The sequence below is a fragment of the Prochlorococcus marinus CUG1416 genome (assembly GCF_017695965.1).
In the GTDB taxonomy this organism is placed as follows: domain Bacteria; phylum Cyanobacteriota; class Cyanobacteriia; order PCC-6307; family Cyanobiaceae; genus Prochlorococcus_A.
In genome coordinates this window covers 1-57,671 of record NZ_JAAORM010000002.1, presented here as the reverse complement: position 1 = coordinate 57,671, position 57,671 = coordinate 1, and the positions used below count along the sequence as shown (strand labels likewise).

Here is a 57,671-nt window from a genome sequence, read left to right as displayed (position 1 = left end):
GAAATTTATCAAAAATATTAAATTTTCTGGATCCAAGATCTGTCCGTGTAGACCTGGCGAAAAGGCTGCAGAAACATTATTAGAAAACTTCATTAACGAAAACAAAATATATTCTTATAATTCTTCAAGAGACTTACCTTCAAATAATGGGACATCATTTCTAAGTGCATCTCTCAGATTCGGCACCATCAGCATTAGAAAAGTTTGGAACGCCACATTAAATTTAAATTCAGATTTTGCTAATCAAGAAAATTATCTATCAATTGAAACTTGGCAAAAAGAACTTGTTTGGCGTGAATTTTATCAACATTGCTTATTCCATTTCCCAGAGCTAGAGAAAGGTCCATATAGAAAAAAGTGGGATCACTTTCCATGGCAAAACAATAATGAATGGTTTCAACATTGGAGCAACGGAGAGACCGGAGTACCTATAGTTGATGCTGCAATGCGTCAACTAAATAGTACTGGCTGGATGCATAACAGATGTCGCATGATAGTCGCTTCATTTCTGGTAAAAGATCTTATGTGCAATTGGCAAATGGGCGAGAAAAAATTTATGGAGACTTTGGTTGATGGAGACATAGCTGCAAATAATGGGGGATGGCAGTGGAGCGCCAGTAGCGGTATGGATCCAAAACCACTTAGAATTTTTAATCCATATACCCAAGCAAGAAAATTTGATCCTATTTGCGAATATATAAAATATTGGATTCCTGAATTATTTAAAGTTTCAAATTCAGAATTATTAAATGGGGAGATATCTAATTTAGAAAAAAATAATTATTCAAGCCCTATTGTCAATCACAACATACAACAAAGATTATTTAAATCACTTTATGCTGAAATTTGAATTTCCTCTATACAATTCTTTAAAACTTTATTTAAATTTTCTGCTACATAAACTTGCTCTTCATAAGAAATTTCAGGAAACATTGGAAGACTAAGAACTTCTGTACAAATTCTCTCTGTATTTATGAGTTTTGTTCTAGAAAAATTTTTATTTTTGTAAGCTATTTGTGCGTGTATTGGAATTGGATAATAAATAATTGAATTAATACCTTTTTCAAGAAGTTGTTGTTTCACCAAATTCCTTAAGGAATAGTATTTTTTGCAATCAGTATCAAATAAATTTGTAAAATCTTCATTTAAAAAATATTTATCGTTTCTTAATTTGATGACGAATTGGTTCCAAGAATGGGAAATTGAATCAGAGCTAATTTTTGGAAAACTAATAAATGAATTTTTTTCTAATAAATTAAGATAATTATTTGCGATCTTTTGGCGATTATTAATCCACTGAGAAATATATTTAATTTTGATATTTAATATGGCGGCTTGAATGGTATCAAGTCTGCTGTTATATCCAATTTGAGTATGGTGATATCTTATTGGGCTGCCATGAATAGCCAGTTCTCTAATTTTTTTGGCAATCTTCTGATCTGAAGTTGTTACTGCTCCACCATCTCCAGCAGCTCCTAAATTTTTAGTAGGGAAAAAACTAAAACAACCTATATCACCGATACTACCAACTTTGGAATTTTCCCACATTGTGCATGTCGCCTGAGCACAATCTTCGATTACTTTTAAATCATATTTGTCCGCCAATGATTTTATTAAAGTCATATTCACTGCATTGCCAAATAGATGAACTGGCATAATTGCCTTGGTATTAGAATTTATTTCTTGTTCTATTAGTTCAGTATTAATGAGATAAGTTTCAGGATCTATATCTACCAAAATAGGATTAGCACCAACTGCACTAATAGCCTCTGCAGTCGCAAAAAAGCTAAATGATGAGGTAATAACTTCGTCACCCACACCAATATCTAATGCGCGCAAAGCTAACACTAAAGCATCAGTTCCACTATTACATCCAATAGTATTTTCAACACCAATCAGATTAGAAAAACTCTCCTCAAATTTCGAAATCTCTTGACCTCCAATATACTGGCCTCCTTTTAAAACTTTAGAAACCTCACTCTCAATTTCAGAGCCAATTTCGTGGTACTGCCTATTTAAAGTAAATGGAGGTATATGCATAGTGAATATATTAACCCTAAACCATATTTCTATGGGTAAAAAAACATTTTAATTCATTTAAACCAACTCGGTTCTTTACCAGGAGTCCATTTAATATTGCAACCTAAAGAGGGCATCTGATTTGAAGGATAAGAATTATCTTGATTCAAATCTCTTACAGCAGAGCGCAAATCTTTTCCAGAGAGAGGGATATTATTACCTGGTCTACTATCGTCTAATTGGCCATGATAAAACAATAAAAAATCACCATCTCCTTCATTTGAAAAAAGATAAAAATCTGGGGTGCAAGCCGCTTTTAATTCCTTAGCAAAATTTTGATTTTCATCATATAGATATGGAAAACTCCATCCCTGTGATTGTGCTTGTAATCTCAAATTTTTAGGAGAATCTGAAGGATGAGTGACAATATCATTACTAGAAATTGCAACCGTTTGAACTGTATTTTCAATTTCTTTACTCAAGGTAAAAATTTGATTTTCAATATATTTAACAAATGGGCAATGGGCACAAATAAACATTAAAAGTAAATGCCGATTATCTAAATTATGAAAATTAAAATATTGATTATTTGGAGAATTAGCATTTAACATTTGGAAATCAGGTAATTGAAAACCTAATTCCAAAACCATAGAATTTGTTCTGACCATGTTTAAGTTAAATATTCTTTGATATTTGAAAATTATTGTATATTTTGCAGTAATCCGTAAAGATAGGTACTTTTATATAGGAGAATAATAGAAATAAAAAACAAAATGCTTCTAAATCTAACTGGCAAAAAAATTCTTGTTACGGGAATTGCCAACAATCGTTCAATAGCATGGGGTATCGCTCAACAACTTTCAAAAGCTGGCGCAGAACTTGGAATCACATATTTGCCTGATGATAAGGGAAGATTCGAATCTAAAGTTAGAGAACTAACTGAACCTTTAAACCCATCGTTATTTTTGCCTCTTGATGTTCAAAATCCAGCTCAAATTGAAGAAATCTTTAAAAACATAAAAGACAATTGGGGGCAAATTGACGGATTAGTTCACTGCTTAGCATTTGCAGGACGTGATGAATTGATTGGAGATTATAGTGATACAACTTCAGAGGGTTTTGATAGGGCTCTTAATATAAGTGCGTATTCGTTAGCACCTTTATGTAAAGCAGCAAAACCACTTTTTAGTGATGGTGCTGGAGTTGTCTCGTTAACTTATTTAGGATCAGAAAGGGCGATTCCTAACTATAACGTGATGGGAGTTGCTAAAGCAGCTCTAGAAGCTTCAGTAAGATATCTTTCTGCAGAACTTGGGCCCGAAAAACAAGTCAGAGTTAATGCAATCAGTGCTGGACCTATAAGGACACTTGCTAGTTCTGCTATAGGTGGCATTTTAGATATGATTCACAATGTTGAAGAAAAGGCTCCTTTACGCAGAACAGTCACTCAAACGGAAGTAGGTAATACTGCTGCTTTTTTATTAAGTGATCTCTCTAGCGGCATTTCAGGCCAAACAATTTATGTTGATGCGGGTTACTGCATTAATGGAATGTAAACTAAATTTTTTTCATAAAAATGTCATCTCTAAGGCAATCTGAAATAAAAAGAAAAACGAATGAAACAGATATTTCTGTATTTATAAACTTAGATGGGAATGGGATTTCCGAGATTGAAACCGGTATACCATTCTTAGATCATATGCTTCATCAAATATCCAGTCATGGTTTATTCGATTTAAAAATAAAAGCAATTGGAGATACCCATATTGATGATCATCATACAAATGAAGATGTAGGAATAGCATTAGGCAAAGCATTTTCAAAAGCTTTGGGAGAAAGAAAAGGAATCAATAGATTTGGACATTTCTTTGCCCCATTAGATGAAGCATTAGTTCAAGTGACTTTAGACTGTTCCGGCAGACCACATCTATCTTATGATCTTCAATTAAAAGCTCCTAGAATTGGCAATTATGATACTGAACTAGTAAAAGAGTTTTTTATTGCCTTTGTAAATAACAGTGGTATTACTCTGCATATTAATCAAATAAGAGGTAGCAATTCACATCACATAGTTGAGGCTTGCTTTAAAGCTTTTTCACGAGCAATGAGAATGTCTACCGAAATAGATCTAAGAAGATCTGATTCAATTCCAAGCAGTAAAGGAATGTTAGAAAATCAATAATATAGGAATTTTTTCGAATCAGCCACAATTCAGTTGATTTTTGGCGAAGATAGACAAAGTGATTATTTTGTTGTGACAAATTTACAAGATAAAAAAATTGATAAATTTAAAATTTTTAATAAAGAAGATTGGTCAAGTGCGTATCAAAATGTAGAAAAGGAGCTAACCAAGGAGCTTCTAAAAATTAGCAAAGGTAATAATATTAAAAATTTAAATGGAACATTATTAAGAAATGGACCAGGAATATTAGAGAGAGGTGGAAAATGGGTTCATCATCCATTTGATGGTGATGGAATGATAACATCTATAAAATTCGAAAATGGTCAGCCATTCTTAACAAATAGATTTGTTAAAACTAAAGGCTATTTGGAAGAAGAAAAAATAAATAAATTTATTTATAGAGGTGTTTTTGGGACACAAAAAAATGGAGGAATTTTAAATAATGCATTAGATCTAAAATTCAAGAATATCGCTAATACCCATGTCATTAAATTAGGAGATGAAATTCTCGCATTATGGGAAGCAGCCGGTCCACATGCAATGGATCCTGATAGTCTTGACACTATTGGTTTAACAACATTAAAAGGGGTACTCAAGCCTAACGAAGCATTCAGTGCCCATCCCAAAACAGACCTAAACTCAAATGCATCTTCAGAACTTTTAGTCACTTTCGGAGTACAAACAGGGCCAAAAAGTACCATTAGATTAATGGAATTTAATAATGCTGGTAAAAATTCTGGAGAGCTCATTTTCGACAGAAACGATACCTTTAATGGCTTTGCATTCCTTCATGATTTTGCAATTACAACTAATTGGGCAATATTTTTACAGAATGCTATTGATTTCAATCCTCTTCCATTTGTAATGGGTCAAAGAGGAGCAGCACAATGTCTAAAGTCAAACCCAAATAAAAAGGCAAAGTTTTTTATCATCCCCAGAGAAAGTGGATTATTTAGAGGTCAGCCACCGTTAACAATAGATGCTCCAGAAGGATTCGTTTTTCATCATGTAAATGCATTTGAAAAAGATTCCCAAATCGTATTAGATAGTATTTTTTATGATGATTTCCCATCAGTTGGTCCAGATGAGAATTTTAGGGATATTGACTTTGATAAATATCCAGAAGGAAAACTGAAAAGATCAATTATCGATCTAAAGAAAAAAACTAGTAAACTTGAAACTTTAAGTGAACAATGTTGTGAATTTGCTGTTGTTAATCCTAAAAACTTAGGATTAAAAGCAACTTTTAGTTGGATGGCAAGCACATCTCAAAAGCTGGGGAACGCTCCACTTCAAGCAATAAAAAAAATAAATTTAACTTCTAAGGAAGAGATTTTTTGGTCAGCAGGTACAAGTGGATTCGTAAGTGAACCAATTATGGTTCCATCAGAAAACTCTTCAAAAGAAGATGAGGGATTTTTATTTATACTTCTATGGAACGGAGAAAGAAGAGGAAGCGATTTAGTGATATTAGACGCAAAAGACTTAAAAGAATTAGCTGTTTATGAATTACCTATTTCAATTCCCCATGGCCTTCATGGATCTTGGGTTAATTGAATTTAAGAGAAAATTTCAATTAAATCTGGAATAATTTTTTTTAATGCTTTACCTCTATGACTACAAGAGTCTTTAATATCATTATTCATTTCTGCGAAAGTTAATCCGGTAGAACTCTCCTCAAAAATTGGGTCATACCCAAAACCACTTTTTCCTCTAGGATTAAAAATAATTTTGCCATAACATTTAGCTTCAGATTCTATAATCACTTCACCATTTGGGGAACAAACACAAATATTAGCAATAAAGAAAGCACTTCTATCTTGAACTCCATCAAGTTCTTTTAAAACTCGTTCAATCCTCTTCTGATCATTTTCTGCATATCTTGATGAATAAATACCTGGTTTCCCATCTAATGCTTCAATACAAATTCCAGAATCATCTGCTATTGAGACATTATTTGTTTTTCTCGAAACTTCACTCGCTTTTTTAATTGCATTATCTCTAAATGTAAGTCCATCCTCTTCTACTTCTAATGATTCTGGCTGAAGTAATAATTTACAATTAACTCCAGCCAGCAATTTCTTATATTCTGCAATTTTACCTTTATTCTTACTCGCCAAATATAAATTTTTCATCCTTATTTGCGTGCCAAATTTATAAATTCTTGACCCCACTCTAATACCTCAATTAGATAAGATTCTTTTGGAGCTTCACAATACATCCTTAAAAGAGGTTCGGTTCCTGAAAACCTAAAAAGAATCCAAAAATTTTTACTAATTCTCAACTTTATTCCATCGATCTTTGAGATACTTTTGAACTTGTGATTATTAACACTCTCAGGAATATTATGTATTATAAATTCTTCTACAGAATTTTTTTCTGACTGATTTGGAAATTTAATATCAATTCTTTTATAGAAACTTGGCCCAAAATCTTTTTGTATTTCATCTAAGGTTTCGAATAAATATTGAGATTTTTCAGCAATTCCATTTAATAAAACCATTGCCGCATAGAGAGCATCTCTTTCAGGCATAAAGTCACCAAAACCAACCCCCCCAGATTCCTCCCCTCCAATAAATATTTTCTCTTTGATCATTTTTTCAGCAATATATTTAAAGCCAACTGGAAGTTCAAAAACATCTCTATTTTGACTCTCAGCTATATTTTTAATAATATCTGAACCACTAACAGTCTTTAAAACTGGATAAGAATTATTTTTAATTTCGCCCAAATAGTGAATAAAGTATGGCAGTAAATCTTGCGTACTAGAGTATCTTCCTTTTTCATCAATTACAGCAATTCTGTCACCATCTCCATCAAATATAATTCCTAGAGTTTTCAATTCATTTTTTGAATTTTGGACTAGTACTTGATTTAAATCATCTACATAATTTAAAAGAGGTTCAGGAGGTTTGCCGCCAAAGAAAGGATCAGCATCTTTTCTGATTTCTGAAATAACTTCTGAATCATTAGAGGCAAAAATATCAGCCATACAATTTGCAGCTGAACCGTGCATAGAATCTACAAAAATTCTTAATTTCATTTTTTTCAATCTATTGGAAATAAAGTCAATATCAAAAAGGGATTTAATTCTATCCAAATGAAACTTTTTAATATCTGCTAGCTCATATGAACCCTCTATTTTGTCAATTGAATTACCGAGCATTAATCTTTTTTCAATTTCACTTGTAAAAGATTCGTCAACAGAACATCCATTAAAGCTCTTTATTTTAAGACCAAGCCAATTATATGGATTATGACTCGCTGTAATTACTAATGCTCCTAAACAACCCATTTCTTTAGCATAGAAACTACAAGAGGGTGTTGTAACAAAGCTATTAGATAAGATCGGATCAAAACCACAACCTCTTACAAAAGGAACTATTTGCTTCGCAAATTCACTTGCCATAAATCTACGATCATATCCAATTAAAATTTTCTTTGAATTAACTTCTTTAAAGTATTGATAATTCAACTCTTGGCATGCAGCTACAACAACTCCTGAAAGATTGGACAGATTAAAATCAAATCCAATTATTCCTCTCCACCCATCAGTTCCAAATTTTATTTTATCTAATGTGTCACCTGGCAAATTTAAGAGTTCCTTTATTTATATTAATTATCTATATTAATTTATATAAGTAAAATTTAAAACCACCTTTAAACATAATTTGAATACTATTTATTTAAAAAGTTTTATAAGATGCAAAAGAAAAGCATGGCTAGATTTTAAGGGTAATAAATCTTATGAAGTTTGGTCTCCGCATAAAGCCATAGATAAAATTAACCAGTATCAAATTTTCTCTGAATTATGTAATGGTGAAATATATACAGGATTAAAAGCCTGCGAAAGGGGTTCTCAGGGTGTAATTGGATTAAAAATCAAAGGAAATCTCTTCCAAAATTTTAACGCCGAAATACATCCCCAATTACTTGTAAAGACTAAAGGTACAAGTAAATGGGGATCATATAAATATTTACCTGCTGTTTATAGATTAGGTCACAAAACCACTAAAGAACATTTATTCGACTTAACTTTTAGTTCTATTATATTAGGAACTTATCAAGAATCTAAAATTGAAAAAGGATTAATAATTTCAAGTTTTGGTAATAAAATAAATGTTGAAGAAGTTTATTTGAATAAAAAATTAATAAAAAAAGTTTTAAATGTTTTATTAAGTTTGCATGAATCCTTGGAGGGATTTATTCCAGAAATAACTCAAGATAGAAAAAAATGTACTATTTGTTCATGGCAAAATTTCTGTGACAAAGAAGCAAAAGAAAATGGATATCTAACAGATATAGATGGAATAGGATCTAAAACGGCCACATTACTCAAAACAAATGGGATATCTAATACTCAAAAATTAGCATCATATAACGAAAAAGAACTTAGAGATAAATTATCAATTTTTAACGAACAAAAGTATGAAAAAGCCTCCAAATTCATAAAGCAAGCACAATCATATATTTATGGAGAACCATATTATATTTCTAAAAATAATGATCCCTGCGATCTTTTAAAAAAAACAGCTTCAGGATTTTATGTCTTTGATATTGAGTCAAATCCAGACTATAAGCATGACTTTTTATATGGATTTTTAAAAGTAACTAATATATTACAGAGAAAAGAAGAACTTATTTATGAGCCTATTTTAAATCTCAAAAACAATAAAGAAGAATCTTACAGGCAAATTATTAAAATGCTTTTTTCACACAATGAATGGCCAGTCTTACATTATGGAGAGACTGAAAAAATAGCAATAATTAATATTGCTAAAAACCTAAATTTTAGTTTTGAAGAAATTGATTCACTGACCTCAAGATTTATAGACTTACATACCTTAATACGAAAGTCTTGGATATTACCGCTAAAAAACTATGGCTTAAAAACCGTTTCTAATTGGCTGGGATTTGAATGGGTGCAGAAAAATGTAAGTGGCTCGAAAGCCCTTTATTGGTGGATTCAATATCAAATTACAGAAAACGAAATATTTTTAAAAAAAATTCTCCAATATAACAAAGATGATTGTTTGGCTACTTTAAAAATTGCAGAATATTTAATCAAAAATCAATTAAAGAAAAATTGATCCTACAGATTTATTCAAAATAATTTTTCCAAAAATTTCTGAATAAAAATAACTTCCTTCTTTTAAATATTTTCTTTTTATCATTGCTAAGCCTTTTATTTGAGAATCTGATTTAAAAATACTAGTGATTTTGCCTACAGAAATATCTTTGGCAGAATTTATGTATAAATTTTTATCTTCAACGTCTAAATTCAAATTAGATTCAAATGATTTCCAAATTCTTATTTCCTGTTTTAAAGAAGAAACATTTTTTATTTTTGAAATTGTTTCTTGTCCTAAATAACAACCTTTATTAAAATCTATAAGATCTGTAAATCCAAGCTCAAGAGGATTATTTTTTCCATTTATTTCCATGTCTAATGAGGGTATTGCCTGATTAACCTTCCAAAGTTTTAAATCATTGGAATTTAGTAAATTTAATTTATTTTTATATATTTCAAATTCTTTATCTTCTGTTTTAAAAAAAATAGGCTGATAAGTTCTCCATGATCGAGATTCATCAATTTCCTGAATTCTATTTATCAAGAAAGGTTCACTTAAAAGGACATCGTCCGCTGGAAAAATAATTTTATTAAAGTAATCAATTATTTCATGAGTGTTCCCCGCCAATATAATTACCTCTAAGTTTCTTTCTAAAAAAATAATTTCAATTAATGACCTTAGAGCTCCATTTGGAGTTAACCAACAAGTTTTGATAGCTTTATTTTCTGAATTTAGAATGTTACCAGTTGTTATTCCATTCAAAAATTTTCTGGCATCTTTTCCAGTAACAGAAAAACAATCAAATTTTTCAAGCCAAAACTTTTGTTTAATATCTTGCATTTTGAGATAATTATAAAAAGTCTTTTATTGTAAAAAGACTCTTTAATTTAACATTTTCATCCTTAAGAGCCTCAAATCCCCCTTCTTGCCTATCAACTATAGACACAACTTCCTCTACAACATAATTATTTTCTCGTAACTTTTTTATAGCTTTTATTACTGAACCAGCAGTTGTAACCACATCCTCTAAGACAGTTACCAAGGTTCCTTCTTCTAGTGAAGGCCCCTCTATTCCAGCTTTGGTACCGTATTTCTTAATTTCTTTCCTAATTATTAAACCATTAAGATATAGGCCTTGCGAAGCTGCTTTGACGATTAATCCACTTACAAGAGGATCTGCTCCTAATGTCAATCCTGCTACAGCTTTTGACCTTGAGTCCTTTAACTCTAAAAATAAATCACTTATTAAGTTTAGGCCTTCGCCATTTAATGATACCGGTTTACAGTTCAAGTAATGAATACTTTTTTTTCCTGAAGATAAAGTGAAGTTTCCTTTCTTGTAAGATTTTTCAATTAACTGTTTTAACAATTTTGCTTTATTTAAATCATACTTTTCCGAAAAATTGCCCATTATTAAAAGTTAAATTTATATTTAAAGATTAGAAGAAAAAAAAGAAATCTCACAAAAACTTCCTAATGAGGTGTTTTTTGAAATATTATTTTTATATTGTATATTGAAATTCAATGTAATTAAAATTACATAAACTCACTTGGGGGTGTAGCAATCTGGTGAATGCACCAAACTCATAATTTGGCTAAGGCGAGTTCGATCCTCGCCACCCCCATTATTCATTTGTCATTGAATGAAAATAACTCTACTTTTATTTCTTTTATTTTTCCCAGCTTTTTTCGCAGCGAGTGAACTTTCTTTTTTATTAATAAGGCCCAGTAAAGTTTTAAGGTTAATAGAAGAAAAAAAGAAAGGAGCATTTTCAATTTTAAAAATTCAAAAACGCTTTAGATCTTCCTTAATTGCTTCTCAATTTGGAGTAACAATTTCATTAATTGCAATTGGATGGCTTAGCAATAACCTGGCTAATGATTATTGGAAAAACAATATTTTGTCAAATAGATTTTATGATCTTATATTATTTTTATTTGTTGTTTTAGTTGTTACTCTTGTTTCTGGACTAATTCCTAAAGCCCTAGTAATTAACAATCCAGAATCTGCTGCATTAAGGTTAACCACAATATTCGATGCCGTTAGAAAAGGCATGAATCCGATAGTTAGGATAATAGAATTCTTTGCTAGCGCCTGTTTAGGCTTGTTCAATTTAAATAAAAAATGGGATTCTTTAAATTCGGGTTTATCCGCAGGAGAATTAGAAACTCTTATAGAAACAGATAATGTAACAGGTTTAAAACCAGATGAGAAGAATATTCTTGAAGGAGTTTTTGCTTTAAAAGATACACAGGTTAAAGAAGTAATGATTCCAAGATCTGAAATGGTAACTTTGCCAAAAAATATAACCTTTTCAGAACTTATGAAACAAGTAGATAAAACTCGCCATGCTCGCTTCTTTGTGATTGGTGAGTCTTTAGATGATGTATTAGGTGTATTAGATTTGCGTTATTTAGCTAAGCCAATATCAAAGGGTGAAATGGAAACCGATACATTATTGGAGCCCTTCCTTTTACCAGTGACAAAAATAATAGAAACATGTTCATTAGCAGAAATATTACCAGTAGTAAGAGACTACAATCCTTTTTTACTAGTAGTTGATGAACACGGGGGGACAGAGGGTCTTATAACTGCAGCTGATCTAAATGGAGAAATAGTTGGAGAGGAAATGCTTAACAATAGAATTTATTCAGATATGAGAATGTTAGATAATTTCTCTAAAAAATGGTCAATAGCTGGAAAATCAGAAATTATAGATATCAATAAAAAGCTAGGATGTTCTATTCCAGAAGGTGCAGACTACCATACCCTTGCTGGATTTCTGCTAGAAAAATTTCAAATGGTTCCAAAAATTGGAGACGTTTTAGATTTTAATAACATTAAATTTGAAGTTATTTCTATGTCTGGCCCAAAAATTGATCGTGTTAAAATAATTCTTTCCAAAAGCTAAATGTTGCTCACCATAGAGGATAATGATAATTAATATATGAATTTGAAATGAAGCGACCAACCTCATCACCCGTAAAGGTTGGAGTCATAGGTATAGGGAACATGGGCTGGCATCATGCTCGAGTACTCAGTTTACTCAAAGATGCAAATCTAATTGGAGTCGCAGATCCAAATGAACAGAGAGGCAAATTAGCTATTGAGCAATTTCAATGTGAATGGTTCAGAGATTACAATGACTTAATTCCTAAAGTTGATGCTATCTGTATTGCTGTCCCAACACTACTTCATCAAAAAGTAGGACTAGATTGTCTTAAGGGAGGTATTAACGTTCTCATTGAAAAACCAATTGCAGCTAACGAGTTAGAAGCAAAATCTTTAATAGAGGCTGCTAATGCAAGTAAATGTCTATTACAAGTTGGGCATATTGAAAGATTTAATCCTGCTTTTAGAGAATTAAATAAAATAGTAAATAATGAAGAAATTGTTGTTTTAGAAGCAAGGAGGCACAGTCCTCATGCAGATAGAGCAAATGATGTATCTGTAGTAATGGATTTAATGATTCATGACATTGATCTTGTTTTAGAGCTTGTAAACTCAAAAATACAAAAATTAGCAGCTGTTGGAGGCAGAAATAGCGAAGGTCTAATAGACTATGTCAATGCAACTTTAGTTTTTAAAAATAATATTATTGCAAGCTTAACTGCCAGCAAAATGAGTCACAAAAAAATTAGAAGTTTAAGTGCTCACTGCCAAAATGGGCTTGTTGAAACTGATTTCTTAAATCACTCTTTACAAATCCATCGAAAGTCTCATGAATCATACACAGCAGAGCATGGCGAATTAGTGTATAGAAATGATGGATATGTCGAAGAAGTTAGCACAACTTCCATTGAGCCTCTTTATGCAGAATTGGAGCATTTTCTTAAATGCGTTCAAGGGAAAGAAACTCCTGAGGTAGATGGTGAGCAAGCCTCAAGAGCTTTAAAAATAGCTGATTTTATAGAGTGTGCTGTAGAAAATTCTGGAGATGCGATTTCGCTTGAAAATCCCTTCTAAGACTAACTATCTAAACGAAAAGACTTTTATTTAAATCCAACTGCAGCTTGCCAAACAAATACCAATAGAAAGAAAAATAAAGGTATTAGTGGAAGAACGTCAACAGTTGGAGCAAAAGCCTTGTAAGCCTCAGGCAATTCAGCGAATGTATTAAATAGAATGAGCACCTTTTTAATAATTTAATTAATTATGTTAAGACGTTACCACGTATGGTGAGCAATAGAGGATGTTTTCCAAGGAGCGAAATCAATTGTAAAACAATTATCTTTAATTGCATTAGAAATAGCATTGGTAAATCTTATTAAATGAGCAATATTATGCAAACTTATTAAGGTAAGACCTAATATTTCATCATTTCTAATTAGATGATGCAAATATGCACGAGAATAGGACTTACAAGTTTCGCATTTACAAGTTTTGTCAATCGGAGAAAAATCATTTTTAAATCGAGCATTTCTTAAATTCAATCTTTCATCATTAAAAAATGCAGTCCCATGTCTTCCCAGTCTTGTAGGCAAAACACAGTCAAACATATCAAATCCTTTCGAAACAGCTAAAGAAATCTCTCTTAAAGAGCCAATTCCCATTAAATATCTTGGTTTATTTATTGGTAAGAATTTCGGGACGTAATTAATTACACTATGTATCTCTTCGACTGCCTCTCCAACACTGACACCTCCTACCGCTATTCCAGGCAGATCAAAAGAACTTGTAAATTTTGCGCTATATTCTCTTAATCTCGCATACTTACCACCTTGAACTATTCCGAATAATGCTTGATTTGATTTCTGATGAACCTCAACACATTTTTGTAACCATGCATGAGTTCTTCGTAAAGAGTCCTCAATATCATTTTCGTTAGATGTGTGAGGAGGACAATGATCAAAAGCCATCGCGACATCAGAGCCAAGATCCATTTGAATCTGCATTACTTTTTCAGGTGATAAAAATACATGACTACCATCTCTTGGATTTTTAAATTCCACACCTTTATCAGAAATATTATTCAATTTGGCCAAACTAAAAACTTGATATCCACCTGAATCAGTCAGAATAGGCTTAGGCCAATTCATGAACTTATGTATTCCACCAGATTCTTTAACTATTTTTTCTCCAGGTTGTAAATGAAGATGGAAGGTATTTGAGAGAATCATTTCTGATCCTGTGGAGGTTAACTGCTTAGATGAAATTCCTTTAACCGTTGCCAAAGTTCCCACAGGCATAAATCTAGGAGTGTTTACCTGACCATGTGAGGTATGAAATATTCCAGTTCTTGCCTCTGTATTCCTGCAATCCGATGTAATTTCAAATTCAAACACAATAAGTTATAAAATTTTTTGATCCTTTTTTATTAATCTAACCTATTATTTAATATTGAATCTAATTTTTATCTCATCAAAAAATATTTAATAAGAAATTTTGCAGGATCTTGGATTTTCTATACAACATTTCCAAAGATACCTTTAATTAATCCCGAATTTAAAAATATTGCACAATTTGCGCCGACTTTAGGATTTTTTATTGGAACAATACAGAGTTATATTTTTATTTTTTTAAGATCAAATTCTTGGTCCATTTATGCATCTACATTAATTTGTTTAGCCTCTGGATATTTGATCACTGGTGGTCTACATCTTGATGGTTTAATGGATACTTTCGATGGTATTTTTGCGGGCAAAAAGAAACGTTTAAAAGCTATGAAAGACAGTAAAGTTGGATCCTTTGGTGTTCAATCTTTAGTTTTTATAACTTTAATTCAGATTGCCTGCATACTCAAAATCCAAAACCAAATAATTATTGTTTTGCCAATATGTTTATTTTGGGGAAGATTTTCAAATTTATTTTTTATAGAAAAGTTTAAATATATTAGTTATAAGAATAAATCTATTAGTCATAAAAAGTCTTGGAATGGATTGAAAAAAGAATCTTTGATTTCCATTATTTTTCTTTTAATTTTTATTGCATACCAATTAGTTTCAGTTACATCCCAGGCAATATTAATTAAATTTTTATTTCTTATTTTGATTGGTATTTTTTTAAGTTTTTCTATTCCAAATATGCTAGGAAATAAAATTGGAGGTTTCAACGGAGATGCTTGCGGTGCAAGTGTCGTACTTGTCGAATCTGCGATGTTATTCATGTATGCAATTCTTTTATAGGAAGATCTAAATAGAAAATATTTTTTTTCTTAAGATTTTTTAATTCCTCAACATCATTAATTGAGGACTTTTCAAGCAAATTCAAGTCTCCTCCAATTTGTTTTGCTAATTTCCTCGCCAAAAAAAGCCCCACCCCAGTGCCATCCTTTTTCTTAGCAGCAGATCCTCTAAAACCTTTTTGAAAAATCTTTTCATTTTCATTTTTTGATATTTTTTTGCCATCATCAAATATATAAAGACCTTTACTCGTTATTCCAATTCCAATCTCAGCATCTTTTTGAGCGTATTTAAAAGCATTTTCTAATAAATTGGCAACAATCTCAGCGATTACAATATATTTTGCCTTTACTGGTAATAAAGTCCAATCTGGCCAAAGAGAAGGTTCAATCCAATCTCTATACTCTAATTTCGCATTAGCTTTACCTCTTTCTAAAATTGGCCTCAATAAACTCTGAACAGTTATTACCTTCTTATTATCTAAATTTGGGGGCAACAATAATCTTTCCTCTCCTATTTCAAGGGGAAGTTGAATAGGTTGATTTAATTGCTCAAAAGAGTCCATATATTGATTAATTTGTTTTTGCTCTATAATCATTTGTTCGACTATTTCAATAGAATCATCATCTGAACCAAGTCTTTTTATTAGTAATTTTGCATATGTTCTTAGAGCCGCTAATGGGTTCCTTAATTGATGAATTATGACATTAACCTGATTTTTCAAATAATGGATTTCATCATTTTTATTTTGACGTTCTAATTCAATAGAAACGCATTTAGCTAAAGATATTGAAAGCGCTTTTAATCTAGAATCAAGAGATACTGGCCAATTCCCACCTTTCAAATCAGTCTCTACTCTAAGAACACCAACTAGAATATCGTTTTCTTGAAGGGGGTACCATCTTCTATTGGGAGAAGAAACTTTTAGAGAAGGATCATCTTCTATTGATATTAAAAGCCTATCAATTTGTGGCCATTGACCAATCATTTCAAAAGTTGCTTTAGTTCCTTTTTTAGCTGAGGCAAGATACATAACTAAATGAGTCACTCCCATCGAACAACCAAAACTCTCTAGCTGTTTCATGATTAGCTGTTCAAATTTTTTAGAGAGATTCATAATTAATGAAATTTTTAGTAATTTTTCAGAAAAAATTTGAAAAAGGCTTGTAAAATATGAAAAAAGTATTAAGATATATAAAGAGGCCTGACTTTCGCCAGCCTTAAATATGAATATTTGATCATATTTTAAGCTACATCAGAGGTTGATGGGTCCTCTATGTAATTTGAAGTGAATTTAAAATCATATATATAAGATTAGTAAAAAAATAAGACTAATCTCATTAATAATTTCAGGAGTACCAATCAATGTCAAAAAAAAGAAAAAGAATCAGCAGAAGAAGATTGGCTGGTCAAAGAGTAATGGCACATGTACCTATCTATCATATCGAAACAGGCAAACATAAACCAGTTACAGCGGCAAGAAGATTTATAGCTGAAAATGCGTTATCTGCTCCTTCAGTTTTCAACGTTAGAAGAAATGAACATACTACTGATAGGTTTTTTTGGGGTGAAAAAGGCTTATTTAGCGCCCAATATGCTGAAGAGAATCACTTTCTATTCCCATCACTAAAAGTCGTAGTTGAGGGTATTGGCGAAGAAAAAATATTTGAAGGTCTGGAACTTACGGCAGATGATTGGGAAGAGATTGAAGAATATGAATATGCTTTCGTTTAAAAAATATTGCTCATCTTTGAACTGATAAAATCAATCAAATTTGAATCAATTTGATGGAATCCATTAAATTCTAATAATTCACAAAATTCAGAAGACTTACTTTTTACCCTTTCATAAATAATTCTAGAAGCATCTATAGGAACAACCTCATCAAATAAGCCATGACTAATAATAAATGGTGGGCATTTTTCTCCTGGAACCCAGGTTGGGTGAGGATAACCACTACAAGCAACAATTAATCCTAAATTTAATTTAAATCCTGCATCAATTGCCATAGCTGCCCCTTGAGAGAAACCCAACAAAATGGTTTTTCTAAGTGGAATCTGCGTAGTATCAAATCTTTTTAATGTACCTAAAAGTTTATTGACTTCAACCTCAGCTCCCTTCCAATCATGTGGGTATAATCCATACCACTGCCTTCCCTGTCCATTTGGATGTAATCCAGGAGCTCTCAAAGAAATTACCTCAAAATCAAGATTTGATTTTTCTTTAATCTCCTTTCCAAGTGTTAAGAGGTCATCTGCATCGGCTCCCCAACCATGTATCAAAATAATTCTATGAGTTGCAGTTTGAGAGCTAATCGAGACAAATTCATGATCGATATCGTATTTCATGTTTATATTCTTAAGTAAGTAAACTTTCCCATAATGTCACCATTAGCCTTAGTAAGTGTCTCTGATAAAAAAAATATAATCCCATTTTGTAAAGAATTGGTAGAAAAATTTAATTATCAAATTCTATCAAGTGGAGGAACGGCCAAACATTTAATAGAAGCAAAAATTCCAGTTATTAAAGTTGCAGATTTTACTAATTCTCCAGAAATTCTTGGAGGAAGAGTTAAAACTTTACATCCAAAAATCCACGGAGGAATATTAGCTAAAAGAAATAATGAGGAACATAACAAAGAAATCCAAGCTAATGATCTTGAACTAATTGACTTGGTAGTTGTCAATTTATATCCTTTTAAGAAAACTGTTGAAATGGGATCTAAATGGGAAGATGCTATTGAAAATATTGATATTGGAGGGCCCTCAATGATTCGTTCAGCAGCTAAAAATCATAAAGACGTTTCAGTTTTAGTAGATCCTAGTCAATATCAAGAATTTCTTGAAGAAAGTAAAAAAGGGGTTTTAAATGAAGAATATAAAGCAAAATTAGCTTTGGAAGCTTTTCAACATACAGCTGACTATGACGCTGCAATATCTAATTGGATAAGTAAAGAGAGAGGTTTACAATCTTCCAAATATATTGAATCTTATCCACTAATAAAAACCTTAAGATATGGAGAAAATCCTCATCAAAAAGCGTTTTGGTATGGTTTAAATAATATTGGATGGAACTCAGCAGAACAATTACAAGGTAAAGAGTTAAGTTATAACAATCTATTAGATCTTGAGTCAGCGCTTTCGACAGTTTTAGAATTTGGCTATGAAGAAAAAAATGATCTTACAACAAACACTTTTGCTTCAGTCATTCTAAAACACAATAATCCTTGTGGTGCCTCTTTAAGTAATTCAGCATCTGAAGCATTTTTGAATGCTTTGGAATGCGACTCAGTTAGTGCATTTGGAGGAATAGTGGCTTTTAATTCAAATGTTGATAGTGAAACCGCAATTAAACTCAAAGATATTTTCTTAGAATGTGTCGTCGCTCCATCATTTGATGAAGAAGCTTTAGAAATTTTAAAAATCAAAAAGAATTTAAGAATTTTAAAGTTATCAAAAGATATACTTCCAAAAAAGAACCAAACTTCTACTAAATCAATAATGGGAGGATTACTCGTTCAAGAAACTGATGATAGTGATGATAAAACTGAAAGTTGGATTTCAGTAACTACAAAGAATCCTAGTAATCAAATGAACTTAGATCTAAATTTTGCATGGAAAATTTGTAAACATGTAAAATCAAATGCAATTGTTATTGCAAAAGACCAAAAAACTATTGGTATTGGAGCTGGACAAATGAATAGAGTTGGAGCCGCAAAAATCGCATTAAAAGCAGCTGAAGGTTTATGTTCTGAAGCTGTTTTGGCAAGCGATGGTTTTTTCCCATTTGCAGATACTGTAGAACTTGCAAATGAGTATGGAATTAAAGCTATTATCCAACCAGGAGGAAGTTTAAGAGACCAAGAAAGTATTGATATGTGTAATGCAAAAGGAATATCAATGCTATTTACGCAAAAAAGACATTTTTTGCATTAATTTATGTTGATTTTGGATAATATGTAATCTTGTTAGTCTTTCTAAATAGAGCAAGCCTGCCTGGACCTGCGCATAAAAAATAGAGAGAAATAGCCCCATATATAAAGGACAATTCGAAGGCATAATTGTGCCCTTCAACTACTGCAAGAGGAAAACCTTCTAATCCAGTATCTAGGATATGAAAATAAACCGCAAAGGCCATTGTGGATAATAGTCCAAGAGAAGAAAGCCTTGCAAAAATCCCTATAGCCAATCCTACAGGGCAAACTAATTGAGTGATAGCTGCTCCAAAAGTCCAAATAACAGGATCACCTGGTAAAAATGGGAAGTACTTACCAACCACAAACTCTGCAAAGCCCTGAGGATCCTGAAGTTTCTCTAAGCCATGATGAATCATCAAAGCACAAAAACCGATACGTAAAATAAAAATTGATATTTCTCCAAGGATATTTACTTCTGAACCTGAAGATGAATTGGCAACTACAACTTCAACTTTTTGTGGGGCTTTAGTTCTATTCATACTGGCTGTTTGAATCTGATTAGTTTGTGTTTTGTCTTCCATACTGCATAAATTTTTTTTATTATTCTAGTTAATAAAGTAGATCTTTAGGAAATATCTGATTAATAAATTAAAAAAACTAAGCAAAGTTTTAAATCATATTCCAAATTTATGACGCGATATCAATTAACTTTTCAATAACATCCGCAACAACTTTATCAGGAGTAGATGCGCCTGAAGTAATTCCAACATTAATATTTCCACTAGGTAAAAAATTTTTTTTAAGTTCTAAATCTGATCGTAGTGGTTTATGAAATATGGAGTTTTCTGCAACTGATATCCTCTCTGGCGTATCAATGTGAAAAGAAGAAATATTCTTAGTAATAGCTATTTCTTGTAAATGAGTAGTATTTGACGAATTAAAGCCTCCTATAACGACAAGAATATCAAGGTCTTCATCCACCAAGGAAAACATTGCATCTTGTCTTTCTTCAGTTGCATCGCAAATTGTATTAAAAGCCAAAAAATGACTATTTAGAGTTTCTGGTCCGAATTTTTGTAACATCGTTCTTTCAAAGACCTTTCCAATTTCCTCGGTCTCGCTCTTAAGCATAGTTGTCTGATTTGCGACTCCGACTCTATCTAAATCTTTATCAGGATCAAATCCATTAGAACAAGCTTTAGCAAATTTATTCATGAACTCATTTCTGTTTCCTCTGCCCAGAATATATTCAGATACATAATTTGCTTCTTCTAGATCAAGTACAACTAAATACTTCCCTGCAAATGAGCTAGTAGCAAGAGTCTCTTCATGCTTAAATTTTCCATGAATTATAGATGTGAAAACATGTTTTTTATGTTTCTCAACAGTATGCCAAACCTTAGAAACCCAGGGACAAGTTGTATCTATGATATGACATCCTTTCTCATGAAGGAGCTTCATTTCTTGAACAGTAGCTCCGAAAGCAGGCAATATAACTACATCCCCATTAGAAACTAACGAAAAATCTTTGATTCCATTTTTAGCTGCAATGAATTTCACATTCATTTTTCTTAAATGATCATTAACTGAAGGGTTATGAATTATTTCATTTGTTATCCAAATATTCTCATTAGGATAATGTCTCCTAGTCTCATAAGCCATTGCAACAGCTCTTTCAACTCCCCAACAAAAACCAAAGGCTTGAGCCAACTTAATATTTAGTCTTCCCTTATTGTAAGTGAAACCATTATCTCTTATAGAACTTATCAAATCGCTTTGATAAGCTTCTTCTAAGGCTTGAGCTCTTTTTGTTGGAGAATCGAAACCCCTTCTATTGTATCTATCAGAATGATGAAGGGATCTTCTAAAGGCTTGAGTATCCATCTTTAGATATTACAACATTTTAAATAATTTTTCGTAAAAAAAAAGAAACCTGACATAAGTCAGGTTTCTAAAATGAATTTTAGATTAGATTATTTAGCAGATGCAAAGTCTGGATAAGCTTCCATTCCGTGCTCTCCTATATCTAGTCCTTGAGTCTCTTCCTCTTCAGATACTCGGATCCCACCGAATAATCCTCCAATTACAGACCAGGCAATCCAGCAAGTAACAAGTGTCCAGATAGCATAAGCTGCGGCACCAAGAGCTTGAACTAGAAGAAGGTTAATACCTCCACCATTGAACAATCCCATACCTGCTCCATCTCCTTGTACAGCTGTACCCCAAAGACCGATAACTAAAGTACCCCATACGCCACAAACTCCGTGAACTGAGAATGCACCTACAGGATCATCGATCTCAGCAGCATCAAGGGCTGCAACAGAAAATACAACGATAATTCCACCTACTAGTCCTGCAAACCAGGCTCCAGCAAGAGTCATATCACCACAACCAGCAGTAATACTAACTAAGCCAGCAAGAATTCCGTTAATAATCATTGTAAGATCAGGCTTACCAGAAGTTAGTGTTGAAACAACAGTCGCTCCGATAGCTCCAGCTGCTGCTGCCAAAGTAGTTGTTACAGCAACATATGGAACCCATTGGTCCATAGCAAGTTGAGAACCGGGGTTAAATCCATACCAACCTATCCATAGAACTAATGCACCCAAAGTTGCTATGGCCATATTATGGCCTGGCATAGCTTGTGGTTTTCCATCAGAGTATTTACCAATCCTTGGTCCAAGAAGCATAGCTCCTACAAGACCTGCCCATGCTCCAACTGAGTGAACAATTGAAGAACCAGCAAAGTCAACAAAACCTAAAGAATCAAGCCAACCACCATTCCATTTCCAGCTACCAGCAATTGGATATATAAATGCAGTTAATACAATAGCAAAAACAACAAATTCTCCAAATTTAACTCTTTCGGCAACAAGACCGGATACGATAGTTGCCGCAGTTCCTGCAAATGCAGACTGGAACAAGAAATCAACTGTTGGGACTAATCCAGCATCAGTTACCATATCTGCAGTAACTGTTGGATCAAAAAATAAGCCTCCAAAATAAAGCCATCCGTCAGCAACACTACCTCCGTACATTAATGAATAGCCAATAAACCAGTAAGAGGTTACAGCTAGAGCAAATACGAATAGGTTTTTAGCAAGTATGTTTACTGCGTTCTTAGAACGGCACATACCTGCCTCAACCATAGCGAAACCAGCGTTCATAAAGATCACTAAGATAGTAGCGATCAAAAGCCATAAATTGTTAGCAAGAAAAGCTGCATTCAACTCAGGTAAATCAGCTGCATGAGCTGAAAGATTAAAAATACCTAAACCAAACAAAGCTAAAGGAACAGTTGCAAGCCACAACATAGAGCGGTTTGAACTAAATCCTCGAATACTCCTCAAAAGGAGCATAGGTCCATTAACAAGACTTGCATCTTGTAATTTGGACCTAGAGCGCCTTTGAGGCGTTTGCAAAGCAGTGGTCATAAAAAAAAATTAGATCTGCAAAAAAACAGTTTGTGCTGTTTCCTTTCATATTCAATTTTGCTCAAAAAACTAATTAGTGTCTAGTAGTCGTTGTTACCAATTTTATAGTTGCATCCCAAAATTAAATTTGTTAAATTTAAAACCGATTTTTTTTGGATTTCAAAATATCAAGATCTTTATTTAAATTAAAGGTTTAATTCCATTCCATGTTATGTGGTCTTTGTGAAATTCAAAAGCACATGGGATGGATAGCATTCCTGCGCTTAAAGATTGTCTAAAAAGCTTGCCATACAAGGGATCTGCATCGTCTCCGGGAGCAAAGAAACTAGCGTCTTTTCTAGTGATACAAAATACTAAAATACTTTTACTTTCAGGAATTACTTCTTTTAATTCCTTGAGGTGTTTTTGGCCTCTTTTCGTTACTGTATCAGGGAATAGAGCAACATTTTCTTTAATCCATGTCGTATTTTTAACCTCTATGTAAATGTTACGATTATCAGGATTTGAAGATTTTGGAGTTAAAAAGAAGTCAATTCTGCTTTTTTTATCTTCTCCATAAGGAACTTCAGATTTAATTGTCTCTATTTCTCCAATTATTTCCTTTAGCAAGTTTTTCTCAATAACCTTTTTTATTAACTTATTTGCAAATAGGGTATTAATTCCTACCCAAACCTCCTTATTGTTTCTATCTAAAACACACACTTGTTCCCATGTAAAAGGTAACTTTCTCTTTGGAGAAGGTGAGACACTTATTCTTACTTTTGCCCTCTCGGTCAAAAGTCCCTTCATTGGACCTGTATTAGCACAATGAGCCGTTATTACCTCTCCACTCTCTAATTCAATATCCGCAAGGAACCTTTTATACCTCTTAATTAAAATCCCTTCAATTAATGGATCAAATTCAATTATTCGATCATTCATAAATATGTCTTCAGTTAAAAATCAAATATAATTGAAACTTAATCTTCTTGAAAAATTTTAGATAAATCCAAATGCATTCAATTTTAAAAAATAATATTTTTTCAATTTCATTTGGTACTGGTCTTAGTAAATTAGCTGGATGTGTAAGACAAATATTTATAGCTGCTGCTTTCGGAGTTGGCATAACATACGACGCATTTAATTATGCCTATATAATTCCAGGTTTTTTGCTAATAATAATAGGAGGTATTAATGGCCCTTTACATAATGCAGTAGTTGCAGTTCTAACTCCCCTTAGCAAAAAAGATGGGGCAATTATTCTAACTAAAGTAAGCATTAAACTTTCCATATTATTATTAGGTTTAGCTGTATTTATTTACTTTAATTCCAGTTTATTAATTGAATTATTAGCTCCCAATTTAAGTTACGAAGCTAAATCTATTGCCACTTACCAATTAAAAATACTCACGCCTTGTATCCCTTTATCTGGCTTCATAGGTTTAAGCTTTGGGGCTTTAAATTCCCGAAGAAAATTCTTTTTATCAAGTATAAGCCCAGCCATAACAAGCGTAACTACTATTTTTTTTATTGTATTTAGTTGGATTCTCAACCATGAAAATACATCTTCAAATTTCCTTACTTATACGGGATTACTGGCTTTTGCAACTTTGGTAGGAACTTTTATTCAGTTTGTTGTTCAAATTTGGGAAATAAATAAAATTGGTCTATTTAAACTAGAGTCAAACTTCAAATTATTTAAAGATGAAGAGAGAAGGATTTTCAAACTAATTATTCCAGCATCTATCTCATCAGGCCTAAGTCAAATCAATGTTTTTATTGATATGTTTTTCGCTTCCAGTTTTCAAGGAGCAGCATCGGGACTGGCTTACGGAAACTTTCTCGTGCAAGCTCCTTTAGGCATATTATCTAACTCTATAATTTTGCCATTACTTCCAAAATTTTCTCAATTGAGAAGTTGTAGAGACAACAGAGGGTTCCAAAAAAACTTAATCTCTGGAATAGAGTACTGTTTCTTGACAACTATTTTTTTAACTGGATTTTTCATAACGTTTAATAATCAAATTGTACAGTTAGTTTTTCAAAGAGGAGCTTTTGATTATTCAGCGACTTTAAAAGTGAAGAATATATTAATTGCTTATGCCTTTGGGATACCTTTTTATCTTTATAGAGATTTACTAGTAAGAACTTACTACTCAATAGAAAAAACAAAATTCCCATTTAAGTTGTCTTTTGCAGGGATAATATTTAATATTTTTTTTGATTGGTTTTTAATTGGTGCACCAATCAAGAATTTAGGGGATCTTTCACCATATAATTTTGGAGTTGTAGGAATAATTTTCTCTTCAGTAATAGTCAACTTTATAATTTGTATTTTGCTTTCTTTCAATCTGCAAAATGAAGAAATCCATTTACCTAAATTGAATTTATTAAAGAAAATTACCCTCATGTCATTAGCTTCATTTATAGATAGCAAACTTTGTTTTAATATTCTCAAAACTACGAATAACTTAAATTCAATTTTTGGAGAAATTTTATTATTAATATTTGGATCTCTAACTTTTTTTGTAATTTATTTTTTTCTTACAAAATTTCTGAACGTAAATAAATTTAAAATTTATAAATAAAGAAATTTAGTTATCAAAAAAACTTTCCAAAATCTCTTCTAATTCAAGAATTTGTGAGGTGGTGATTAAATTAATAAGCGGAATACTGTTAACTCCATCCCCAACTTTTACATTAATTGCTTTCAAACTTATTTTTGCAGCCTCTAATGGGCCTTTATCTTTATTACTTATACATTCTATGGCAAGATTTCTAGCTAGACCAGCATCTCCTAGATATAAATTCCACTTTTCTATTTTTATAAAAACCTTTTCTGAAATAATATTTTCTAGATCACTTATTCCTATCTGAGAGTTCATAAATAAAAGTTGATTTAAGTTGATTGTTTTGCTGTATCCTTAGGTTTTTTTATAAATACAAAAAGTAAATGGGATGCTAAAACAATTGACCAGAAAATTGCAAAATTATTAAAAAAAGAAATATCATATTTAATTTCTTTAAAAAGCCAAGTCCCACTTACAACTGCAGTAAATATCATGCAATGAATCACAAAATTTACTATTCGAGAAAAATGTTTATAGGTGGGATCCTCTAAATCACCATTTCCGTACCACTTTATAGGCATATTTATAAGATTGATATTGTTAATAATAGATATTTTACCCGAAATCTAGTTGACTAAGAGACCCTGAAACAGAGATATTACAATTTATGCGCCTGTAGCTCAGTGGATTAGAGCACCTGACTACGGATCAGGGTGTCGGGAGTTCGAATCTCTCCAGGCGCGTTTAAAATTTTGAAATATTCTTTTTATATTTTTCTAAAAAATATCGTCTATATTATTAAGTATTACTTATCAAATTTAATGAATATTCTTCAAAATCTTAAAGAAAGTGATCCAGTAATATTCAATTTTATTAACTCTGAAAAAAATAGACAGGAAACTCACCTTGAGTTAATAGCAAGTGAGAATTTTGCATCAGTCGCTGTCATGCAAGCTCAAGGATCAGTCCTTACTAATAAATACGCGGAAGGATTACCTCAAAAAAGATATTACGGGGGATGTGAATTTGTTGATAAAATCGAAGAATTAGCTATTCAGAGAGCGAAAAAATTATTTAATGCAAATTGGGCTAATGTTCAACCTCATAGTGGAGCACAGGCAAATGCGGCTGTTTTCTTAAGTCTTCTTAAACCTGGCGACACAATCATGGGGATGGATTTATCTCATGGTGGACACCTTACGCATGGATCTCCAGTCAATATGAGTGGTAAGTGGTTTAATGCAGTGCACTATGGTGTAAATAAAGAAACTAGTGAGTTAAATTTTGATGAAATCAGAGAGATAGCACTAGAAACAAAACCAAAATTAATCATATGTGGATATTCTGCTTATCCAAGAAAAATCGATTTTGAATCATTTAGAAATATTGCAAATGAAGTTGGTGCATTCTTAATGGCTGATATTGCACACATCGCGGGACTCGTAGTAAGTAAACTTCACCCAAATCCAATACAATATTGTGATGTAGTCACTACAACTACTCATAAGACATTGAGAGGGCCTAGAGGGGGACTTATCTTATGTAAAGATGCAGAATTTGGAAAGAAATTTGATAAATCTGTTTTCCCTGGAACTCAGGGTGGGCCCCTAGAACATATTATTGCCGCTAAAGCAGTTGCATTTGGAGAAGCCTTACAACCCGATTTCGTTAATTATTCCCAACAAGTAATAAAAAATGCCAAAGTTCTGGCTTCAACTTTAATAACTAGAGGTATTAATATTGTTAGTGGAGGCACTGATAATCATATTGTTTTACTCGATTTAAGAAGTATCAAGATGACTGGTAAAATTGCTGATTTACTAGTAAGCGAAGTTAATATCACGGCAAATAAAAATACTGTTCCATTTGATCCTGAATCACCTTTTGTGACCAGCGGGCTAAGGTTGGGTACTGCTGCTTTAACTACAAGAGGCTTTAATGAAAGTGCTTTTGCTGAAGTTGGCGAAATTATTGCTGATAGATTACTTAATCCACATGATTCACTAATTGAAAGTCAATGTAAAGAAAGGGTATTAACCTTATGTAATCGTTTTCCTCTTTATGAAGGCAAACTTGAGACATCAATTAAATGAGTCCTAATCCCAAGGGAGTTGAAATTCTTTCTATTGGAACAGAGCTACTTTTAGGAAATATTGTAAATACAAATGCTCAATGGATTTCTGAGCAGTTATCTCAATTAGGCTTAAATCACTTTCGGCAATCAACTGTAGGTGATAATTGTGATCGAATTATAAAAGTAATTCAAGAAATATCCAAAAGAAGTAATCTTCTAATTACAACGGGTGGCTTGGGACCTACCCCAGATGACTTAACTACTGAAGCAATAGCTAAGTCTTTTAATGTATCTGTTTTTGAAAGATCCTACTTATTGGATGAAATTAAAAAGAAACTGTCAAACTCAAAGCTGCAGGAAAATTCTTCTAGCTTAAGGAAACAATGTTTCTTTCCAAAAAATGCGCAAATAATTAATAACCCTAGGGGCACTGCCCCAGGAATGATATGGGAGCCAATAAAAGGATTTACTATTCTCACTTTCCCTGGTGTACCAAGTGAAATGAAAGCCATGTGGGAAGAGACTGCATTTGAATTTATTAAAAACAAATTCTCAGATAGTTATTCCTTTTTTTCAAATACTCTTAAATTTTCTGGCATTGGAGAATCTAGCGTTGCAGAAAAAATTAACGATCTTCTAAATCTTAAAAACCCGACTGTTGCTCCATATGCAAACTTGGGGGAGGTTAAACTCAGAATCACTGCTAGAGCAAAGAATGATCTAGAAGCAAGAAATATAATAAAACCTGTAAAAGAAAAATTAAGAAAAAAGTTTTCGAAATTTATTTTTGGAGAGGATCATGATACTCTCCCTAGCGTTTTAATAAAAGAATTAGCCAAGAGAAACGAAACTATTGTTTTTGCTGAATCTTGTACAGGAGGACTACTTTCTTCATCGATCACATCAATATCAGGGTCATCTCAAGTTTTTCAAGGTAGTATTGTTTCCTACAGTAATGAGCTAAAAAATGCATTATTAAATATTTCAGAAGAGAAGCTTACAAAATATGGAGCTGTTTCTGAAGAAGTTTGTGAGGCCATGGCGATTAATGTAAAAGAGAAATTAGGAGCAGATTGGGCAATAGCAATCAGTGGAATAGCTGGTCCTAACGGAGGCAGTCAAGATAAACCTGTTGGTCTTGTCTATATTTCTATTGCAGGACCCAATAATCATATTACTAACATCAAAAAAATATTTAACTCAACCCGCAATAGAATTGAAATTCAAACACTAAGTGTAAATGTGTGTTTGAACAGCCTCAGATTAATCCTATTATCGAATAGTAAGTAACTTTTTTAAAAATTGAGTCAAGATACCTTATTTGATAAAGTTTGGGATTTACACAAAGTTTCAAGTCTTCCGGGTGGCTCAGATCAAATTTTTATTGGTCTTCACCTCATCCATGAAGTGACAAGTCCTCAAGCATTTGGTGCTTTAAAAGACAAAAACTTAAAAGTAAAATTCCCTAATAGAACTGTTGCCACAGTTGATCATATTGTGCCAACAGATAATCAGAGCAGGCCTTTCAAAGATAATCTTGCGGAACAAATGATTAGCACATTAGAGAAGAATTGCTTAGAACATAAAATAAGATTCTTTAATATTGCTAGTGGTAATCAAGGAATAGTACATGTAGTGGCTCCAGAGTTGGGGCTAACGCAGCCAGGAATGACAATAGCTTGTGGAGATTCACATACTTCAACTCATGGAGCTTTTGGGTCAATTGCTTTTGGGATAGGTACAAGCCAAGTAAGAGATGTTCTTGCAACCCAAACAATAGCCATGAACAAACTAAAGGTAAGGCAGATTTGGTGTGAAAATAAATTATCTTATGGAGTTTATGCTAAGGATTTAGTGCTTCATATTATTAATAAACTTGGCGTAAAAGCTGGGGTAGGTTTTGCATATGAATTCGCAGGACCTGCGATTAATGCATTATCAATGGAAGAAAGAATGACAATATGCAATATGTCTATTGAAGGTGGAGCTAGATGTGGCTACATAAACCCTGATGAAAAGACCTTTAGTTACATTAAAAATAAATTATGTGCTCCTAAAAATGAGCATTGGGATGAAGCTCTCATATGGTGGAAATCATTAAAAAGCGATCATAATTCTATTTACGACGATGTAATTAAATTAGATGCTTCAAAAGTAGAACCAACTGTAACTTGGGGAATCACTCCGGGTCAAAGTATAAGCATTAATCAACAAATTCCTCTTTTAAATGACTTATCCACAAATGACAAGTCGGTTGCCGAAGAGGCTTATGAATATATGAGTTTCAAGCCAGGGCAATCAATAAAAGATACTCCCGTAGATGTTTGTTTCATAGGGAGTTGCACTAATGGGAGAATCAGTGACTTAAGAGTTGCAGCTAAAGTATTGAAAGACAAAAAAATATCTAAGAATGTAAAAGCTTTTGTCGTACCCGGTTCAGAAAAAGTGGCCAATGAAGCAAAACACGAAGGTCTTGATAAGATCTTTAAGGATTCTGGATTTCAATGGAGAGAGCCAGGCTGCTCAATGTGTTTAGCAATGAATTCAGATAAGCTAATAGGCAATCAAGTTAGTGCTAGTTCTAGTAATAGAAATTTCAAGGGTAGGCAAGGATCTCCTACCGGCAGGACACTCCTAATGAGTCCAGCAATGGTTGCTGCTGCTGCAATTAATGGCAAAGTTAGTGACGTTAGAGAATTTATGCAAAAATGAAATCAGAGTTTACCGCACCAATTGGAACAATTTCACAAATAAATGGGAAATGCATCTCATTGATTGGTAACGACATTGATACAGATCGAATAATTCCAGCTCGTTTCTTAAAGTCTATTAACTTTGATTCATTGGGCGAATCTGTTTTTGAAGACGATCGAGAAACTTTAAACGGAAGGCATCCTTTCGATCTAGAGGAAAACAAAAATGCCTCAATACTAATTGTTAATAGCAATTTTGGATGTGGTTCAAGCAGAGAACATGCCCCCCAAGCACTGATGAGATGGGGTATAAAAGCAATCATAGGCGAGAGTTTCGCCGAGATTTTTTATAGTAACTGTATTGCAATTGGAATTCCATGTTTTACGCTTCCTAAAAAATCAATACAAGAACTCCAAAAATATAACGCTAATAAATTGTTATTCTTAGAAATTGATCTGGAAAATTCCTTGGCAAAATCAACAGATTTTAATTTTAAACTTGAGATTAAAAAAAGCTCAAGAAAAATGTTTTTATCAGGAGAATGGGATGCAACTTCAACACTACTTGAGAATGAAAATCTAATTGAAAATAAATTTAACGATTTACCCTATTTGAAATTCAATGCTGATTTCTTATAACTATTTAAATCCAAAGAGACTAAAAGAAATTCCTCCTGCTTGATTATGAGGTTGATAAAAAATACCAAATTCATAGGATCTTTTTTTCCAATTTAATGAGATTTTAGAATCTATAAATTCACCATAATCATCAGAATCATTTGTTAGGTTTAAAGTCCCAACACTTTTGAGAATAACTGGTCCATATAATTGCTGATCAAGAGCAATATTTAAAGTAAAATTATCATAATTTTGGTCGAATTTAAAAGGACTTTCTCCACTTTTAATTTTGTAGAAAGGAAAAAGACTTAAACGAGTATAATCAAACATTTTATTTTTTAAATTACCCATTATTAATTCTGGGCCTATACCTACACCTATATATTCCTGATGGTCTCCATTTTCGTAGAACGAATATAATGCTTCTAATCTTGTGTTAAGAATTAATCCTTTAGTAATTTTTTCAGGACTGTACTTGTACGAAATATCTATAGATTTATTTTTAGGATCATCAATACTAATAGGAAATTTCTGATCTAGAGAATAAAACAAGTTACCTTTTAGGTTGGTTACCAGATTTTTTGTATTTAAATCCTCTGCTTTTATATTAGCAAAACCTATAGATAATAATTCTGTCTTTTTAATGCCATTAACAACCCAAGTATTTACCTTTTGCAATTTTGAACCATAACCTAAATAAATCTCCGCTTCACCCAATGAACCATTCCAAACTCTATCTCGATAAATCCCAAAAAAGCTTTTATTCCATTTGGAATGAAAAAAATTAATTTCTTTATTTAAAGAAGTCTTTGATCTAAATGCATCTGAAAATTTATCAACATCTAAGGAATTAAAATTATTTTCTATTTCTAAATCCCAATTATTAGCTCTGCCTTTTATTTGGGATTTTAGAGCAAAATAATCATTAAAACTTGCATTTCTTTTAACCTTCTCTGAAGTTATTAAGTCGCCTTTCTTTACAAAACTTTTTGTGTAACCTTTTAGTGAGCGATGGATTAAGAATTGAGGCTCTAAATTAAGTACAAAATCATCAGATAGATCTACAGAGTTAAATTTTCTACCAATAAAATAACCATCCTTATCTAAATTGTCGTATCCTAGAGTCCATCTATTTTCAAAATCTAAGAATTCTTCAGACTTAGCTAAAGTTCTCTTTCCAAACCAAAAAGGGATTGATACTTTTTCATCTAAAATTAAATAATTTAATGATGACTTAAATTGTAATGCATCTCCTTTAGAAATAACTTCTAATGAATTAACTGCTAATTTTACTTGTTTCAATTCAAGTAAATCATTACTAAATACAGCCTTCTTACTTTTCCATTTATTCCCATCTATAGTCATTTTGTCTGTCAAAAATAACCAATTATCAACCTTTCCGGGAGTATTTAAAACTTCCTTTTTTTTTAATTCAAGTAATTCTTCTATCTTAGTAGAATCTGATAAGCTGAAATTTGAGGATAAGTCAGATATCAAGGCATTGGTATTAATAGATCCCTTAACATCTAATAAATAACCTTTTTCACTAATGAAACTGTACTCTAGTTGTGAAACTTTAAAGATTTGATCCCCTAATATGAAGGATATATTTCCTTCAGCACTAATTTTTTTATTTAACTTATTGTAAATTAAATTATCTGCTTTAAGAAGTTTACCTTTGTATGAAACAGATACGTTGCCTTCTGCATAAATAACATCATTTATTTCAGACTGTTTATCTGATTGTATTACTAACTCTTCTTGCTTTTCACTTAATGCAGCTAAGAACAGAACTGGATTTTTCTCTAAAAAATTTTCTTTAGGAAGAATGTTTTCAAAATTATTATTAAATGATAAATGTGATGATTTTTTGGTATTTAATATTTTTGAAGAACCTGTTTGAAAGACTATATTAGCTTCCCTATTATTAAATTTGTGTAAGTCAGCACATTTACCTGGCTGGATAAAATTAATAAATAAAAAAGTTGAGAATATTAATTTTTTTGATATTCCTGAATTCAATTTAAATTAATTTAAAGATTAATCTTGAGGACTTTCTAGATCTTTTCTATTTGGTGTTCTAGTTGGATCAGATGCTAAAAATCCGAATAGAAAGATTCCAACAAAGAAAAAGACAATAGTGTAAACAGAAATTTTTAAGGCAAGCATGGAATTACGTGTGCTAACAGATTTATATCCTATTAAATTTATATTTAATTTATGGTAAAAGGTTTACTTTTTGTATTTTTGGAAAATTTTGAAATACTTTTAAGGAAAATTAATCATCATGGTCATCCCAAGGATCTGTAAGCTTTGCAGCTTTGGGTCCAAATGCAGTCCAAAGACCAAAACCGGTCAAAGCTATAAGTATTGCCAGAATTGTAACTGCTATGGAAACTGCAGGATCTGGAGCAGATGATAAAGTTTGCATCAATTTTGCTAAGTTTGTAAACAATTTATGTATAAGTTCTTATACAATAACGAAATAATATTCGATTTTGTGAATTCAACATGGGTCAAAAAACAGCATTAGGAAGTCTTTTAAAAGCAATTGGCAATTCAGGTCAAGGAAAAGTTGTACCTGGTTGGGGAGCAGTTCCTGTGATGACAGTCATAGGATTACTACTTCTTGTTTTCTTAGTGATTCTTCTACAAATTTATAACCAATCCCTTCTATTACAAGGTTTTTCAGTAGATTGGAGCGGAAACTAACTTGCTGAAATTCTCTCAAAAAGTTATTTTATTCATATGAATATTACTAAATAAACATTTTTGGAATTTTTGTTTTAATTTACCTAGTTAAAGTTTGTTTGTATATTTATAATTCTCAATGGAAAGAGATTTAGAAATACATTATGAATGAAATATATTTAATTGGGTTGGGAAATCCTGGTAAACGATACTCAAAAAGTAGACATAATATTGGTTTTTTGCTTCTTGAAAACCTCTCTAAAAAATATAATTCAAATTTTTTGTTAAAGGATAAAATTAAAAGTTCCTGCTCAGAATTCAAAATCAATGATTCCACTTACAGGTTATTTTTACCAAATACCTTTATGAATAATAGTGGGGATGCAGTCCGAGCAATAGTTGATTGGTACAAAATTAATTTAGATCAGATTTTCATAATAGTCGATGATATAGATCTACCTCTTGGAAAAATAAGATTTAGAAAAAAAGGGAGCTCAGGTGGACATAATGGTCTTAAAAGCATCATTGAAAACTTGCAAACTCATAACTTTAATAGAATAAGAATTGGTATTGGTTCTCCTCCATCAATTAAAGGAACAAATAATTTCAATACGATTTCTCATGTATTAGGCAATATTTCTCTAGAAGAAAAATTAATATTGGATAAAGTATACAAGAAGGTAATAGAATCGCTCGAACAATTAAATACTAAAAAAGAAGAATATATAATAAATGAATTAAATTCTTTTGATAAAGACAAAATTTAACAGATGCGTTCAAAACCTGAAACAATAGCCAATGTAAGTGTTAAAGAATATTGCTTCTCAAAAAAACAAATTAAGGGCGTTGTGGAAGCTAGTCAATTTAAATGGACTTTTACATGGTCTTTTAATAAAGGTTTATTATTAGTTCATCCTCCTTTGGGAAGAGCATTAATTGAGGATGCCTTATTAAGATTTTTATTGAAAAAAGATTATGAACTAGAAGCAGGTAATGAATATAAGTTTACTATTTCAGCCAAGTTTTAAAATCTATATTTTGACTCAAAGTAAACTTCATTTTGCAATAATCCTCTAAAATTATCAACGCCGATATCGCATCGAGATTTTTATTCAGAATAAAAACCTCCCTTGGTATTAAAAACTTCAAGCCACTTATGGGAAAAAGTTCGAAATATCTTGCTTTAGCTCTATAAGTAGTATTTTTCTCTTCAAAAGTTATTATTTCTTGTGTCAAAAAATCCAGTTTTTCTATAATCTTTCTACTGTTTGTACCGTTACCAATAACAATTTTTGATATGTCTTCAACGGTATTTAGATTCCTGACATAATCCGCAAGTAATTCACTTTTAAGAATAATGGCTTTATAAACTTTTTTTTCACTTATTTCAGCTAAAACTAACCCACATTTATATTTACCAGGGTCGATAGATATTAATTTAAACATTCAATTTTATAATTTGGAAATATTCAAATCAACTATTATAGGATCAGCAGTTTTACTTTCTTTTAAGGATACAACCTCTAATCGATATTTATTATTTTGATTTATCTTCAACGTATCTCTAATTTTCTTAATAAAGTCCCCTCTAGTAGTAATTTCGTTAACAATAGATCCTCTTAACTTGATTTCGTCTCTAGTTTTTCTCAACAAAATTTTAATTTTTGAATTTATCTGCTTATAATCAACATCTTTTTTTTCAAGAATTTCGCTAGTTATAACTTCTCCTCTTCTTACAATGATTTTATTTTGCAGCAATTCGGGGTATACAAAAACAAAATTATCTCCTCTCAAAACATTAGTTGCTGATTTAATCAATATGATCCAATTGCCGCCTTTTGAAGTCACTTCTTCAATTTCAGAAATATCACTAGGTCTCCACAAAAGAATATTTTTTATGTTTTTTTTACTAGGAATTACAATTTCCTGAACATATATATCTGCACTATTGTAAATTTTCCCTAGATCTAATTTTATATTTGAATTAGAAGTAACTTGTGCAATAAATAAAGTCTGCCCTCTTTTAATAACTACATTTCCTCTTCTAAATTCTTTAACATCACTTTTTAGCTTATTTAATTCCTTTTCTTTATTATCAATCTTATCTTCAAGCCTCTTTCTTTCTTCCTGCAAAGGAAGAAGCGCCTTTTTGCTCTCATCCAAAGTTCTTTGTAAAAAAGGAATATCAACAAAAAGTCTTTGCCTAAATTCTTCACTAACTAAAATCAATAATCCTATAGATATTGCACTAATAAAACCTCCAGTTATTATCGTTACAATTGTCGCTGTTTTCTTTGGTCTTAATTTTAAGATACTAAATCTTGCTTTACCAATCTTTGTACCAAGCAGATCAGCAAATGGTGCAATTAATCCCCCGAGCAATATTATAAAAATAATTAAAATCCAGGCCACGCTATTTAATACACTCAATACATCATAATGAATGATGAATCAATTAAATCTTTTTGCAAGAGCTATTGGATCAAATACTGTAATCTTTTTTCTTTCAATAATTAGGAGCCCGGAATCCTTTAAATCGCCTAATAATCTTGTAATCGTTACTCTTGTTGAACCAATAGCTTCAGCAATAGCTTGATGTGAAAGTCTTAAATCTATTGTAATACCTTTTTCACTTGCAACTCCAAAGTCTCTACAAAGAACCATTAAGAAGCTTACTAAACGAGAAGACATATCTCTATGAGTAAGAGTTTCTATCATTGTTTCTGTTTGTAGGATCCTACTGGAAAGACCCTGCAACAATAATAGCCCTACGGAAGCATCTTCCTCTATTGCTCTTAAAACAGAATTTGCAGGGGCTGTTATCATTTCAACTCTTGTGAATGCTATGGCATGATAAAAACGATCAGATCTATGTCCTGTTAGAAGAGATAAAACACCAAAGAGACTATTTTCTCTTAAAAGAGCAACAGTTATCTCTTCACCTGACTCATAAACTCTTGACAACCTTACGGCTCCTCTTCTTATCAGATAAACCCTCTCTGCAGGATCCCCAGGAAAAAAAATTGTTTTAGATCTCTCTACCATTTCTGTGCTTGCACCCTCTAGACCTTTAATTACTTCCATTAAAGTTCTATTTATTGGAAAACGTTCTCCAATAGAGTTAATTTTACTTTGTCCGGATTGTTGCGAACTAAAGCGGCTGAATCCTTGAGAAGCAGGTATCATAAATATCTTGACTATTAAAAAATTTAAGGAGACACCTTAAAATTTCTTGTATCAACAGTAACAATTTTTAATTCTTATTGTTTTCTCTATAAACTTTTTCAGGCTAGTTTCAACTTTCTCAACGCTTTTTTAAGTAAAATTACACTATATGCAGTGTAAGTAAATTAAACTTATACTGCATGTAGAAAAAGAAATCTAAAATTAATGGTAATTAGTTCGTCTAATAGTTATTCCAAAAGTAATCCTGATGTAGTAAAAATAAGTTCTGTTAACAAAATAAACTTAAAAAGATTCCCGCAAAACGGGCAAATCCAAATCTATCAATCTTCTTATAGAGGAAGTTATTCCTCTATCATTAGAGACTCTCTTAGAAATGCTGCTCTTGGAAGGAAAGTGCTTTTAGTACAATTTATGAAAGGAGGGGTTAAACAAGGAATTGCTAATGCAGTAAAGCTTTGCGGTAATTTAACTTGGGTAAGATCATCACATTCTTTTGATCACTATCATTCTGAAGAAATTGAAAATAATAAAGACTTAAAAGAATCTATTCATGAATCTACTTATGAGTTATGGGATTTTTGCAAAAAAGAATTACTTTCTGGTGAAAATGACCAAATTATACTTGATGAAATTTCTCTTGCAATTGAGATGAAAATTATCGATAAGGATGATTTGATTTCAACACTTGAAAACCGATTTATATCAGGAGATGTAATCCTTACTGGTACAGATATTCCTAAAGATTTATTATTAATGGCTAACCAAATTACCGAACTTCGCTCATAGAACGATGCTTAAAAATGATCTCTGGATAAATCAAAAAGCGGCTGAAGGAATGATAAACCCCTTCCAATCAAATTTAGTACGGCATCTTGATCCTAACAATCAACAAAAGCCAGTTTTAAGTTACGGATGCTCCTCATATGGCTATGATTTAAGACTTTCATCAAAAGAATTTCTAATTTTTAGACATATCCCGGGTACTGTGATGAATCCCAAAAAGTTTAATCCTGATAATTTAGAACAAACTGTTCTTCACCATGATGATGATGGAGACTTTTTTATTCTTCCTGCTCACTCATATGGTTTAGGGGTAGCTTTAGAAAAGATGAAAGTACCAGAGAATATAACTGTAATTTGCATAGGCAAAAGTACTTATGCCAGGCTAGGGATTATAGTTAATACAACGCCTGCAGAGGCAGGATGGGAAGGTCACCTAACATTGGAGTTTAGTAATAGTTCTGGTGCAGATTGCAGAATTTATGCCAACGAGGGTATCTGTCAACTACTCTTTTTTGAAGGAGACCCTTGCTCTACAACATATGAAGATAGAAAAGGTAAATATCAAAATCAACCAGAAAAGGTAACTCTAGCAAAGATCTAAAATGAGTAAAGTTAAATTGATTTCGCTAACACCTGATGCGGAAAAAACAATGGCTTACATTGCAAGAGTGAGTAATCCAAACAACCAGAAAAATGAAGATTATTCAAAATTACTGAGTTATTGCATTAAAAATGAACATTGGAGTGTATTTGAACAGTCATTTATGACCTTACAAATCGAAACCAATAGAGGGATTGCAGCTCAAATATTAAGGCATAGATCGTTTACTTTTCAGGAATTTTCACAGAGGTATGCAGACAGTTCTCAATTAGGAGATATTCCTTTACCAGAGCTGAGAAGACAAGATTTTAAAAACAGGCAAAATTCTATTCCTGACCTCCCTGATGAATTAAAAAAAAGATTCAATGCAAAAATTGCATCACATTTTGAAGCTGCTTCAGAATTATATGAAGATTTACTTGCTGAAGGAATAGCTAAAGAATGTGCGAGATTTGTTTTACCATTAGCAACTCCAACAAGGATCTATATGTCCGGGTCATGCAGATCATGGATACATTACATTCATTTAAGATCAGCTCATGGTACTCAGGAAGAACACAAGTCTATTGCCCAAGAATGCAAGTCTATGTTTAAACAAAGTTTTCCTATCGTATCAAAATCTCTAGATTGGTAAATTTTCATCCATGACTACGAGGATTAACTTTATTTTTATTATTTTCTTTTAATATTGAAAATTCATTATTTATAATTTCTTCGTGAGATTTTGCTTCTTTTTCTATTTGATCAATAGAATCTTTTATTGTAAATTCTTCTTGTTTACCAATAAAAGTCAATCTTAAATTACCTTTTTTATCAAACAGATTAACTTGAGGAATCCCATTAACATCAAATTTCCGGATGTAATTATCCCATTTTTGATTATCAACATTTAAAAAAACAAAATTAAAATCTTTCTCGTATTCCTCTTTTAATGAAGATACTTTTGGAGCCATTTCTTTGCAAACTTCACACCACTCAGCATAAAATTCAAGGAAAGTAGGCTTATTGTTTTTAAAAGCTATTTCAGGATCAACAGATGATTCTCCAAAACTCTTAAGAAGATAAGTTGATTGAAAAATGATATTTCTGAATAAAATCAAAGAAATAATAATAACAGCAATAAGTAAAACTAGTATTGCATTAAAATTTGGTTTTAATAGTGGCTCTCTACTCTCAGATTGCATTATAAATTTTTACTTACTAAAGACATTTTAAATAAGTTAGACAAATAAAGAGAATTTAAATAGATTACCTTTTAATCAACTGATAAAATAAGAACTAAACAATGATCAGAATATATTTAATTCCTGAAATCTAATTATGCAATCAATCTTTGGAACTGATGGGATAAGAGGAAGATTTAATAAAGAGATAACTTATTCTCTAGCCTATAAAGTTGGATATGCTTTAGGTTCAAATATAGAAAATAATAATCCAATAATAATTGGAAGAGATACAAGGATAAGTGGAGATATTCTGCTTCAGGCAATAACAAAAGGAATAAATGAAAGTGGCAGGAAATTTATAAATCTTGGAATATGCCCTACCCCAGCTATCCCTTTTTTAATCAAAAAAGAAAAAATGAGTGGAGGGGTAATGATATCTGCTAGTCATAATCCACCAGAATACAATGGCATAAAAATCTTTGATCATAATGGTCAAAAAATTACTAAAGAATTTGAAAATAAAATTCAAAAATTAGTTGAGGAGCAAAATCAAAATCAATCAGTTACTAAAAAAGAGTTCTCTTTAAAAACGAATAAGGAACTTATGGATATTTATATGAAAAGCTTAATCCACACAATGGACGGAGAAAATTTAAGCGGCTTGAAAATAATATTAGACACCTGCTATGGATCAGCGACAACATGCGCAAAAGAAATTTTTCGGAATCTTGGAGCTGATGTAAGAGTTATCAATAACTTAAAAAATGGTTTAAAAATTAATATGAACTGTGGTTCTACTAACCTTGAACCAATAAAAAAAGCATTAGAAGAAAATCCTGCAGACATGGGATTTAGCTTCGATGGAGATGCCGATAGAGTAATTGGATTAGATTCTAAAGGCAATGTATTAGATGGAGATCATATTCTTTTTCTTTGGGGGAGAGAACTTATGGAACAAAAGATTCTTACAAATAATTTACTAATATCAACTCAAATGGCAAATTTAGGTTTTGAAAAGGCCTGGAACAAAATTGGTGGGATTTTATATAGAACTGATGTAGGAGATAAATACGTTCATGACGCAATTAAGGAAAAAAGAGCTGTTTTAGGAGGTGAGCAGTCAGGTCATATACTTTCAAAAATTAATAACTTTTCTGGAGATGGGATACTGACTGCACTTCAAATAGCTAAATACTGTAAAAAGAAAAATATTACTTTAAATGATTGGTTTAAAACCAGTTTCGACCCTTTTCCTCAGAAACTAACCAACATCAATTTAGATTTTAATATTAATAAAATAAATCCAAAAACCAAAATCTTAATTGATCGAACTATAGAAATTTACCAGGCAAACAATACAGATAATTTTAGAGTTTATATAAGGCCTAGTGGTACAGAACCCTTAATGCGAGTTCTTGTTGAGGCCAAAAATCAGACGAAAGTCAATTCTTTATCAAGTGAAATAACAAACAAACTCTCTTTAGAAATTAATAAAATAATGAATTAATTATGAATCAGATTTTTATATAAATCCTATCAAAAATATCAAGTTGTTTAACAATCACATACTTCTCCCTATTAGTTTTAACTTTATTTGGATTAAAACTTTCGGAATAATTAAAATCCTCTTTATCTATTTTTTTAAACTTAGAATTATCAGATATAGTGCAATCCATATAATCAAATAAATCCTTTACATCAGTTTTTATAAAAATCAGGGATCCTTTTTGCAATGAGTTTGAGAGAGTATTAATAAATTCCGTCTGAATTACGCGCCTTTTATAATGTCTCTTCTTAAACCATGGATCTGGAAAGTTAAAAGAAATACTTTTTACATTCTCTATAAAAAATTTAATCTGGATATCATTAAAAATATTATTAGCACTGCCAAATACAAAATATAAATTTTTAATTCCTCTTTCTCGCACTTTTAATTTAGCAGTTTTAACTAATTTCTCACGTATTTCAATTCCTAAATAATTCCAACTGGTATTAACTAAAGCTAAATCAAATAGAAACTCACCCGCTGCACAACCAATATCCAAATGCAGATTCAATTTAGGATCACCAAACATTTCAATCAAAGAAGGGATTCTCTCAATTTCATTAAAATTTTTACTAAGCGGATTAACATGCTGTCTCATACAATTATTAATCTATTCCTCGGCAATAATATAAAGATTCATAATATTCATAACTATGACAATAGTAAGTTAAAAAGTAACAGTTTGATGTTTAATTATTATGTATATAAAAAGAAAAAGTTTTGAACGTTTTTAATCAACTTTCTATTTGGCTATCTTTTAATCTTTCAATAATTTTCCTTGTTGGTATTCCTATTACTTTATTCTTTTGGTCAATTCAAAAAAGAAATCAAGCTGTTAATAAACTTCTATCAATTTATTGGAAAATATCCCTTTTATTTTTTATAAGCCTTTTACTTTTAATAGGCAAGTTTAATTATGCTCTTCTAGTAACAAATATTTCAACGTTATTAATGACAATTTCAGTTTGGTTTTGGAACGATATAAATGATGAATTAAAAGAATATAACTTTACTTACCCCCTTACCACAACGACAAAAGTCTGGAGATGGTCTCTTTCTTTTATATCTCTAAATTTCTTAATCCAAAGTTTGCAAAACTTTAACTGCTTTTCTTCTATTAATTCTGCTGCATGTGAGATATGGCTTCAGCCTTCTTCAGATTTATATATTATAATCAAAAATTTATTTAATTTTTTCTTCGGAGCTAACTTTACTCAGCCAATAGCAAAGTTTTTAGGATTATTTTCATTATTAATCTATTCTTTAGGATTGATTCAATGGTCAATAATTAAATTCCCTAAAAATGGAAGAAACTCTTCCTTCTATGAAAATGACAGATATTGATTTATTAAATAACTTAGAAAAAATAAGTTCCTTGATACCTAATAGGGTACTTAAATAATAGGGTACTTAAATAATAGGGTACTTAAAATAGAGGGTTACATTCTAAAAGAAAATAATAAAGAACAGTTAGAAATAATTATTTTCAAAGGTTTCAGTAGCTCTACCACGCATCCAATTGAAATAGATTTATAAAAGAGTTCTTGAATTTAGATATATACTTACTAAGTTTAAACTTCTTAAAGCACCCTTAAAGGAAACCAAAGAAAACTTTATAAGAGAAAATCAAAACTCAGTTTTCTTTTTGAATCACAAAAATTGTATTTAAGAACATTCAAGATTAATAATATTTGAACATCTTTTGCATAATTTTGTATTGTGAATTCCACTAAAAGTTTCTTTTTGATAATGCCAGCATCTATCACATTTTTCACCACCAGCCTTTAATATTTGGATCTTTCCAAGTTCATTTTTATCGATAATTAGAGAATTCCCAACCAAATCGGATACCTCTTGGAAATTTGAAACTATAAGCCAATCCCTAAATAAATCTACATCTTCATTACCAAATCTTTTTAGCCAAGTCAGAGAATCTTTTACAACTTTATCTTCAGGTAAATAATTAACCTCTGTTTCTAAAGCTGCTCCTATTATTTGTTTGTTTCTACATCCTTCTATAGCTTTATTAATTTCAACTCTCAAATTTCTCAAATTCATGATGTGTTCATTAAGAGTTTGATTTTTCCAGGACTGTGAAAAAATTGGCCATCCTCTTTGAAAAACTGATTTTTCTTTAGTTGAATATGGAATATTTTGCCAAATATCTTCAGCCATATGACAAAGTACTGGAGAAATAAGAACAGCTAAATTCTCAACAACTTTAGACATTACAAACTGACACGATCTTCTCCTAAATTGTGATTTAGAACTTACATATAACCTATCCTTGGCAATATCTAAATAGAAATTTGATAGATCTACAACGCAAAAACTTTGTAAGATTTGAAAAAATTTTGAAAATTCATAATTTTCATAAGCATTTGATATTTGATCTGTAACCTCAACTAGTCTGCCTAACATCCATTGATCTAAGAGCGGCAATTGATCAATTTCAAAACTATCAATATTAGGGTCATAATCATGAATATTCCCTAGAAGATATCTTGCTGTATTACGCACTTTTCTATAAACGTCTGATAGCTGCTTGAGTATATTTGAACCAATTGGAACATCTACTGAATAATCTACCGAGCTTACCCAGAGCCTTAGGACATCAGCTCCATAAGCAGGGTCCGTTTTTTTATTATTACCGCCATTAATAATTATATTTGGATCAACAACATTACCTAAAGATTTACTCATTTTTCTTCCATTTTCATCTAGTGCAAAACCATGAGTTAAAACTTTCTTATATGGAGGTTTATTATTAACTGCAACAGATGTGAGCAAAGAAGACTGGAACCAACCTCTATGTTGATCTGAGCCCTCTAAATAAAGATCAGCTGGATATTGTAATTCACTTCTTTGTTCACACACTGCGGCCCAACTAGATCCTGAATCGAACCAGACATCCATTGTATCTGTTCCTTTTTTCCATAAATCAGAATCTTTTGCATAATTTTCTGGCAATAGATTCTTAACATCCCAATCCCACCAAATATCTGCTCCATGTTCACTAAAAAGTTCTTGAATATGATTAATTATCTCGCTATTTAGGAGAATTTCATTACCATTTTTTTTATAAAAAACTGGAATTGGAACCCCCCAAGACCTTTGCCTAGAAATACACCAATCCCCTCTACCAATGACCATAGAATAAATTCTTTTCTTTCCAGTAGCTGGCATCCATTCAACATCTTCGATTGCCTGTAATGCAGATGATCTGAAGCCATTTACAGATGCAAACCATTGTTCTGTTGCTCTAAAAATAGTTGGTTTTTTGGTTCTCCAATCATAAGGGTATCTATGCTTATAATTTTCTTGTAATAGTAGGAAATTATTTCCCTTTAAATGTTCAATAATTAAATCATTTGCATCTTTAAGGACATTTGATCCTTTGAATTGGCCTGAATATTCATTTAAATTTCCTTTTTCGTCAACAACACATGTTGTAGGTAGATCATATTTCTGCCCCACATTAAAATCATCTATCCCATGACCTGGTGCAGTATGAACAATTCCAGTACCTGATTCTGTAGTGATGTAATCACCGCCAATCACAATTCTGCAATTTTTATTTTTGGTAGGATGTTGATATTCAATATCTTCCAAGGAAGCCCCTTTAACCTCAAGAAGAGTCTTTAGATCTTTATTAAATTTGTTACTAATTTCAGAAGATAATTCTTTTGCAAAAAGGTATATTCGTTTATCTTCATCAATAGCAAAAACGTATTTTATTTTTGGATTAACTGCAACTGCTTCATTTGCGGGTATGGTCCATGGTGTGGTGGTCCAAATAGTTATGAAAGAATTACTTAGAAAAACATCCTTTTCAATATTGGGATTTTCTTGGCAGAATTCTAATAAAATGTTTTCAGATACTTTAGTAATTTTTAAGGAAACATAAATACTTTTTGAATAATGTTCATCAGGATATTCTAATTCTGCTTCTGCGAGTGCAGTCCTCGAACTTGGACTCCAATGAACAGGTTTAAGACCTCGATATATATAGCCATTTAAAAACATTTTCCCAAATACTCCAATTTGAGCAGATTCATAACTTTTCTTAAGAGTTAAGTAAGGGTTATCCCAATCTCCCCATATGCCCCACCTTTTAAAACCCTCCATTTGATTGTTTATTTGTATGTATGCATAATCTGTTGCTTTTTTTCTTAGATTTAGAGTATCAAGATTCTTTCTTTCATCAGATTTTAAATTCTGAAGTACTTTTAATTCAATAGGTAATCCATGGCAGTCCCAACCAGGAACATAATGTACCCTGAATCCTCTCAAGGTTTTGTATTTATTTATTATGTCCTTTAAAACTTTATTGAGAGCATGACCCATATGCAGAGCTCCATTTGCATAAGGTGGGCCATCGTGCAATGTAAATGTTTTTCCTGAGTTGTTTGAACCTAATTCGAAATCAATATTATTATTAGCCCAAAAATCTTGAATCTCAGGTTCTCTTACAACTGAGTTAGCACGCATTGAGAAGTCAGTTTTAAGTAAATTTAAAGTCTCTTTATAAGAAAATTCTGATTTCTTTTCTTTGTTATTTTGAGATTTCATACAACGGTAAAGGCGATATTGGTGATCAATAGAATTGTTTGAATAAATCTAATTTACTATATTCTTTCTTATATTGACCTGGAGTTTTTTTGGCATGTTGCAAATAACTAATTTATTTGATTTCAGACTTTTATATTATCATTTTTATCATTTCTTACCCACTTTCTTGGGCTTGTATTTTGATTTTTGCTACCAAAATTAAATAAATTTAAAGGTTTTGCAAAATTCCTAACTCCAAGATTAATAGCCTCTAATATTTTCGAAAAATTATTTTTGAATTCCACAAAGGTAGTTAATTTATTCTTTTCTTTATCTGTCAATTGATTCCATCTAAATAAAACAATCTCTATTAGATAGAAGATAACTAGTACTGTTAATAAGAGGAAAATTACAACAAATGACTCATCTATAGTTTTATTTTTAATTATTAATACGAAACCTACTAATAAATTCAAAAACGCTTTTATTAAGTCTTTTGGTCTGCCTAGCTCAAGATAAAATAAAGGTACGATTAAAAATAAAGCCCCAATTAAGATATAAAAAGATCCCAAATAAACTATCAAACTACTAATGTATAAATTATCAATTTAATTATAAGAAGTTGATAATAATAAATAAACATCCTATTGGAATTTCCTAAAATGCGGTCGGGGAGACTTGAACTCCCACACCCGAAGATACGAGTACCTAAAACTCGCGCGTCTACCAATTCCGCCACGACCGCTCAAATAAAATAATAATTGAAAGTGGATTGTTTTAAAAATATTTTTAACTTAAGATGATTAATTTGACACATAAAAATTAAATTAAATATGTCTTTAAAACTTTTTTTAGATCTAAACATGCACTCATATAAAAATATTAGGTATATTATTTAGAGAATATAAGAAACGATTTCAAACTTAACAAATAAAAATACAACACAAATTACTAATTCTTCAAAAACATTTAATTGGCAAAAGGAGATAAAAAATTATGTAGATCCGCCAAGTTTCTGGAATCCAACATTAGGTCTTTTTTTTGCCGGTTATTTTCTCGCTTTTCTTAGCATATGGCAATGGTATAGAGGGGTATGGCCTCTACCTTTACTTGTAGCAACTGCTTTTTTAGCTTTACATATTGAAGGTACTGTAATACATGATGCATGTCATAAAGCTGCCCATCCAGTTCCTTGGATAAATCAAGCCATGGGTCATGGTTCAGCAATTATTTTAGGATTTAGTTTTCCAGTTTTCACAAGAGTACATTTACAACATCATATTCACGTAAATCATCCAAAAAATGATCCAGATCATATCGTGAGTACTTTTGGTCCAATATGGCTAATTGCTCCAAGATTTTTTTATCATGAAGTATTTTTCTTTCAAAGAAAACTTTGGCGAAAATATGAATTACTTCAATGGGGTATTGAAAGATCCATCTTTATAACAATAATTTTGGCAGGTATAAAGTTTGACTTCATGAATCTAATTTATAATCTATGGTTCGGACCAGCATTAATGGTGGGAGTTACTTTAGGAATATTTTTTGATTATCTTCCTCATAGACCTTTTCGATCAAGAAACAAATGGTTGAATTCTCGAGTTTATCCAAGCAAATTCATGAATTTATTAATAATGGGCCAAAATTACCATCTCATTCATCATCTTTGGCCTTCGATTCCTTGGTTTGAATACAAATTAGCATATGAAAAAACTAAGCCATTATTGGATATAAAAGGCTCCCCTCAAAGAGTTGGAATTTTTGAAAGTAAAGATGATATTTTTAACTTCATTTATGATTTATTAATAGGCGTAAGGAGTCATAGCAAAAGGAGGGGCAAGATAAGAAAAATTATAAATTTATATCCAGGCTATAGAATAAAAAAATTTTTATTAAAAGTAGTCAATAAAACTTTTATTGGAAGCAACTAATTCATTCATTAATAATTTTTGGTACTTTAAAGTATTTATCTTCTCTAGATGGGCCTAAATCTAAAAGCTCTTCTGTGCAATCAGAATTTTTCTTTTCGTCTTTTCTAAATACATTAACAACCTCTATAGCCCTTGTTGTACAAGGCACATCATAGGTATCAATTTTTTCGAGTTGTTTAATATATTCCATTATTTTTTCTAATTGTTCTGCGTGATTATTGATTTCATGCTCATTCAGTTCCAATCTCGCTAAATAGGCAACTTTTTTTACCTCCTCTCTAGTTATTTTTGTCATACTTTTAATATTCTTAGTAATTAAATAATAGTTTATTTAGAACATTTTTATTCATATATCCCTTGAATTTCAAATAATTATAAAAAACTAATAATCACATCTTTTTGAAAATCAATTTCAATTAATAGCCCCAACTATCTTTCTCGGCTAAAAATGATATTAGATAAATATTGAAAAATAGAAAAACACTTATTTCCAAAGAATTTTTTTTATCGGCACTCCCAATTTGTTGCCCCTGATTTAATAGGCTGCTATCTCATCAAAAAAAATAATGAGAACGATCGAGTTAAGGGGGTAATTGTTGAAACTGAAGCTTATTCACAGGAAGAAGAGGCCTGTCATGGCTACCGTAAAAGAACTGAATCGAATAAATCATTATTTGGCAAACCTGGAACATTTTATATCTACAAATCTTATGGAATTCATCATTGTTTAAACATAGTTACTGATAAAGAAAATTTTGCAAGTGGTGTATTAATCAGGGCAGTTTTTATCTCAAAAAAAAATGAAAGATTAGCTTCTGGACCTGGCCTAGTTACTAAAACATTCGGTGTAGACATTTCATTTAACTCACTTGAAGTTATTAATAACAATTCTTTATGGATTTCTCAAAGCGACTTAAATCTAGAAAAAAAAGATCTTATTCAAACTACGAGAATTGGCATATCAAAGGCAAAAAATATAAAATGGCGTTGGTATCTAAAAAATAGTAGGAGTGTAAGTAAAAGATTAAAAGGTGATAGAACACCTAAATTTAAATAATCATTTAACTTTTTAAGCATAATGCAAATTTGGCCTCATAAACATATCCACACACTCGCTAATTTTTCAATTCAAGATTATGAGTCAGTATTTGAAATGGCTTATAGATTTGATGCACTAAAGAATGCCGGGACGAAAAAGATACCTGCTTTACAAGGGACCTTAGTAACGTCTTTGTTTTTTGAAGCTAGTACAAGAACAAAAAACAGCTTTGAACTTGCAGCAAAAAGACTATCTGCGGATGTACAAACTTTTGCGCCATCCTCTAGTTCTTTAACAAAAGGCGAAACAATTATTGATACAGCGATAACTTATTCTGCTATGGGGGCGGATATATTAGTTATAAGACATTCATCAAGTTACATAACCTTTGAGATAGCTAAAAAACTTGATGCAATAAATTCCAAGACTTCTGTTCTTAACGCTGGCGATGGATTACATAGTCACCCCAGTCAAGGTTTGCTTGACATTTATTCATTAATAAAATTCTTTTCCCAAAAATCATTGAGTCCAGATGTTTTAAATTCCAAAAAAATTCTAATAATTGGAGATGTTAATCATTCAAGAGTGGCAAGATCAAATCTTTGGTCTTTGAGTGCATTCGGTGCAGACATAATTTTATGTGGTCCTAAGACATTAATAGCTGATGAATTTAGCAATTTTTTAAAAAATCCTGCGCCGAATCAAATAGAAGATCCTGTTAAATCAAGAGGCTCCATAACAATTTCTAGATCATTAGAAGAATCAATAAAAATTGCAGATGCAATTATTGTTTTAAGACTCCAGAAAGAGAGAATGATAGAGAATTTACTAAGCAGCATAGATTCTTATAGTTTAGATTATGGCTTAACCCCAGAGAAATTATCTTTGAATAGTAAAGAAATTCCAATTCTTCACCCTGGTCCTATTAATAGAGGTATTGAAATAAGCAGTAAAGTAGTAGATGAATATCCTAATTGCTTAATCAATAATCAAGTGGCAAATGGTATCCCTATAAGAATGGCTTTACTTTATCTATTAAAGAAATACAACAAATAAATTTATAGCAACTTAAGACTTTCAGTAAAGAAGCCATAAAATAATCCCAATCTTAAAGAATCTAATAAAAGTACTAAGAATTTCTGTTTCCTTTCAAATCTAAAATTTCTTCTTAGAACTATTAAAATTTCAATAAAAACTACTGATAAGAAAGCAGCCAAAGGATCCATGAGTTCCACAACGGCACTTACCATACCAAGAGAACTACCAAAAAAGTAACCAATTAAAAGTGTAATTAATGATATTGAATATCTTCGCCATGGATTATTAGCCCAAATACTTAGTGTCTGAATATTTTCTACAATCTTTAATTGAAACTTTGTTTTTTGAGGTCTAACAACCATTTTGCTTTAAACTAAGCTGCTTCGGATTTTGATCTAATTTTAGTATTTCCTTCTACTAATTCAAGTAATGCCTCCAACTGAGCCATTATTCCTCTTAATTCTCCTGGTTCAGGGAAAAGACCGTCATCTATAATACCTAAATGCATTTCTCTTAGTTCTTGCCTTAAATAGCGTATGTGACTAATGACTTGCTCTCTCTTGGTTTGCGACATAATTTAATTTTGAACATTATTATTTTAAAAAAGAATATTTTTGATAAAGAGAGTTTGCATATTTATGACTGAGAATGAAGATAAATGACTTAAATAACAATTTAAAAAGATGATGTATTTTTAAATTTTTCATATTCTCGAAATATGTAATTAATACTTCCATCAATTCTAAATAATTACTTGAGGCTTTATTATTAAAATATATTGGTTGCATTCAATATGGAATTTATTTCTGAAAATAAAATAAGTGAGGAACTAGTAAACTCTTTTGATGAAAACATGATCCTTGAGCTTGCAACAAGACTGGAAGAGGATAATTACAAGACACCATTTGATGGTTTAAAAGACTGGCACTTACTGAGAGCCCTTGCAATCAATAGACCTGAATTAACATTAGATTATATTCATCTTCTTGATCAAGAACCTTTCGATGAAAACTAAAACTGAGACCTCCAAAAAAAAGGTTCTTTTATTAATAACAGGGAGTATTGCAGCTGTAAGAATTCCATTATTAGTTAGCCAATTAGCGAAAGAAAATTATGAAATAAGGTGCGTTTTATCTAAAAATGCAGAAAAATTAATAAAGCCGCTTTCCCTTTCTATCTTAAGTAGAAACTCTTGCATTTTAGAAAATGATCAATGGTCAAATATTCAATCCACCCCTCTTCATATAGAACTATGCAATTGGGCAGATATTTTAATCATTGCCCCTTTAACAGCGACAACATTATCAAAATGGGTAACTGGAAATGCAGAAGGATTAATTCCAAGCATTTTAATGGCAAATATTAAGCCAATTATTGTTGCACCAGCAATGAATACACAAATGTGGCTAAATGAAGCTGTACAAAAAAATTATGAGGATTTACAGAATTACGAAAATGTTTTATCTTTGCAACCAAGTCAAGGTCTCTTAGCATGCGATGCTATTGGCATCGGTAAGATACCTCCCAATGACCTAATTCAGCTAGCTCTCGAATTTATAATTTCAAACAATCAAAAACCTTATCGCAAAGATTTACTTAACAAAAAAATTCTAATAACTGGAGGCTGCACCTCAGAAAAGATTGACGCAGCAAGACATATTACTAACAAGAGTTCTGGAGCTATGGGCTTACTTATGTCTCAAGTAGCAAGGTTCAGAGGAGCAGAAGTAAAATATGTGCATGGGCCTTTGAAGATCGATAAAGATCTTACTGATGGAATAAAAAGATATGAAATTGAGACTAGTGTTGATTTAATAAACGCTATTAAGAATGAAATTTCAAATTGTGATTATTTTTTCATGAATGCAGCAGTATCTGATTTCAAGATAATCTCTAATACTTCAGGTAAAATTCCCAAAAATAAAATTAATGATTATTTAAATAAAAATTTCGAACTAGTCCCAGATATCCTAAAAACAATGAGTGAATCAAAAAAAAATAACCAAGTTTTTGTAGGCTTTTGCGCTTTTACAGGATCTATTAAAGAAGCAAGAATAATAATTAAAGAAAAGATTATTCAAAAAGGTTGTGATTATCTATTCGCAAATCCAATTGATCTTGAAGGCCAAGGATTTGGTTTCCTAGCACAAAATGAAGGTTGGCTATTCGATACAAAAAATATGGAGCATCATATCAAAAAAACATCAAAAATTGATTTAGCAAATAAATTAATAACTCAAATTATTTCAGAAAAAAAATAAAAACAAATTTCAAATTTGTATTTTTTTGTAATCTTAATCATTAAAAATAATGTGATAGCTTACAATAATTCCAGTTTTTTTAATATCTAAAAAGCTACGGGTTGTTTCGAGGATTTAAAAGTCCTATCTTTTATGGTCCTTTCCCTTGTAATATCCGTACTGAACTATTTAGATGACCTTTAATCAATCGTCACAGAACTTTACTGCAACTTTAATTATGAGAATTCGTTCTTTCTTAGCTTTTGTTATTTCAATTTGTATAACTTTTGCTTTCGTACCTGTTAAAACATTTGCTTTTGCCGAAAGAGGAAATGCACAATTTACTGATGTTGTTAATACAGGTAAAGCTAATGATTGTCCTACATTAGACTCATCTCTTGTCGGATCAATATCCTTAGGGAATGGAGATAGCCTTAAAGGAATATGCATGCATCCAACAGAAGTTTATGTAAAAGTGCCAGGGACGAAAAGAAAAGCTGCAGAGTTTGTTTCTACAAAAATTATTAGTCCTAGAAATAACACCACAGTGACAGAAGTTTATGGAGATATAGACTCAGGAACTTTCACCGAAAAAGGTGGGATTGATTTTCAACTTATTACTGTCTTAACTCCTGGTGGATTAGAGGTGCCATTTGCATTTTCAGCAAAAGATCTTACAGCTAAATTACCTTCATCTATTGAGCCAGGTACTGAAGTTAGTGGTTCAACATTTACACCTAACTATAGAACTGGTGATTTTCTAGATCCTAAAGCAAGAGCCAAAAATACTGGTGTTGAATATGCTCAAGGTTTAGTTGCATTAGGAGGAGATGATGAAGAACTTGCCAAAGAAAATATTAAAGTTGATGTAAATGGTACAGGCGTTATTACTCTTTCAATCAATAATGTAGATTCTGACACAGACGAATTTGCTGGTACTTTTGAAGCTATCCAACCTTCAGATACAGACATGGGTTCAAAAGATCCACTTGATGTAAAAATAATAGGAGAGCTTTACGGAAGAAAGGCATAAATCCTAGTTAAGAAAAAAAAGAGGGTTCAAACCCTCTTTTTTTTTTCAAAATTTTTCTTTATCAATTCAAAAAATGGAATTACAAAAAAAAACAAAAACTGACGATAATGGACTAATACCGCCTTATGGAGGGGAACTAAAAAATTTAATTATCAAAGATAATCAACTCAAAAATGATCTCATCGCAAAAGCTACTTATGAGTTTGAATGTAGCGAGAGAAATGCATGTGATGTAGAACTTTTGATGGTTGGTGCATTTTCTCCATTGGAAGGTTTTATGGATGAAAATAACTACAAATCAGTCATTAAAAATAATAGAGATACAAACGGTTTACTTTTTGGCTTGCCGATTGTATTTGATTCAAATAATAAAGAAGTAAAAGCTGGAGAAACAATCTTGCTTACCTATAAAAACCAAAAAATTGCAGTTTTAGAAGTAAGTTCTATATGGGAGCCTGATAAATCCTTAGAAGCTGAACTTTGTTATGGTACTAATTCTTTAGATCATCCTGCTGTCAAGATGATTTTTAATGAGAGGGGAAGATTTTATATAGGAGGGAGAGTTTTTGGTTTCGAACTACCAACTAGAGAATTTCCCTGTAAAACCCCTGAAGAAGTTAGAGCTAAACTACCTCCAAATTATGATGTAGTTGCATTTCAATGCAGAAATCCAATTCATAGAGCACATTATGAATTATTTACTAATGCCTTACTTTCAGATAATGTGTCTACTAATTCAGTTGTTTTAGTACATCCAACTTGTGGGCCAACACAACAAGATGATATCCCTGGGAAAGTTCGATATTTGACATATAAAGAATTGGAAGAAGAAATATCTGATAAAAGAATAAAATGGGCATTTTTGCCTTATTCAATGCATATGGCAGGACCAAGAGAAGCGCTTCAACATATGATTATTAGAAGGAATTATGGTTGCACTCATTTTATTATTGGTAGAGATATGGCTGGTTGTAAATCCTCATCAACTGGTGAAGATTTCTATGGTCCCTATGACGCACAGAATTTTGCCAATAAATGTGCAGACGAGTTGATGATGCAAACTGTTCCCTCAAAAAATTTAGTTTATACAAAGGAAAAAGGATATATTACCGCTGAGGAAGCTAAAGAATTTAATTATCAAATCATGAAGCTTAGTGGTACAGAATTTAGAAAAAAATTGAGGAATGGAGAGCCCATTCCCGAATGGTTTGCATTCAAAAGTGTAGTAGATGTTCTAAGAAGGTCTTAAAATTGTTTTATTGTTAGTATTATAGTTTTATTAAAGATTATTTATCGTGAACAAACGTTGGAGAAACTTAGGACTATATGTCCTAGCTGTTGTTACTGTCATTTTTATTGGTACTTCTGTTTTTGATAAACCTAGTACAGATAATGCTACAAAGACCTTAAGGTATAGTGATTTTCTAGAGGCCGTTCAAGATAAAGAAATAAGTAGAGTTTTAATATCTCCAGATAATGCGACTGCTCAAGTTGTTGAAAATGATGGAAGTAGATCTGAGGTAAATTTAGCCCCTGACAAAGATTTATTAAAAATCCTAACTGAGAATAATGTTGATATAGCTGTAACTCCCACAAAATTAGCTAATCCATGGCAACAGGCTGTGAGTAGTTTAATATTCCCAGTGCTCCTAATTGGAGGACTATTTTTTCTTTTTAGAAGATCTCAAAGCGGCAATGCTGGTGGAGGTAACCCTGCCATGAGTTTTGGCAAGAGCAAAGCTAGACTTCAAATGGAACCATCGACACAGGTAACCTTTTCAGATGTAGCTGGTGTTGAAGGTGCGAAATTAGAACTAACTGAAGTTGTAGATTTTCTTAAGAGTCCAGATAGATTTACTGCCGTCGGAGCAAAAATCCCAAAAGGTGTTCTTCTTGTTGGCCCTCCTGGTACAGGAAAAACTTTATTAGCCAAAGCAGTTGCTGGAGAAGCAGGTGTACCTTTTTTCTCCATATCAGGCTCAGAATTTGTTGAGATGTTTGTAGGAGTTGGGGCTAGTAGAGTTAGAGATCTTTTTGAACAAGCCAAAAAGAATGCTCCTTGTATTGTTTTCATTGACGAAATCGATGCTGTTGGCAGACAAAGAGGTGCCGGTATGGGGGGAGGAAACGATGAAAGAGAACAAACTTTAAACCAACTACTAACCGAAATGGATGGATTCGAAGGTAATTCTGGAATAATAATAGTTGCTGCTACTAATAGACCAGATGTTTTAGATTCAGCATTAATGCGTCCTGGAAGATTCGATAGACAAGTAACCGTAGATAGACCGGATTACGCTGGAAGATTACAAATACTAAATGTACACGCTAAAGATAAAACCCTTTCAAAAGATGTTGACCTGGATAAAGTTGCAAGAAGAACGCCAGGATTTACAGGTGCTGATTTAGCTAATTTACTAAACGAAGCCGCAATACTAGCAGCTAGAAAAGATTTAGATAAAGTTAGTAATGATGAAGTCGGTGATGCTATTGAAAGAGTTATGGCTGGACCAGAAAAAAAAGATAGAGTCATCAGTGATAAGAAAAAAGAATTAGTTGCTTATCACGAAGCTGGTCATGCACTTGTAGGAGCATTAATGCCTGATTATGACCCAGTAGCAAAGGTTTCAATAATTCCTAGAGGGCAAGCTGGAGGTCTAACCTTTTTTACTCCAAGCGAAGAAAGAATGGAATCAGGTCTTTACTCTCGTTCTTATCTTCAAAATCAAATGGCTGTAGCTCTAGGTGGAAGAGTTGCGGAAGAATTAGTATACGGAGAAGAAGAAGTCACAACAGGTGCTTCAAATGATTTACAGCAAGTTGCCAATGTAGCAAGACAAATGATTACAAAATTTGGTATGAGCGACAAAATAGGTCCAGTCGCTTTAGGACAATCCCAAGGTGGAATGTTTCTAGGAAGAGATATGAGTTCTTCAAGAGACTTTTCTGAGGACACTGCGGCAATAATTGATGTAGAGGTTTCAGAGCTTGTTGATATTGCTTATAAGAGAGCTACAAAAGTCTTATCAGACAATAGAACTGTCCTTGACGAAATGGCTCAAATGCTTATCGAAAGAGAAACAATAGATACTGAAGATATTCAAGATTTGCTTAATCGATCAGAAGTCAAAGTTGCTAACTATATCTAATTTCCAACATTTAAATACCTTTAATGAATAATAAAGAAGATTTTCTTTCAGAGATATTGAAAAGAAGATCTTTTTTTTTACTAATAAAACCTGTAGAAAATATTTACTCAAATACTTCTATAAGGAATTCATTTCTTGAAGAATTAGAAATCCTAGTAAAATTAGGATTAAAAAATATTGAAATAGGTTGGTCTAAGAATAAAAATTGGTTAGATTTTGTATCCGAGATCAAAATTAAATATCCAAGAATTAATTTAGGCTCTGCCTCCATAGTTAATAAGCAATCACTAGAAGATTCTTTAAAAATTGGATTAAACTTTTCGATGATGAAATTTTGGGATAAAGATCTTTTCAATTATGCGAAGGCAAAAAATCATTTATTAATTCCTGGTATTAAAAATTTAAAAGATCTTAACGAAGCGATAAATTTAAATTGCAAAATTATCAAAATTTATCCAATAAAAAGTAAAGATAATTCGATAGATATTCGAAAATATAAAAATATTGATTTCATCGCTGCTGGAGGACTATCAATCAATGATGTAAAAAATTATAAGTCTTTAGGATACAAAGCAATCGTAATTGGAGATAAAGGCATCAAAAATCAAAAATTTGATCCAAAAATATTTGAATGGCTCAAAAATAATTAAATCAAGGATAAATATAATTTGTCTAAATAACTACTAATTATTTATTAAGCTACATTGAGCATGATTCAAAAGCAAATGATCCGCAAGGACTAAAGCGACCATAGCATCAACCATAGGGACTGCTCTCGGTAGAACACATGGATCATGTCTCCCTTTTGCCTTCATCAATACTTCTTTCCCATCAGCGTTTACTGTTTTCTGCTCTTTCCCTATGGTTGCTGTAGGTTTAAAAGCTATCTTCATCTCAATATTTTCGCCATTACTTATTCCTCCCTGTATACCTCCTGAATTGTTAGTTGTTGTTCTTAACTTACAAATATCATCAGACTTAATGAATGCATCATTATGTTCGCTCCCTTTTAAATAAGTTCCAGAGAAACCCGAACCTATTTCAAATCCTTTCGTAGCAGGCAAAGACATCAAAGCCTTCGCCAAATCAGCTTCTAATTTATCAAAAACAGGCATTCCCAGACCAGATGGAACATGTCTTACAAGACATTCAATAACCCCACCACAAGAGTCTCCTTGACGCTTTAATTCCTTAATTCTCTGTATCATTTCAGCCGAGACCTTGTCATCTGGACATCTAACAATATTGGAATCTATTTTAGTGAGCGAAATCTTTTCTTTATTTATATCAGAATCAATATCATGTATACGTTTTACCCAAGATAGTATTTCAGTGTTACACAAGTTTTTTAATAATTGTTTTGCTATAGCACCTGCTGCTACTCTACCGATTGTTTCTCTTGCAGAGGCTCTTCCCCCTCCAGACCCAGCCTGAATTCCATATTTCAGATGATATGTACCATCTGCATGTGATGGTCTGAAGACTTGCTCCAAATTATTATAATCTCCTGGTCTCTGATCCTTGTTTCTAACCAACATCGCTATCGGAGTTCCAAGTGTTAAACCTTCCTTTAGACCACTTAATATTTCAATTTTATCTTCTTCATTTCGGGGTGTTGTAATATCGCTTTGTCCAGGCCTACGCCTATCCAATTCATTTTGTATCAGCTCAATATCTATCTTTAGCATTGGTGGACATCCATCAAGGATAACTCCTACTGCACCCCCGTGTGATTCTCCAAAAGTACTAACACGAAAAATTTTTCCAAAACTACTACTCATAGAAATATCAAATGTTTTATCTATATATAAACATTATATGAAACCAATTGAAAATTAAACAAAAAAAAGCCCCCAGAAAGGGGGCTTGTAAATTTAAGAACTTTAAGCTTAACCGATAGCTGGAGCTGAAAGAGCTACTGTTGTAGACTCAGCTGCTGCTAGATCAAGTGGGAAGTTGTGAGCGTTACGCTCGTGCATTACTTCCATACCTAGGTTTGCTCTGTTAAGAACATCTCCCCATGTTGGAACGATC

Annotated in this window: 62 protein-coding genes, 3 tRNA genes and 1 pseudogene (1 of these 66 running past the window's edge); 34 read left to right on the top strand and 32 right to left on the bottom strand. The window is 31.8% G+C overall.

All coding sequences use genetic code 11. The features are described from left to right. On the top strand, nt 1-850 hold the 3' portion of the coding sequence (locus HA146_RS01525) for a cryptochrome/photolyase family protein (RefSeq protein WP_209107844.1). Its footprint begins 587 nt before the window's first position; 850 of the gene's 1,437 nt are visible here — the last part of the coding sequence; its start codon lies beyond the left edge, outside the window; its stop codon occupies nt 848-850. On the opposite strand, the gene HA146_RS01520 is transcribed toward HA146_RS01525, so the two are convergent. Both HA146_RS01520 and HA146_RS01515 read right to left on the bottom strand, forming a co-directional pair. Then, the gene (locus tag HA146_RS01520; RefSeq protein ID WP_209107843.1) at nt 835-2,040 is read right to left on the bottom strand and encodes a DegT/DnrJ/EryC1/StrS family aminotransferase; all 1,206 of its coding nucleotides are present in this window, start codon (nt 2,038-2,040) and stop codon (nt 835-837) included. The two genes, HA146_RS01525 and HA146_RS01520, sit on opposite strands and share 16 nt — an antisense overlap. A gap of 53 nt (nt 2,041-2,093) precedes the next feature. Further along, the gene (locus tag HA146_RS01515) at nt 2,094-2,687 is read right to left on the bottom strand and encodes a thioredoxin family protein (RefSeq protein ID WP_209107842.1); all 594 of its coding nucleotides are present in this window, start codon (nt 2,685-2,687) and stop codon (nt 2,094-2,096) included. Nucleotides 2,688-2,792: 105 nt separating this feature from the next. On the opposite strand from HA146_RS01515, the gene fabI reads away from it, so the two are divergent. From fabI to HA146_RS01500, 3 genes are all read left to right on the top strand, one after another. Further along, complete coding sequence (fabI, locus tag HA146_RS01510; RefSeq protein WP_209107841.1) at nt 2,793-3,575, top strand: enoyl-ACP reductase FabI; 783 nt, start codon at nt 2,793-2,795, stop codon at nt 3,573-3,575. Nucleotides 3,576-3,595: 20 nt separating this feature from the next. Beyond that, on the top strand, nt 3,596-4,201 hold the full coding sequence (gene hisB, locus HA146_RS01505; protein WP_209107840.1) for an imidazoleglycerol-phosphate dehydratase HisB: 606 nt from the start codon (nt 3,596-3,598) through the stop codon (nt 4,199-4,201). 72 nt (nt 4,202-4,273) lie between these two features. Further along, complete coding sequence (locus HA146_RS01500; protein WP_209108457.1) at nt 4,274-5,758, top strand: carotenoid oxygenase family protein; 1,485 nt, start codon at nt 4,274-4,276, stop codon at nt 5,756-5,758. A 2-nt stretch (nt 5,759-5,760) separates the two neighbouring features. Here the strand turns inward: HA146_RS01500 and rdgB are convergent, their stop codons facing one another. Continuing rightward, nucleotides 5,761-6,336, bottom strand: a complete 576-nt coding sequence (gene rdgB, locus HA146_RS01495; protein WP_209107839.1) for an RdgB/HAM1 family non-canonical purine NTP pyrophosphatase — start codon at nt 6,334-6,336, stop codon at nt 5,761-5,763. Nucleotides 6,337-6,338: 2 nt separating this feature from the next. Next, nucleotides 6,339-7,793 (bottom strand): phosphoglucomutase/phosphomannomutase family protein, encoded by a 1,455-nt coding sequence (locus HA146_RS01490; RefSeq protein ID WP_209107838.1) that lies wholly within the window; start codon nt 7,791-7,793, stop codon nt 6,339-6,341. A 79-nt stretch (nt 7,794-7,872) separates the two neighbouring features. Here HA146_RS01490 and HA146_RS01485 point away from each other — a divergent pair, with 79 nt between their 5' ends. Continuing rightward, a complete protein-coding gene (locus tag HA146_RS01485; RefSeq protein WP_209107837.1) occupies nt 7,873-9,291 on the top strand; it encodes a TM0106 family RecB-like putative nuclease in 1,419 nt (472 codons plus the stop codon). On the opposite strand, the gene HA146_RS01480 is transcribed toward HA146_RS01485, so the two are convergent. Both HA146_RS01480 and pyrE read right to left on the bottom strand, forming a co-directional pair. Then, nucleotides 9,277-10,113 (bottom strand): folate-binding protein YgfZ, encoded by an 837-nt coding sequence (locus HA146_RS01480; protein ID WP_209107836.1) that lies wholly within the window; start codon nt 10,111-10,113, stop codon nt 9,277-9,279. The genes HA146_RS01485 and HA146_RS01480 overlap by 15 nt on opposite strands. A 10-nt stretch (nt 10,114-10,123) precedes the next feature. Beyond that, on the bottom strand, nt 10,124-10,684 hold the full coding sequence (pyrE, locus tag HA146_RS01475) for an orotate phosphoribosyltransferase (RefSeq protein WP_209107835.1): 561 nt from the start codon (nt 10,682-10,684) through the stop codon (nt 10,124-10,126). Nucleotides 10,685-10,825: 141 nt separating this feature from the next. Between pyrE and HA146_RS01470 the strand changes: the two genes are divergently transcribed. From HA146_RS01470 to HA146_RS01460, 3 genes are all read left to right on the top strand, one after another. After that, nucleotides 10,826-10,898, top strand: a tRNA-Ile gene (locus HA146_RS01470). Between the two features lie 18 nt (nt 10,899-10,916). Beyond that, nucleotides 10,917-12,185, top strand: coding sequence for a hemolysin family protein (locus tag HA146_RS01465; protein ID WP_209107834.1), 1,269 nt, complete (start codon nt 10,917-10,919; stop codon nt 12,183-12,185). 47 nt (nt 12,186-12,232) lie between these two features. Next, nucleotides 12,233-13,240 (top strand): Gfo/Idh/MocA family protein, encoded by a 1,008-nt coding sequence (locus tag HA146_RS01460; RefSeq protein WP_209107833.1) that lies wholly within the window; start codon nt 12,233-12,235, stop codon nt 13,238-13,240. A gap of 26 nt (nt 13,241-13,266) precedes the next feature. On the opposite strand, the gene HA146_RS01455 is transcribed toward HA146_RS01460, so the two are convergent. Both HA146_RS01455 and tgt read right to left on the bottom strand, forming a co-directional pair. Continuing rightward, the gene (locus HA146_RS01455; RefSeq protein WP_011375837.1) at nt 13,267-13,407 is read right to left on the bottom strand and encodes a photosystem II reaction center protein K; all 141 of its coding nucleotides are present in this window, start codon (nt 13,405-13,407) and stop codon (nt 13,267-13,269) included. A gap of 33 nt (nt 13,408-13,440) precedes the next feature. After that, a complete protein-coding gene (tgt, locus tag HA146_RS01450) occupies nt 13,441-14,559 on the bottom strand; it encodes a tRNA guanosine(34) transglycosylase Tgt (protein WP_209107832.1) in 1,119 nt (372 codons plus the stop codon). Nucleotides 14,560-14,613: 54 nt separating this feature from the next. On the opposite strand from tgt, the gene HA146_RS01445 reads away from it, so the two are divergent. After that, nucleotides 14,614-15,399 (top strand): adenosylcobinamide-GDP ribazoletransferase, encoded by a 786-nt coding sequence (locus HA146_RS01445; protein WP_348535275.1) that lies wholly within the window; start codon nt 14,614-14,616, stop codon nt 15,397-15,399. On the opposite strand, the gene HA146_RS01440 is transcribed toward HA146_RS01445, so the two are convergent. Continuing rightward, nucleotides 15,377-16,513 (bottom strand): sensor histidine kinase, encoded by a 1,137-nt coding sequence (locus HA146_RS01440; RefSeq protein ID WP_209107831.1) that lies wholly within the window; start codon nt 16,511-16,513, stop codon nt 15,377-15,379. The two genes, HA146_RS01445 and HA146_RS01440, sit on opposite strands and share 23 nt — an antisense overlap. A gap of 248 nt (nt 16,514-16,761) precedes the next feature. Between HA146_RS01440 and HA146_RS01435 the strand changes: the two genes are divergently transcribed. Next, nucleotides 16,762-17,130, top strand: a complete 369-nt coding sequence (locus tag HA146_RS01435) for a DUF3155 domain-containing protein (protein WP_011819620.1) — start codon at nt 16,762-16,764, stop codon at nt 17,128-17,130. Here HA146_RS01435 and HA146_RS01430 read toward each other — a convergent pair. Next, nucleotides 17,127-17,744 (bottom strand): alpha/beta hydrolase, encoded by a 618-nt coding sequence (locus HA146_RS01430; RefSeq protein WP_209107830.1) that lies wholly within the window; start codon nt 17,742-17,744, stop codon nt 17,127-17,129. The two genes, HA146_RS01435 and HA146_RS01430, sit on opposite strands and share 4 nt — an antisense overlap. A gap of 33 nt (nt 17,745-17,777) precedes the next feature. Between HA146_RS01430 and purH the strand changes: the two genes are divergently transcribed. Then, nucleotides 17,778-19,331 (top strand): bifunctional phosphoribosylaminoimidazolecarboxamide formyltransferase/IMP cyclohydrolase, encoded by a 1,554-nt coding sequence (gene purH, locus HA146_RS01425; protein WP_209107829.1) that lies wholly within the window; start codon nt 17,778-17,780, stop codon nt 19,329-19,331. 1 nt (nt 19,332) lies between these two features. Here purH and HA146_RS01420 read toward each other — a convergent pair whose 3' ends face one another. The 4 genes from HA146_RS01420 to sfsA all read right to left on the bottom strand — a co-directional run bounded on the left by HA146_RS01420 (nt 19,333) and on the right by sfsA (nt 23,667). Beyond that, nucleotides 19,333-19,893, bottom strand: a complete 561-nt coding sequence (locus HA146_RS01420; protein ID WP_209107828.1) for a DoxX family protein — start codon at nt 19,891-19,893, stop codon at nt 19,333-19,335. A 106-nt stretch (nt 19,894-19,999) separates the two neighbouring features. Then, entirely contained in the window at nt 20,000-21,196 is a 1,197-nt protein-coding gene (locus HA146_RS01415; RefSeq protein WP_209107827.1) for a 4-hydroxy-3-methylbut-2-enyl diphosphate reductase, read from the bottom strand. An 89-nt stretch (nt 21,197-21,285) separates the two neighbouring features. Continuing rightward, nucleotides 21,286-22,746, bottom strand: coding sequence for an ammonium transporter (locus tag HA146_RS01410; RefSeq protein WP_209107826.1), 1,461 nt, complete (start codon nt 22,744-22,746; stop codon nt 21,286-21,288). Between the two features lie 180 nt (nt 22,747-22,926). Beyond that, nucleotides 22,927-23,667 (bottom strand): DNA/RNA nuclease SfsA, encoded by a 741-nt coding sequence (gene sfsA / locus HA146_RS01405; RefSeq protein WP_209107825.1) that lies wholly within the window; start codon nt 23,665-23,667, stop codon nt 22,927-22,929. Nucleotides 23,668-23,738: 71 nt separating this feature from the next. Here sfsA and murJ point away from each other — a divergent pair, with 71 nt between their 5' ends. Continuing rightward, nucleotides 23,739-25,313, top strand: a complete 1,575-nt coding sequence (gene murJ, locus HA146_RS01400; RefSeq protein ID WP_209107824.1) for a murein biosynthesis integral membrane protein MurJ — start codon at nt 23,739-23,741, stop codon at nt 25,311-25,313. Between the two features lie 6 nt (nt 25,314-25,319). Here murJ and HA146_RS01395 read toward each other — a convergent pair whose 3' ends face one another. Both HA146_RS01395 and HA146_RS01390 read right to left on the bottom strand, forming a co-directional pair. Beyond that, complete coding sequence (locus tag HA146_RS01395) at nt 25,320-25,610, bottom strand: DUF3181 family protein (RefSeq protein WP_209107823.1); 291 nt, start codon at nt 25,608-25,610, stop codon at nt 25,320-25,322. 14 nt (nt 25,611-25,624) lie between these two features. Continuing rightward, nucleotides 25,625-25,876, bottom strand: a complete 252-nt coding sequence (locus HA146_RS01390) for a hypothetical protein (protein WP_209107822.1) — start codon at nt 25,874-25,876, stop codon at nt 25,625-25,627. A gap of 88 nt (nt 25,877-25,964) precedes the next feature. Here HA146_RS01390 and HA146_RS01385 point away from each other — a divergent pair. The 5 genes from HA146_RS01385 to leuD all read left to right on the top strand — a co-directional run bounded on the left by HA146_RS01385 (nt 25,965) and on the right by leuD (nt 30,701). Beyond that, a tRNA-Arg gene (locus tag HA146_RS01385) sits at nt 25,965-26,038 on the top strand. Between the two features lie 78 nt (nt 26,039-26,116). Continuing rightward, entirely contained in the window at nt 26,117-27,388 is a 1,272-nt protein-coding gene (gene glyA, locus HA146_RS01380) for a serine hydroxymethyltransferase (protein WP_209107821.1), read from the top strand. Further along, the gene (locus HA146_RS01375) at nt 27,385-28,659 is read left to right on the top strand and encodes a competence/damage-inducible protein A (RefSeq protein ID WP_209107820.1); all 1,275 of its coding nucleotides are present in this window, start codon (nt 27,385-27,387) and stop codon (nt 28,657-28,659) included. Before glyA ends, HA146_RS01375 begins: the two co-directional genes overlap by 4 nt. Before the next feature lie 12 nt (nt 28,660-28,671). Beyond that, nucleotides 28,672-30,081 (top strand): 3-isopropylmalate dehydratase large subunit, encoded by a 1,410-nt coding sequence (leuC, locus tag HA146_RS01370; RefSeq protein ID WP_209107819.1) that lies wholly within the window; start codon nt 28,672-28,674, stop codon nt 30,079-30,081. Further along, nucleotides 30,078-30,701, top strand: coding sequence for a 3-isopropylmalate dehydratase small subunit (leuD, locus tag HA146_RS01365; RefSeq protein ID WP_209107818.1), 624 nt, complete (start codon nt 30,078-30,080; stop codon nt 30,699-30,701). The genes leuC and leuD overlap by 4 nt, the downstream gene beginning before the upstream one ends. Here the strand turns inward: leuD and HA146_RS01360 are convergent, their stop codons facing one another. The 3 genes from HA146_RS01360 to psbN form a co-directional block, all read right to left on the bottom strand. Next, entirely contained in the window at nt 30,702-32,702 is a 2,001-nt protein-coding gene (locus tag HA146_RS01360) for a DUF3769 domain-containing protein (RefSeq protein WP_209107817.1), read from the bottom strand. Between the two features lie 18 nt (nt 32,703-32,720). Further along, nucleotides 32,721-32,849, bottom strand: coding sequence for a photosystem II reaction center protein I (locus HA146_RS01355; RefSeq protein WP_002805124.1), 129 nt, complete (start codon nt 32,847-32,849; stop codon nt 32,721-32,723). A gap of 109 nt (nt 32,850-32,958) precedes the next feature. After that, nucleotides 32,959-33,111, bottom strand: a complete 153-nt coding sequence (gene psbN / locus HA146_RS01350) for a photosystem II reaction center protein PsbN (RefSeq protein ID WP_209107816.1) — start codon at nt 33,109-33,111, stop codon at nt 32,959-32,961. An 80-nt stretch (nt 33,112-33,191) separates the two neighbouring features. Between psbN and psbH the strand changes: the two genes are divergently transcribed. The 3 genes from psbH (at nt 33,192) to HA146_RS01335 (ending at nt 34,399) form a co-directional block, all read left to right on the top strand. Then, complete coding sequence (gene psbH, locus HA146_RS01345; RefSeq protein ID WP_209107815.1) at nt 33,192-33,392, top strand: photosystem II reaction center phosphoprotein PsbH; 201 nt, start codon at nt 33,192-33,194, stop codon at nt 33,390-33,392. Between the two features lie 143 nt (nt 33,393-33,535). Beyond that, entirely contained in the window at nt 33,536-34,138 is a 603-nt protein-coding gene (pth, locus tag HA146_RS01340; RefSeq protein ID WP_209107814.1) for an aminoacyl-tRNA hydrolase, read from the top strand. A gap of 3 nt (nt 34,139-34,141) precedes the next feature. After that, entirely contained in the window at nt 34,142-34,399 is a 258-nt protein-coding gene (locus HA146_RS01335; RefSeq protein WP_209107813.1) for a DUF3146 family protein, read from the top strand. On the opposite strand, the gene HA146_RS01330 is transcribed toward HA146_RS01335, so the two are convergent. From HA146_RS01330 to ntcA, 3 genes are read right to left on the bottom strand one after another with little or no spacing between them, the layout of a single operon-like run. Then, nucleotides 34,380-34,817, bottom strand: a complete 438-nt coding sequence (locus HA146_RS01330; RefSeq protein ID WP_209107812.1) for a hypothetical protein — start codon at nt 34,815-34,817, stop codon at nt 34,380-34,382. The two genes, HA146_RS01335 and HA146_RS01330, sit on opposite strands and share 20 nt — an antisense overlap. Nucleotides 34,818-34,823: 6 nt before the next feature. After that, nucleotides 34,824-35,783 (bottom strand): DUF3084 domain-containing protein, encoded by a 960-nt coding sequence (locus HA146_RS01325; protein WP_209108455.1) that lies wholly within the window; start codon nt 35,781-35,783, stop codon nt 34,824-34,826. 39 nt (nt 35,784-35,822) lie between these two features. Continuing rightward, entirely contained in the window at nt 35,823-36,557 is a 735-nt protein-coding gene (gene ntcA, locus HA146_RS01320; RefSeq protein WP_209107811.1) for a global nitrogen regulator NtcA, read from the bottom strand. A 204-nt stretch (nt 36,558-36,761) separates the two neighbouring features. Between ntcA and HA146_RS01315 the strand changes: the two genes are divergently transcribed. From HA146_RS01315 to thyX, 3 genes are read left to right on the top strand one after another with little or no spacing between them, the layout of a single operon-like run. Continuing rightward, nucleotides 36,762-37,343: a cob(I)yrinic acid a,c-diamide adenosyltransferase gene (locus HA146_RS01315; protein WP_209107810.1), complete on the top strand. Its 582-nt coding sequence runs from the start codon at nt 36,762-36,764 to the stop codon at nt 37,341-37,343. Between the two features lie 4 nt (nt 37,344-37,347). After that, nucleotides 37,348-37,941 carry a dCTP deaminase gene (gene dcd / locus HA146_RS01310; RefSeq protein ID WP_209107809.1) on the top strand — a complete coding sequence of 198 codons (594 nt, stop codon included), beginning with the start codon at nt 37,348-37,350 and terminating at the stop codon, nt 37,939-37,941. Nucleotide 37,942: 1 nt separating this feature from the next. Further along, nucleotides 37,943-38,575: an FAD-dependent thymidylate synthase gene (thyX, locus tag HA146_RS01305; RefSeq protein ID WP_209107808.1), complete on the top strand. Its 633-nt coding sequence runs from the start codon at nt 37,943-37,945 to the stop codon at nt 38,573-38,575. 4 nt (nt 38,576-38,579) lie between these two features. On the opposite strand, the gene HA146_RS01300 is transcribed toward thyX, so the two are convergent. Further along, nucleotides 38,580-39,125 (bottom strand): thioredoxin domain-containing protein, encoded by a 546-nt coding sequence (locus HA146_RS01300; protein WP_209107807.1) that lies wholly within the window; start codon nt 39,123-39,125, stop codon nt 38,580-38,582. A gap of 136 nt (nt 39,126-39,261) precedes the next feature. Between HA146_RS01300 and HA146_RS01295 the strand changes: the two genes are divergently transcribed. Further along, on the top strand, nt 39,262-40,614 hold the full coding sequence (locus tag HA146_RS01295) for a phosphoglucosamine mutase (protein ID WP_209107806.1): 1,353 nt from the start codon (nt 39,262-39,264) through the stop codon (nt 40,612-40,614). A 7-nt stretch (nt 40,615-40,621) separates the two neighbouring features. Here HA146_RS01295 and trmB read toward each other — a convergent pair whose 3' ends face one another. Then, entirely contained in the window at nt 40,622-41,251 is a 630-nt protein-coding gene (gene trmB / locus HA146_RS01290; protein ID WP_209107805.1) for a tRNA (guanosine(46)-N7)-methyltransferase TrmB, read from the bottom strand. A 122-nt stretch (nt 41,252-41,373) separates the two neighbouring features. On the opposite strand from trmB, the gene HA146_RS01285 reads away from it, so the two are divergent. Further along, a complete protein-coding gene (locus HA146_RS01285; RefSeq protein ID WP_209107804.1) occupies nt 41,374-41,997 on the top strand; it encodes a DUF3177 family protein in 624 nt (207 codons plus the stop codon). A gap of 321 nt (nt 41,998-42,318) precedes the next feature. Here HA146_RS01285 and ileS read toward each other — a convergent pair whose 3' ends face one another. From ileS to HA146_RS01270, 3 genes are all read right to left on the bottom strand, one after another. Further along, a complete protein-coding gene (gene ileS / locus HA146_RS01280) occupies nt 42,319-45,225 on the bottom strand; it encodes an isoleucine--tRNA ligase (RefSeq protein WP_209107803.1) in 2,907 nt (968 codons plus the stop codon). A gap of 122 nt (nt 45,226-45,347) precedes the next feature. Next, nucleotides 45,348-45,776 carry a hypothetical protein gene (locus HA146_RS01275; RefSeq protein ID WP_245157391.1) on the bottom strand — a complete coding sequence of 143 codons (429 nt, stop codon included), beginning with the start codon at nt 45,774-45,776 and terminating at the stop codon, nt 45,348-45,350. A gap of 91 nt (nt 45,777-45,867) precedes the next feature. Then, nucleotides 45,868-45,949: transfer RNA gene (locus tag HA146_RS01270), tRNA-Leu, on the bottom strand. Nucleotides 45,950-46,151: 202 nt separating this feature from the next. On the opposite strand from HA146_RS01270, the gene HA146_RS01265 reads away from it, so the two are divergent. Beyond that, the gene (locus tag HA146_RS01265; protein WP_209108453.1) at nt 46,152-47,138 is read left to right on the top strand and encodes a fatty acid desaturase; all 987 of its coding nucleotides are present in this window, start codon (nt 46,152-46,154) and stop codon (nt 47,136-47,138) included. 1 nt (nt 47,139) lies between these two features. Here HA146_RS01265 and gatC read toward each other — a convergent pair whose 3' ends face one another. Next, nucleotides 47,140-47,433, bottom strand: a complete 294-nt coding sequence (gene gatC, locus HA146_RS01260) for an Asp-tRNA(Asn)/Glu-tRNA(Gln) amidotransferase subunit GatC (RefSeq protein ID WP_209107802.1) — start codon at nt 47,431-47,433, stop codon at nt 47,140-47,142. Between the two features lie 177 nt (nt 47,434-47,610). On the opposite strand from gatC, the gene HA146_RS01255 reads away from it, so the two are divergent. Together HA146_RS01255 and HA146_RS01250 are read left to right on the top strand one after the other, a co-directional pair. Continuing rightward, a complete protein-coding gene (locus HA146_RS01255) occupies nt 47,611-48,195 on the top strand; it encodes a DNA-3-methyladenine glycosylase (RefSeq protein WP_209108452.1) in 585 nt (194 codons plus the stop codon). Nucleotides 48,196-48,216: 21 nt separating this feature from the next. Next, nucleotides 48,217-49,233 (top strand): aspartate carbamoyltransferase catalytic subunit, encoded by a 1,017-nt coding sequence (locus HA146_RS01250; protein ID WP_209107801.1) that lies wholly within the window; start codon nt 48,217-48,219, stop codon nt 49,231-49,233. 2 nt (nt 49,234-49,235) lie between these two features. Here HA146_RS01250 and HA146_RS01245 read toward each other — a convergent pair whose 3' ends face one another. Together HA146_RS01245 and HA146_RS01240 are read right to left on the bottom strand one after the other, a co-directional pair. After that, complete coding sequence (locus HA146_RS01245; protein ID WP_209107800.1) at nt 49,236-49,577, bottom strand: DUF565 domain-containing protein; 342 nt, start codon at nt 49,575-49,577, stop codon at nt 49,236-49,238. 11 nt (nt 49,578-49,588) lie between these two features. After that, nucleotides 49,589-49,789 carry a hypothetical protein gene (locus HA146_RS01240; RefSeq protein WP_209107799.1) on the bottom strand — a complete coding sequence of 67 codons (201 nt, stop codon included), beginning with the start codon at nt 49,787-49,789 and terminating at the stop codon, nt 49,589-49,591. A 219-nt stretch (nt 49,790-50,008) separates the two neighbouring features. Between HA146_RS01240 and isiD the strand changes: the two genes are divergently transcribed. From isiD to HA146_RS01210, 6 genes are all read left to right on the top strand, one after another. Further along, nucleotides 50,009-50,230, top strand: coding sequence for a protein IsiD (isiD, locus tag HA146_RS01235; RefSeq protein ID WP_209108451.1), 222 nt, complete (start codon nt 50,009-50,011; stop codon nt 50,228-50,230). Next, complete coding sequence (coaBC, locus tag HA146_RS01230) at nt 50,220-51,476, top strand: bifunctional phosphopantothenoylcysteine decarboxylase/phosphopantothenate--cysteine ligase CoaBC (RefSeq protein WP_209107798.1); 1,257 nt, start codon at nt 50,220-50,222, stop codon at nt 51,474-51,476. Before isiD ends, coaBC begins: the two co-directional genes overlap by 11 nt. Nucleotides 51,477-51,693: 217 nt before the next feature. After that, complete coding sequence (locus HA146_RS01225) at nt 51,694-52,488, top strand: photosystem II manganese-stabilizing polypeptide (RefSeq protein WP_209107797.1); 795 nt, start codon at nt 51,694-51,696, stop codon at nt 52,486-52,488. Nucleotides 52,489-52,561: 73 nt separating this feature from the next. Further along, nucleotides 52,562-53,737, top strand: a complete 1,176-nt coding sequence (gene sat, locus HA146_RS01220; RefSeq protein WP_209107796.1) for a sulfate adenylyltransferase — start codon at nt 52,562-52,564, stop codon at nt 53,735-53,737. 46 nt (nt 53,738-53,783) lie between these two features. Next, the gene (gene ftsH, locus HA146_RS01215; protein ID WP_209107795.1) at nt 53,784-55,637 is read left to right on the top strand and encodes an ATP-dependent zinc metalloprotease FtsH; all 1,854 of its coding nucleotides are present in this window, start codon (nt 53,784-53,786) and stop codon (nt 55,635-55,637) included. A gap of 23 nt (nt 55,638-55,660) precedes the next feature. Continuing rightward, nucleotides 55,661-56,287: a bifunctional 4-hydroxy-2-oxoglutarate aldolase/2-dehydro-3-deoxy-phosphogluconate aldolase gene (locus tag HA146_RS01210; RefSeq protein ID WP_209107794.1), complete on the top strand. Its 627-nt coding sequence runs from the start codon at nt 55,661-55,663 to the stop codon at nt 56,285-56,287. 33 nt (nt 56,288-56,320) lie between these two features. Here the strand turns inward: HA146_RS01210 and aroC are convergent, their stop codons facing one another. Both aroC and HA146_RS01200 read right to left on the bottom strand, forming a co-directional pair. Continuing rightward, the gene (gene aroC, locus HA146_RS01205) at nt 56,321-57,418 is read right to left on the bottom strand and encodes a chorismate synthase (protein ID WP_209107793.1); all 1,098 of its coding nucleotides are present in this window, start codon (nt 57,416-57,418) and stop codon (nt 56,321-56,323) included. Between the two features lie 108 nt (nt 57,419-57,526). Next, nucleotides 57,527-57,671: pseudogene (locus HA146_RS01200) on the bottom strand (photosystem II q(b) protein); the annotation flags it as partial.

Bases quoted from the DNA above. Each gene is read 5' to 3' on its own strand.
- fabI (WP_209107841.1), top strand. From the start codon at position 2,793: ATGCTTCTAAATCTAACTGGCAAAAAAATTCTTGTTACGGGAATTGCC.
- aroC (WP_209107793.1), bottom strand. From the start codon at position 57,418: ATGAGTAGTAGTTTTGGAAAAATTTTTCGTGTTAGTACTTTTGGAGAA.
- psbN (WP_209107816.1), bottom strand. From the start codon at position 33,111: ATGCAAACTTTATCATCTGCTCCAGATCCTGCAGTTTCCATAGCAGTT.
- leuD (WP_209107818.1), top strand. From the start codon at position 30,078: ATGAAATCAGAGTTTACCGCACCAATTGGAACAATTTCACAAATAAAT.
- HA146_RS01210 (WP_209107794.1), top strand. From the start codon at position 55,661: ATGAATAATAAAGAAGATTTTCTTTCAGAGATATTGAAAAGAAGATCT.
- HA146_RS01420 (WP_209107828.1), bottom strand. From the start codon at position 19,893: ATGGAAGACAAAACACAAACTAATCAGATTCAAACAGCCAGTATGAAT.
- rdgB (WP_209107839.1), bottom strand. From the start codon at position 6,336: ATGAAAAATTTATATTTGGCGAGTAAGAATAAAGGTAAAATTGCAGAA.
- coaBC (WP_209107798.1), top strand. From the start codon at position 50,220: ATGAAAACTAAAACTGAGACCTCCAAAAAAAAGGTTCTTTTATTAATA.
- HA146_RS01250 (WP_209107801.1), top strand. From the start codon at position 48,217: ATGCAAATTTGGCCTCATAAACATATCCACACACTCGCTAATTTTTCA.
- HA146_RS01410 (WP_209107826.1), bottom strand. From the start codon at position 22,746: ATGACCACTGCTTTGCAAACGCCTCAAAGGCGCTCTAGGTCCAAATTA.
- HA146_RS01395 (WP_209107823.1), bottom strand. From the start codon at position 25,610: ATGAACTCTCAGATAGGAATAAGTGATCTAGAAAATATTATTTCAGAA.
- HA146_RS01355 (WP_002805124.1), bottom strand. From the start codon at position 32,849: ATGCTTGCCTTAAAAATTTCTGTTTACACTATTGTCTTTTTCTTTGTT.
- gatC (WP_209107802.1), bottom strand. From the start codon at position 47,433: ATGACAAAAATAACTAGAGAGGAGGTAAAAAAAGTTGCCTATTTAGCG.
- HA146_RS01480 (WP_209107836.1), bottom strand. From the start codon at position 10,113: ATGCAAGATATTAAACAAAAGTTTTGGCTTGAAAAATTTGATTGTTTT.
- HA146_RS01390 (WP_209107822.1), bottom strand. From the start codon at position 25,876: ATGCCTATAAAGTGGTACGGAAATGGTGATTTAGAGGATCCCACCTAT.
- HA146_RS01430 (WP_209107830.1), bottom strand. From the start codon at position 17,744: ATGAAATACGATATCGATCATGAATTTGTCTCGATTAGCTCTCAAACT.
- dcd (WP_209107809.1), top strand. From the start codon at position 37,348: ATGCTTAAAAATGATCTCTGGATAAATCAAAAAGCGGCTGAAGGAATG.
- HA146_RS01515 (WP_209107842.1), bottom strand. From the start codon at position 2,687: ATGGTCAGAACAAATTCTATGGTTTTGGAATTAGGTTTTCAATTACCT.
- ntcA (WP_209107811.1), bottom strand. From the start codon at position 36,557: ATGATACCTGCTTCTCAAGGATTCAGCCGCTTTAGTTCGCAACAATCC.
- pyrE (WP_209107835.1), bottom strand. From the start codon at position 10,684: ATGGGCAATTTTTCGGAAAAGTATGATTTAAATAAAGCAAAATTGTTA.
- murJ (WP_209107824.1), top strand. From the start codon at position 23,739: ATGCATTCAATTTTAAAAAATAATATTTTTTCAATTTCATTTGGTACT.
- pth (WP_209107814.1), top strand. From the start codon at position 33,536: ATGAATGAAATATATTTAATTGGGTTGGGAAATCCTGGTAAACGATAC.
- HA146_RS01330 (WP_209107812.1), bottom strand. From the start codon at position 34,817: ATGTTTAAATTAATATCTATCGACCCTGGTAAATATAAATGTGGGTTA.
- purH (WP_209107829.1), top strand. From the start codon at position 17,778: ATGTCACCATTAGCCTTAGTAAGTGTCTCTGATAAAAAAAATATAATC.
- HA146_RS01460 (WP_209107833.1), top strand. From the start codon at position 12,233: ATGAAGCGACCAACCTCATCACCCGTAAAGGTTGGAGTCATAGGTATA.
- HA146_RS01335 (WP_209107813.1), top strand. From the start codon at position 34,142: ATGCGTTCAAAACCTGAAACAATAGCCAATGTAAGTGTTAAAGAATAT.
- hisB (WP_209107840.1), top strand. From the start codon at position 3,596: ATGTCATCTCTAAGGCAATCTGAAATAAAAAGAAAAACGAATGAAACA.
- HA146_RS01435 (WP_011819620.1), top strand. From the start codon at position 16,762: ATGTCAAAAAAAAGAAAAAGAATCAGCAGAAGAAGATTGGCTGGTCAA.
- HA146_RS01415 (WP_209107827.1), bottom strand. From the start codon at position 21,196: ATGGATACTCAAGCCTTTAGAAGATCCCTTCATCATTCTGATAGATAC.
- HA146_RS01315 (WP_209107810.1), top strand. From the start codon at position 36,762: ATGGTAATTAGTTCGTCTAATAGTTATTCCAAAAGTAATCCTGATGTA.
- HA146_RS01240 (WP_209107799.1), bottom strand. From the start codon at position 49,789: ATGTCGCAAACCAAGAGAGAGCAAGTCATTAGTCACATACGCTATTTA.
- psbH (WP_209107815.1), top strand. From the start codon at position 33,192: ATGGGTCAAAAAACAGCATTAGGAAGTCTTTTAAAAGCAATTGGCAAT.
- HA146_RS01440 (WP_209107831.1), bottom strand. From the start codon at position 16,513: ATGAATCTCTCTAAAAAATTTGAACAGCTAATCATGAAACAGCTAGAG.
- ileS (WP_209107803.1), bottom strand. From the start codon at position 45,225: ATGAAATCTCAAAATAACAAAGAAAAGAAATCAGAATTTTCTTATAAA.
- sfsA (WP_209107825.1), bottom strand. From the start codon at position 23,667: ATGAATGATCGAATAATTGAATTTGATCCATTAATTGAAGGGATTTTA.
- HA146_RS01375 (WP_209107820.1), top strand. From the start codon at position 27,385: ATGAGTCCTAATCCCAAGGGAGTTGAAATTCTTTCTATTGGAACAGAG.
- HA146_RS01520 (WP_209107843.1), bottom strand. From the start codon at position 2,040: ATGCATATACCTCCATTTACTTTAAATAGGCAGTACCACGAAATTGGC.
- HA146_RS01295 (WP_209107806.1), top strand. From the start codon at position 39,262: ATGCAATCAATCTTTGGAACTGATGGGATAAGAGGAAGATTTAATAAA.
- isiD (WP_209108451.1), top strand. From the start codon at position 50,009: ATGGAATTTATTTCTGAAAATAAAATAAGTGAGGAACTAGTAAACTCT.
- trmB (WP_209107805.1), bottom strand. From the start codon at position 41,251: ATGAGACAGCATGTTAATCCGCTTAGTAAAAATTTTAATGAAATTGAG.
- glyA (WP_209107821.1), top strand. From the start codon at position 26,117: ATGAATATTCTTCAAAATCTTAAAGAAAGTGATCCAGTAATATTCAAT.
- HA146_RS01465 (WP_209107834.1), top strand. From the start codon at position 10,917: ATGAAAATAACTCTACTTTTATTTCTTTTATTTTTCCCAGCTTTTTTC.
- HA146_RS01245 (WP_209107800.1), bottom strand. From the start codon at position 49,577: ATGGTTGTTAGACCTCAAAAAACAAAGTTTCAATTAAAGATTGTAGAA.
- HA146_RS01225 (WP_209107797.1), top strand. From the start codon at position 51,694: ATGAGAATTCGTTCTTTCTTAGCTTTTGTTATTTCAATTTGTATAACT.
- HA146_RS01300 (WP_209107807.1), bottom strand. From the start codon at position 39,125: ATGCAATCTGAGAGTAGAGAGCCACTATTAAAACCAAATTTTAATGCA.
- sat (WP_209107796.1), top strand. From the start codon at position 52,562: ATGGAATTACAAAAAAAAACAAAAACTGACGATAATGGACTAATACCG.
- thyX (WP_209107808.1), top strand. From the start codon at position 37,943: ATGAGTAAAGTTAAATTGATTTCGCTAACACCTGATGCGGAAAAAACA.